The organism is Streptococcus infantis (genome assembly GCF_964243025.1).
Lineage (GTDB): Bacteria > Bacillota > Bacilli > Lactobacillales > Streptococcaceae > Streptococcus > Streptococcus infantis_N.
Genome location: NZ_CAXTDJ010000004.1, coordinates 1 through 57671 on the forward strand (window position 1 = coordinate 1; position 57671 = coordinate 57671).

46 protein-coding genes, 2 tRNA genes, 1 other RNA gene and 1 pseudogene (1 of these 50 running past the window's edge) are annotated in these 57671 nt (G+C 40.3%); 10 read left to right on the forward strand and 40 right to left on the reverse strand.

What is annotated here, in order from left to right:
- Positions 1-569: LPXTG cell wall anchor domain-containing protein (locus tag ACESNQ_RS05305; protein WP_373075577.1), on the forward strand; the 569-nt coding region annotated here is incomplete at its 5' end.
- Positions 570-759: 190 nt separating this feature from the next.
- Here ACESNQ_RS05305 and ACESNQ_RS05310 read toward each other — a convergent pair.
- The 10 genes from ACESNQ_RS05310 to ACESNQ_RS05355 form a co-directional block, all read right to left on the reverse strand.
- Positions 760-1200, reverse strand: a complete 441-nt coding sequence (locus ACESNQ_RS05310; protein ID WP_373075579.1) for an ASCH domain-containing protein — start codon at positions 1198-1200, stop codon at positions 760-762.
- On the reverse strand, positions 1142-2044 hold the full coding sequence (locus ACESNQ_RS05315; protein ID WP_373075581.1) for a putative PEP-binding protein: 903 nt from the start codon (positions 2042-2044) through the stop codon (positions 1142-1144). Before ACESNQ_RS05315 ends, ACESNQ_RS05310 begins: the two co-directional genes overlap by 59 nt.
- Positions 2022-2522, reverse strand: coding sequence for an NUDIX hydrolase (locus ACESNQ_RS05320; RefSeq protein WP_223332830.1), 501 nt, complete (start codon positions 2520-2522; stop codon positions 2022-2024). The genes ACESNQ_RS05315 and ACESNQ_RS05320 overlap by 23 nt, the downstream gene beginning before the upstream one ends.
- A gap of 10 nt (positions 2523-2532) precedes the next feature.
- Positions 2533-3231, reverse strand: a complete 699-nt coding sequence (locus ACESNQ_RS05325; RefSeq protein ID WP_373075583.1) for a 3-oxoacyl-ACP reductase — start codon at positions 3229-3231, stop codon at positions 2533-2535.
- Positions 3224-3460 (reverse strand): DUF2829 domain-containing protein, encoded by a 237-nt coding sequence (locus tag ACESNQ_RS05330; protein ID WP_247921394.1) that lies wholly within the window; start codon positions 3458-3460, stop codon positions 3224-3226. Before ACESNQ_RS05330 ends, ACESNQ_RS05325 begins: the two co-directional genes overlap by 8 nt.
- A gap of 98 nt (positions 3461-3558) precedes the next feature.
- Complete coding sequence (locus ACESNQ_RS05335; protein WP_373075585.1) at positions 3559-4485, reverse strand: aldo/keto reductase; 927 nt, start codon at positions 4483-4485, stop codon at positions 3559-3561.
- A 101-nt stretch (positions 4486-4586) separates the two neighbouring features.
- Positions 4587-6584 (reverse strand): methionine--tRNA ligase, encoded by a 1998-nt coding sequence (gene metG, locus ACESNQ_RS05340; protein WP_373075587.1) that lies wholly within the window; start codon positions 6582-6584, stop codon positions 4587-4589.
- A 136-nt stretch (positions 6585-6720) separates the two neighbouring features.
- Positions 6721-7980 carry an ABC transporter permease gene (locus tag ACESNQ_RS05345; protein ID WP_373075589.1) on the reverse strand — a complete coding sequence of 420 codons (1260 nt, stop codon included), beginning with the start codon at positions 7978-7980 and terminating at the stop codon, positions 6721-6723.
- Between the two features lies 1 nt (position 7981).
- Complete coding sequence (locus ACESNQ_RS05350; protein WP_373075591.1) at positions 7982-8683, reverse strand: ABC transporter ATP-binding protein; 702 nt, start codon at positions 8681-8683, stop codon at positions 7982-7984.
- Positions 8667-9854, reverse strand: a complete 1188-nt coding sequence (locus tag ACESNQ_RS05355; RefSeq protein WP_373075593.1) for an efflux RND transporter periplasmic adaptor subunit — start codon at positions 9852-9854, stop codon at positions 8667-8669. The genes ACESNQ_RS05350 and ACESNQ_RS05355 overlap by 17 nt, the downstream gene beginning before the upstream one ends.
- Before the next feature lie 239 nt (positions 9855-10093).
- Between ACESNQ_RS05355 and gor the strand changes: the two genes are divergently transcribed.
- Positions 10094-11440 (forward strand): glutathione-disulfide reductase, encoded by a 1347-nt coding sequence (gene gor / locus ACESNQ_RS05360; protein WP_373075595.1) that lies wholly within the window; start codon positions 10094-10096, stop codon positions 11438-11440.
- Positions 11441-11582: 142 nt separating this feature from the next.
- On the forward strand, positions 11583-12122 hold the full coding sequence (locus ACESNQ_RS05365; RefSeq protein WP_368910806.1) for a biotin transporter BioY: 540 nt from the start codon (positions 11583-11585) through the stop codon (positions 12120-12122).
- Positions 12123-12173: 51 nt separating this feature from the next.
- Here ACESNQ_RS05365 and ACESNQ_RS05370 read toward each other — a convergent pair whose 3' ends face one another.
- Positions 12174-12389 carry a YdbC family protein gene (locus ACESNQ_RS05370; protein WP_006145796.1) on the reverse strand — a complete coding sequence of 72 codons (216 nt, stop codon included), beginning with the start codon at positions 12387-12389 and terminating at the stop codon, positions 12174-12176.
- A gap of 92 nt (positions 12390-12481) precedes the next feature.
- Here ACESNQ_RS05370 and ACESNQ_RS05375 point away from each other — a divergent pair, with 92 nt between their 5' ends.
- Positions 12482-12802 carry a hypothetical protein gene (locus tag ACESNQ_RS05375; protein ID WP_247913442.1) on the forward strand — a complete coding sequence of 107 codons (321 nt, stop codon included), beginning with the start codon at positions 12482-12484 and terminating at the stop codon, positions 12800-12802.
- Between the two features lie 29 nt (positions 12803-12831).
- On the opposite strand, the gene ACESNQ_RS05380 is transcribed toward ACESNQ_RS05375, so the two are convergent.
- From ACESNQ_RS05380 to rpsP, 7 genes are all read right to left on the reverse strand, one after another.
- Positions 12832-13170 carry an ATP cone domain-containing protein gene (locus tag ACESNQ_RS05380; protein WP_004253071.1) on the reverse strand — a complete coding sequence of 113 codons (339 nt, stop codon included), beginning with the start codon at positions 13168-13170 and terminating at the stop codon, positions 12832-12834.
- A 17-nt stretch (positions 13171-13187) separates the two neighbouring features.
- Complete coding sequence (gene trmD, locus ACESNQ_RS05385) at positions 13188-13907, reverse strand: tRNA (guanosine(37)-N1)-methyltransferase TrmD (RefSeq protein ID WP_368910803.1); 720 nt, start codon at positions 13905-13907, stop codon at positions 13188-13190.
- Complete coding sequence (gene rimM / locus ACESNQ_RS05390) at positions 13897-14415, reverse strand: ribosome maturation factor RimM (protein WP_373075599.1); 519 nt, start codon at positions 14413-14415, stop codon at positions 13897-13899. The genes trmD and rimM overlap by 11 nt, the downstream gene beginning before the upstream one ends.
- A 74-nt stretch (positions 14416-14489) precedes the next feature.
- A complete protein-coding gene (locus ACESNQ_RS05395) occupies positions 14490-15347 on the reverse strand; it encodes an alpha/beta fold hydrolase (protein WP_373075601.1) in 858 nt (285 codons plus the stop codon).
- A 149-nt stretch (positions 15348-15496) separates the two neighbouring features.
- Positions 15497-16399: a DMT family transporter gene (locus ACESNQ_RS05400; RefSeq protein WP_373075603.1), complete on the reverse strand. Its 903-nt coding sequence runs from the start codon at positions 16397-16399 to the stop codon at positions 15497-15499.
- A gap of 126 nt (positions 16400-16525) precedes the next feature.
- Complete coding sequence (gene kphA / locus ACESNQ_RS05405) at positions 16526-16765, reverse strand: RNA-binding protein KphA (protein WP_373075605.1); 240 nt, start codon at positions 16763-16765, stop codon at positions 16526-16528.
- A 19-nt stretch (positions 16766-16784) separates the two neighbouring features.
- Positions 16785-17057: a 30S ribosomal protein S16 gene (rpsP, locus tag ACESNQ_RS05410; RefSeq protein ID WP_004253064.1), complete on the reverse strand. Its 273-nt coding sequence runs from the start codon at positions 17055-17057 to the stop codon at positions 16785-16787.
- Positions 17058-17539: 482 nt separating this feature from the next.
- On the opposite strand from rpsP, the gene ACESNQ_RS05415 reads away from it, so the two are divergent.
- From ACESNQ_RS05415 to ACESNQ_RS05430, 4 genes are all read left to right on the forward strand, one after another.
- The gene (locus tag ACESNQ_RS05415) at positions 17540-18136 is read left to right on the forward strand and encodes a hypothetical protein (protein WP_373075607.1); all 597 of its coding nucleotides are present in this window, start codon (positions 17540-17542) and stop codon (positions 18134-18136) included.
- Positions 18137-18138: 2 nt separating this feature from the next.
- On the forward strand, positions 18139-18363 hold the full coding sequence (locus ACESNQ_RS05420; protein WP_373075609.1) for a helix-turn-helix transcriptional regulator: 225 nt from the start codon (positions 18139-18141) through the stop codon (positions 18361-18363).
- A gap of 243 nt (positions 18364-18606) precedes the next feature.
- Positions 18607-18768: a hypothetical protein gene (locus ACESNQ_RS05425; RefSeq protein WP_373075611.1), complete on the forward strand. Its 162-nt coding sequence runs from the start codon at positions 18607-18609 to the stop codon at positions 18766-18768.
- Between the two features lie 144 nt (positions 18769-18912).
- On the forward strand, positions 18913-19719 hold the full coding sequence (locus ACESNQ_RS05430) for a peptidylprolyl isomerase (protein ID WP_373075613.1): 807 nt from the start codon (positions 18913-18915) through the stop codon (positions 19717-19719).
- 327 nt (positions 19720-20046) lie between these two features.
- Here the strand turns inward: ACESNQ_RS05430 and ACESNQ_RS05435 are convergent, their stop codons facing one another.
- From ACESNQ_RS05435 to ACESNQ_RS05480, 10 genes are all read right to left on the reverse strand, one after another.
- The gene (locus tag ACESNQ_RS05435) at positions 20047-21588 is read right to left on the reverse strand and encodes an ABC-F family ATP-binding cassette domain-containing protein (RefSeq protein ID WP_373075615.1); all 1542 of its coding nucleotides are present in this window, start codon (positions 21586-21588) and stop codon (positions 20047-20049) included.
- Position 21589: 1 nt separating this feature from the next.
- Complete coding sequence (locus tag ACESNQ_RS05440) at positions 21590-22063, reverse strand: VanZ family protein (RefSeq protein ID WP_373075617.1); 474 nt, start codon at positions 22061-22063, stop codon at positions 21590-21592.
- Position 22064: 1 nt separating this feature from the next.
- Entirely contained in the window at positions 22065-23150 is a 1086-nt protein-coding gene (gene rlmN, locus ACESNQ_RS05445) for a dual-specificity RNA methyltransferase RlmN (protein WP_004253810.1), read from the reverse strand.
- Positions 23151-23166: 16 nt separating this feature from the next.
- On the reverse strand, positions 23167-23700 hold the full coding sequence (locus ACESNQ_RS05450) for a YutD family protein (RefSeq protein WP_004253808.1): 534 nt from the start codon (positions 23698-23700) through the stop codon (positions 23167-23169).
- A 163-nt stretch (positions 23701-23863) separates the two neighbouring features.
- Positions 23864-24769, reverse strand: coding sequence for an aquaglyceroporin Gla (gene gla / locus ACESNQ_RS05455; RefSeq protein ID WP_373075619.1), 906 nt, complete (start codon positions 24767-24769; stop codon positions 23864-23866).
- A 158-nt stretch (positions 24770-24927) separates the two neighbouring features.
- Positions 24928-26094, reverse strand: a complete 1167-nt coding sequence (locus ACESNQ_RS05460; protein WP_373075621.1) for an ATP-grasp domain-containing protein — start codon at positions 26092-26094, stop codon at positions 24928-24930.
- A 12-nt stretch (positions 26095-26106) separates the two neighbouring features.
- Complete coding sequence (locus ACESNQ_RS05465; RefSeq protein ID WP_075567841.1) at positions 26107-26847, reverse strand: esterase family protein; 741 nt, start codon at positions 26845-26847, stop codon at positions 26107-26109.
- 21 nt (positions 26848-26868) lie between these two features.
- Positions 26869-27693 carry an alpha/beta hydrolase gene (locus ACESNQ_RS05470; protein ID WP_373075624.1) on the reverse strand — a complete coding sequence of 275 codons (825 nt, stop codon included), beginning with the start codon at positions 27691-27693 and terminating at the stop codon, positions 26869-26871.
- Between the two features lie 135 nt (positions 27694-27828).
- Positions 27829-29043, reverse strand: coding sequence for a tRNA uracil 4-sulfurtransferase ThiI (gene thiI, locus ACESNQ_RS05475; RefSeq protein WP_373075626.1), 1215 nt, complete (start codon positions 29041-29043; stop codon positions 27829-27831).
- 8 nt (positions 29044-29051) lie between these two features.
- Positions 29052-30194 (reverse strand): cysteine desulfurase family protein, encoded by a 1143-nt coding sequence (locus ACESNQ_RS05480; protein WP_373075628.1) that lies wholly within the window; start codon positions 30192-30194, stop codon positions 29052-29054.
- A gap of 136 nt (positions 30195-30330) precedes the next feature.
- Between ACESNQ_RS05480 and ACESNQ_RS05485 the strand changes: the two genes are divergently transcribed.
- Entirely contained in the window at positions 30331-30732 is a 402-nt protein-coding gene (locus ACESNQ_RS05485) for a DUF6556 family protein (RefSeq protein WP_373075630.1), read from the forward strand.
- A 145-nt stretch (positions 30733-30877) separates the two neighbouring features.
- On the opposite strand, the gene ACESNQ_RS05490 is transcribed toward ACESNQ_RS05485, so the two are convergent.
- From ACESNQ_RS05490 to ACESNQ_RS05520, 7 genes and pseudogenes are all read right to left on the reverse strand, one after another.
- Positions 30878-39424: an SIALI-17 repeat-containing surface protein gene (locus ACESNQ_RS05490; protein WP_373075632.1), complete on the reverse strand. Its 8547-nt coding sequence runs from the start codon at positions 39422-39424 to the stop codon at positions 30878-30880.
- Between the two features lie 153 nt (positions 39425-39577).
- Entirely contained in the window at positions 39578-46234 is a 6657-nt protein-coding gene (locus ACESNQ_RS05495; protein WP_373075635.1) for a SpGH101 family endo-alpha-N-acetylgalactosaminidase, read from the reverse strand.
- A 325-nt stretch (positions 46235-46559) separates the two neighbouring features.
- Entirely contained in the window at positions 46560-48845 is a 2286-nt protein-coding gene (locus ACESNQ_RS05500; RefSeq protein ID WP_373075637.1) for a DNA translocase FtsK, read from the reverse strand.
- Positions 48846-49027: 182 nt separating this feature from the next.
- A complete protein-coding gene (locus ACESNQ_RS05505; RefSeq protein ID WP_373075639.1) occupies positions 49028-49816 on the reverse strand; it encodes a HEAT repeat domain-containing protein in 789 nt (262 codons plus the stop codon).
- 162 nt (positions 49817-49978) lie between these two features.
- Positions 49979-51933: pseudogene (locus ACESNQ_RS05510) on the reverse strand (PTS fructose transporter subunit IIABC).
- Complete coding sequence (gene pfkB / locus ACESNQ_RS05515) at positions 51930-52841, reverse strand: 1-phosphofructokinase (RefSeq protein WP_373075641.1); 912 nt, start codon at positions 52839-52841, stop codon at positions 51930-51932. Before pfkB ends, ACESNQ_RS05510 begins: the two are co-directional and overlap by 4 nt.
- The gene (locus ACESNQ_RS05520) at positions 52838-53578 is read right to left on the reverse strand and encodes a DeoR/GlpR family DNA-binding transcription regulator (protein ID WP_373075643.1); all 741 of its coding nucleotides are present in this window, start codon (positions 53576-53578) and stop codon (positions 52838-52840) included. Before ACESNQ_RS05520 ends, pfkB begins: the two co-directional genes overlap by 4 nt.
- A gap of 158 nt (positions 53579-53736) precedes the next feature.
- Here ACESNQ_RS05520 and ACESNQ_RS05525 point away from each other — a divergent pair.
- A tRNA-Ser gene (locus ACESNQ_RS05525) sits at positions 53737-53824 on the forward strand.
- Positions 53825-53903: 79 nt separating this feature from the next.
- Here ACESNQ_RS05525 and ACESNQ_RS05530 read toward each other — a convergent pair.
- From ACESNQ_RS05530 to ACESNQ_RS05550, 5 genes are all read right to left on the reverse strand, one after another.
- The gene (locus ACESNQ_RS05530) at positions 53904-55238 is read right to left on the reverse strand and encodes an Nramp family divalent metal transporter (protein ID WP_373075645.1); all 1335 of its coding nucleotides are present in this window, start codon (positions 55236-55238) and stop codon (positions 53904-53906) included.
- Between the two features lie 310 nt (positions 55239-55548).
- Complete coding sequence (locus ACESNQ_RS05535) at positions 55549-56499, reverse strand: hypothetical protein (RefSeq protein ID WP_373075647.1); 951 nt, start codon at positions 56497-56499, stop codon at positions 55549-55551.
- Between the two features lie 79 nt (positions 56500-56578).
- Positions 56579-56666, reverse strand: a tRNA-Ser gene (locus tag ACESNQ_RS05540).
- 35 nt (positions 56667-56701) lie between these two features.
- Positions 56702-57049: a transfer-messenger RNA gene (gene ssrA / locus ACESNQ_RS05545) on the reverse strand.
- A gap of 60 nt (positions 57050-57109) precedes the next feature.
- On the reverse strand, positions 57110-57671 hold the 3' portion of the coding sequence (locus tag ACESNQ_RS05550) for an SGNH/GDSL hydrolase family protein (protein ID WP_373075649.1). 74 nt of this gene lie beyond the right edge of the window; the window shows 562 of its 636 coding nt (coding positions 75-636); the start codon falls outside the window, past its right edge; it ends in the stop codon at positions 57110-57112.

Sequence of the window (57671 nt, forward strand, 5' to 3'; positions counted from 1 at the left end):
CTGACGCTCCAACAACAACTGAAGCTCCAACAACTACTGAAGCTCCAACTACTACTGAAGCTCCAACTACTACTGAAGCTCCAACTACTACTGAGGCTCCAACTACTACTGAGGCTCCAACTACTACTGAGGCTCCAACTACTACTGAGGCTCCAACAACTACTGAAGCTCCAACTACTACTGAAGCTCCAACTACTACTGAAGCTCCAACTACTACTGAAGCTCCAAAAACGACTGAAGCCCCAACAACTACTGAGGCTCCAACTACTACTGAAGCTCCTTCAGAAGTTACAACAACAACTGAAGCCCCAACAACAACTGAAGCCCCAACAACAACTGAAGCTCCAACAACAACTGAAGCTCCTTCAGAAGTTACAACAACAACTGAGGCTCCAACTACTACTGAAGCTCCTTCAGGAGTTACAACAACAACTGGAGCTACAACAACAACTGAAGACAAACCAGGACTTCCAAATACTGGTGAACGTAATAGCCTAGTTGTTTCTGTTGTTGGTGTTGCAATGCTTATCGTAGCTGTAGGAACAGTTTTACATTATCGTAAAAAATAATCAACCAATGTAGAAGTGATATGAATAGGGATTCAAAAGACAAACATCTTTGAAATACTTTATCCACAACTTCACTTGATAGATTCAAAAAAGCGGACATGATTGTCCGCTTTTTGTTTGCTCATTTTATCATTTAAAGTTAGAAAAAAGCTTTGGATAATGATTTCCAAAACTCTCTTATGTCTGCTTTTTACAAGGGGTAGACCTTGTGAAATTCTTCTAAAACAACCTTGCTGTCAGGTGTAAAAGTCAGACCTGCTTCTCCTAAGCAGTCTTTGAAAAAGTCTTCATGAACCTGACGCCAATAGGCTAAAGATTTGTCTCCCTCACCTTCCTTGTAGGCATGGTCGGCTGAAACCTGATAGAAAGGCTGAACGGAAACCTTTGTAATTTCAACGATGCAGACAGCTTGATCTTGACTGTCCAAAATGACATCGAAAGTCCTTTCTTGTGGCAGGGGTTCGTCCTCTAGTGCGTATAGGTCGTAAGCTGAGGCTGTTGCCGTTTTTTCGCCTCTTAGAACTAAGTCAGCCAAGAGATCTGCTTCCACTCCAAAAGCCCAGGCGTCTATCTCATCTCCGATAGAGGGGTTGATTTTCTTGTAGGCATTCCACATTTCTTGCGGTGTCATGAGTTCTCCTTTGTAATTTTTTACTTTCTTCTTTTATATGTTTAAGATGGTCTGGATGATCAATTTCTAAATCAAAAATCTCTGGAATAGAGCTGTAATGGAGAACACATTCGATACCCATCTGATTCATTTTTTGTATGAAAGAAGTATTCAGATAGCCTGCTACAGCAAAATCAATTTTTTTCTTCCTTGCTTTATCCTGCATCTGTCTCAGCATTTCTAACATAATGGGGCTTTCCATATCATGCCATTGACTGTTTCTTACAGTCGCAAAAATAAATGAAGTCAAATCATTCATTCCAACTACAATCTTTGAAATACCAGTTTCCAGTATCCTGTCCAAGTCAAAATAAGCTGACGGTAATTCAACCATTGTTCCAACTTTTCCAGTAAAACCATGCTGGCGCAATACTATAATAGCTTGTTTTAACTGTTCAGCATCATTCACAAAAGGAAAAATAACAGACAGATTGGGATTGGTTTGATAAACTTCTGTAACGACATGTGCCTCAGCCTGAAATTCATCCAAACACGCCAGTAAACGCCTAGTTCCTCTATATCCAAATAAGGGGTGGCTTTCGTCAAAATACTCTTTAGTCCCGTCTAGACTATTTGCTTCTGCATTTGTTAACTCTGAAAAGCGATACCAGACTTCTTCATCAGGGTACAAATGACAAATAGTGTCTAGATAATCTCTTACAAATTGCTGACAACTTGGTAACAGGATGTTTTGACTGATTTCCCTCACCAAATATTCGCCACGAATCAAGCCGACGTGGTGCAATAAATGGGGATAAACTTTTTCAACAATTTTTTCGCCACTAAGAGCTAGTTGATTTTGCATGTTTTACCTTCCAATTCATGTAAGAGGTCTTGTCCAATTCTGGAAATCCTCGTAACTCTGCCTTCACTTTTAATACTAAAGGCGAGGCATTTTTTTCGGTAATTTCTTCCAAATTCAGCCAAATGACATTTGCTGAATCATTACTTCCATCAAGAACTTCATGAGGAAGGGATTTTTGAGAGCTCTCGAAATCGAGCACGATATCATAAAAGGCCATGATATGATGTACAGCGAAGTCTTCCCCCTCTTCTTGAACCAGCACGTCATAAATCCTAGGATTGCAATAACGGCTAAGAGTATAGCCCGTCTCTTCTAGAACTTCTCTCTTAAGGGTTTCTGTCAACCCCTCACCGAGTTCCTGACTACCACCCGGTAGATCAAAACGATGTTGATAGGGGCCTCTTGTTTTTTCAATACAGAGCAGTTTCCCCTCTTGAAGACAGACTCCGTATACCCCAAAGTGATTTTTGATTTCCATCCAACTCCTCCTACTTCAAAGACCAACCACCATCAATAGTCAAGATTTGTCCCTGCATGGCGCTTGCTTTTCCACCTGCTAAAAAGAGGCTAACTTCTGCCACTTCTTCTGGCTCAATCCAGCGTTTGATAGGTGTTTCACTAGCAACCCAGTCCGCCAAACCACCTGGTTCAAAGTCAGCTGCCGTCATGCCCGTCTTGACTGCACCAGGAGCAATCCCAAAGACCTGAATTCCAGCTTCAGCATAGTCTAGTGCCAACTGCTTGGTAAAACCAGCCAAGGCATGTTTGGACGAGGTATAGGCGTGCCCACCACCGCCTGCTAGACTTGAGGCAATGGAACACATATTGATGATGATTCCTTTTTTATTCTCCAGCATTTGCGTTAAATAATGTCGCGTCAACTCCACTGGAGTTACGTAATTGATTTCAAAAATCTCTTGGATTTCCTGAGCAGATTGTTCTAGTAAAGGTTTGTAGTCATCCAAAACCCCAGCTGTATTGCAGAGAACATCCACCTGAGGACACCAATCAAAAATTGGTTCCAAGTCAAGCGTTAAATCACGTTGTAAAAAGTGAAAGTCGTCCTGTAAATCAGGATTTTCACCCTGATCCACTCCAAAAACCTGATAACCTTTTTCTAAAAAGAGTCGAGCTTGAGCCAGACCAATCCCTGAGCTAACACCTGTAATCAATACACGTTTAGTCATGGACTTCCACCCAATCCGTCGCTAAGACATCACAAGGAGTTGGACTCCACATAGAAAAACCTTCTCCTTCACCAGATACGTTGATGAGGAAATAGGGTGTCACTTCAAGGGCGACGCCATTTTGTTCAATGGTATCAAAGAGCTGGACAAAGTTTTCAGCTCCACCCCAGCCAGTACGTACATATTTCTTTTTCGCCTTTAGTCCAGGCAGGATTTCTTCGAATGTCATGTTTTTTTCCTTTGTTATCTATAAATCTTAATTTCATTATAACAAAAAACCGTTTTTCAACGGCTTTTTGACTGTGATTTCTTAAAATGCATTTTTTCCTATGGCAAATCATTCCCTGCTGCGAGGTAAATCTCATACCATTCTTTTCGAGTTAGGTTGACATGACTTGCTTGGCTTGCCTCTATTAAATGCTTTGGATTGGTTGTTCCTACTACTGCCTGCATCTTAGCTGGGTAGCGTAAGACCCAAGCGATAGCAATAGCTGAAGGGCTCACACCGTATTTTAAGGCTAATCGATTTAGGACTTGGTTTAGTTGTTTGAACTTCTCATTGCCGACAAAATTCCCTTTGAAATATCCGAACTGCAAGACTGACCAGGCCTGAATAACCATGTCGTTTAATTTGCAGTATTCAAAGATGCTACCATCACGCAAAGCTGCCTTGTCACCTTCCATATTGACATGGAAACCTGATTCAAATCCTGGCGTGAAAGCTGCGCTTAGTTGTAATTGATTGATAGACAAAGGTTGTTTGACCTCTTTCTTCAGCAATTCCATCATCATAGGATTTTGATTGGACACACCAAAGTTTCGAACTTTACCTGATTTGTGTAGAATATCAAAGGCTTGAGCCACTTGATCAGCTTCCATCAAGGCATCTGGGCGATGGAGAAGCAAGCTATCTAGATAATCAACCTGCAATCTTTTTAGAATCCCGTCTACTGATTCTAAAATATAATCTTTTGAAAAATCAAAATAGGTAAATTCTGCTATGCGAATGCCACACTTGGACTGGATCCACATCTTTTCTCGCAGGTCAGGACGATTGTTTAACACTTGACCCAGTAATTCTTCGCAACGACCTCCACCATAGATATCTGCCAAGTCAAAGGCATTGATTCCTACAGATAGGGCTGTTTCAACCAACTCCTCAACCTCTTTAACCGACTTGTCACTGATTCGCATCATGCCTAGAACGATTTCGGACAATTCTCTTTTCTCTTGACCAAATGGAATGTATTTCATGGCAATTTCCTCCGTTTTTCTTCATTATAAAGTAGAATGCCTCTTTTATCAACTGATACCTTACAAAAGAAAAGAACCAGCTCAAACTGGTCCTTTTTTAATTATCCAATTACACTTCCGTTTGGTACAGCTGGATCAACTGTTAGAAGGGTTAATTTGCCATCATGTTCAGCTGAGAGAATCATCCCTTGGCTGACATATTTTTTCATCATTTTACGTGGTTTGAGGTTGGCAACGATTTGTACTTTCTTGCCGACCAATTCTTGTTCGTTTGGATAGTATTTTGCAATACCAGAAAGGATTTGACGGTCTTCACCATCTCCAGCATCCAAGCGGAATTGAAGCAACTTGTCAGAACCTTCTACTTTAGAAACTTCTTTTACTTCAGCAACACGAATTTCAACTTTGTCAAAGTCTTCAAACTTGATTTCTTCCTTGTGGAGTTTGAGTTCGACTTCATCTGGATTCCATTCTTTTTCGACAGCTGGCTTGTTGCCTTCCATTTGTTCCTTGATATAGGCGATTTCTTCTTCCATATCGAGACGTGGGAAGATTGGTGTTCCTTTGGCAACTACAGTCACACCTGCAGGGAAATCAGCCAAGCTCAAGTTTTCAAGGCTAGAAACTTCTGCTAGACCAAGTTGTGTCAAGACTGCACGACTGGTTTCCATCATAAATGGCTCAATCAAGTGAGCTACGACACGAAGGCTAGCTGCCAAGTGGCTCATCACACTTGCCAATTGGTCACGGTGCGCTTCGTCCTTAGCCAGTACCCATGGAGCTGTCTCATCGATGTATTTATTAGTACGTGAGATGAGAGTCCAGACTGCTTCAAGTGCACGTGGATAGTCAACTGCTTCCATATGTGTATTGTAGTCAGCGATTGATTGTTCTGACACTTGAGCAAGTTCATTGTCAAAGTCTGTTACACCTTCTACATAGGCAGGGATTTGACCATCAAAGTACTTGTTAATCATTGAAACCGTACGGTTGAGGAGGTTCCCAAGGTCGTTTGCTAATTCATAGTTGATACGCCCTACATAGTCCTCTGGAGTGAAGGTCCCGTCTGAACCAACTGGAAGGCTACGCATGAGGTAGTAACGAAGTGGATCGAGACCATAGCGCTCTACCAACATTTCAGGATAAACGACATTCCCTTTAGACTTGGACATCTTACCGTCTTTCATGACAAACCAACCATGGGCAATCAAGCGGTCAGGTAATTTAACATCCAACATCATAAGAAGGATTGGCCAGTAAATCGAGTGGAAACGAAGGATGTCTTTCCCAACCATTTGGAAGACTGTTCCATTCCAGAACTTATCAAAGTTAGCATGTTCATCTTGACCATAACCAAGAGCAGTCGCATAGTTAAGAAGAGCATCAATCCAAACATAGACAACGTGTTTTGGATTTGATGGGACTGGTACTCCCCATGTAAAGGTTGTACGAGACACTGCCAAATCTTCTAAACCTGGCTCGATGAAGTTACGTAGCATTTCATTGAGACGGCCATCAGGAGTGATGAAGTCAGGATGTGATTCGAAAAATTCGACCAAGCGGTCTTGGTATTTGCTGAGGCGAAGGAAATAAGACTCTTCTGAAACCCATTCAACCTCGTGACCTGATGGAGCGATACCACCCGTCACATTTCCAGCTTCGTCACGGAAAACTTCCGCAAGCTGGCTTTCTGTAAAGAATTCCTCATCTGATACTGAATACCAACCAGTGTATTCACCCAAGTAAATATCATCTTGAGCAAGCAAGCGTTCAAAGACTTGAGCTACTACTTTTTCATGGTAGTCATCAGTTGTACGGATAAATTTATCATATGAGATATCCAATAATTTCCAGAGTTCTTTAACTCCAACTGCCATTCCGTCAACATAGGCTTGAGGTGTGATTCCAGCTTCTTCAGCTTTCTGTTGGATCTTTTGACCATGCTCATCAAGACCTGTCAGATAAAAGACATCGTAGCCCATCAGGCGTTTGTAACGAGCTAGGACATCACAAGCGATGGTAGTGTAGGCAGAACCGATATGAAGTTTACCAGATGGATAGTAAATCGGTGTTGTAATATAAAAATTCTTTTCAGACATAATATTTCCTTTCCAGGCTAATGAAACCTGTTTTTATAACACTTCATTATACCATATTTTTAGTGATTTTCGAAATGGAAATCCATACAAAAAACAAGATAGACAAGTGTCCATCTTGTTTTTCCTGTTGAATGTCTTATTCATAGCGAAGTGCTTCAATTGGATCAAGCTTAGAGGCTTTGTTGGCTGGTAAAACACCGAATATCATACCGATACCTGCTGAGACCGCTAAACTAAAGAGAGCTATTGGGATGGATACGCCAACTTCGATTCCTGCAATCATATTTTGAAGTAGAGCCCCTGCAAGCATCGTCACTCCTGCAGCGAACAGAAGACCGATGAGGCCACCTAACATGGTCAAAATCATAGATTCAATCAAAAATTGAACCAGAATATTCCCACGTGTTGCTCCTAGCGCTTTACGTAGACCAATCTCACGAGTACGCTCTGTCACTGAAACAAGCATAATGTTCATAACACCAGTACCACCGACAAAAAGGGAAATCCCCGCAATAGCACTAATAATCGTTGTTATGAAGCCAAAGAGTTGTTGAATTTCTTGGAAGGCAGCAGACGCATCTGCAACTTGATATTCCCCTTGTTGAAGACCTGCAATCTCTGTCATTCTTCTAGCCAATTCTGGACCCAAAGTCTGAGTCAGGGCCGTATCGTTAACACGAAACACAATATCAGAAATTTCGTCGGTGTTAAAATTGGCCGCAAGAGAAATATTGGTCGTGATTGGTAGTCCTCCAATTCCAAAGGTTTTTGCAGCCTTAGCTTCCTTACTTGCATAAACACCAATAACACGATAACTGATTTCATTTACTTCAACAATTTGGTTGAGAGCTTCTTGCGCTGAACCAAAAAGGCTATTAGCAAGTTCTTCATCTAAAATGATAACACTAGCGAAATCCTTATAATCTTGTGTTCTTAAACTACGGCCTGCAACGATTTTGTTTTCAACCGCATCCATATAGGTGATGTTTCCACCTGTCAAGCTCGCACGTTCAACCTTTTTATCCTTATAAGTCAAGGTCACATTGGATGAGTTGGTTACATAGTAGCTGTCCACACCCTTGAGCTTAGCAGCTTCCTTAACCCAGGCCTCTTGAGGTTTTGGTGGTTCAACAAGAACACCTTCCTCTTTACCAGAAAGGGTTAGAGCAGATTGCTTCTGGGTAAAGGAACCGTCCTTACTCTTTGTAGGTGAGAAAAAGACATGGATGTCTTTCTGGGACTTGGTCATATTTTTATTGACCTGACGAGACATGGAATCTCCCAAAGCCATGATAACTACAACAGAGGAAACACCTATGATAATACCGATCATGGTTAAGAATGATCGCATCTTGTGGGCCATGATAGATGAAAAGGCAAATTTCAGATTCTGCATCTTAGTTTTCCTCCTTTTCTACTTGAGCACTGTCAGACGAAATGACACCATCGCGGATGACAATTTGACGCTTCGCATAGGCAGCAATTTCAGGCTCATGCGTTACCATAATGATGGTTTTTCCTTCTTTGTTCAATTCAACTAAGAGTTGCATGATCTGATTTCCTGTTTTGGTATCCAAGGCTCCAGTAGGTTCATCTGCCAAGATGATAGAAGGATTATTAACGAGTGCACGCGCTATGGCTACTCTCTGCTTCTGACCACCTGATAATTCTGATGGTAAGTGATGGCTTCTGTCCGTCAACTCAACTTTTTCCAGATACTCTTCTGCTAATTTGCGACGCTTTGAAGCACCAACTCCTGCATAAATCAGAGGAAGTTCCACATTTTGGAGGGCATTCATTTTAGACAAGAGAAAGAATTGTTGAAAGACGAAGCCGATTTCTTGATTTCGAACCTTGGCTAATTGTTTTTCACCCAAACCAGCTACTTCTTTTCCGTCTAGAAAATACTGACCACTTGTAGGTGTATCTAACATACCAATGGTATTCATGAGGGTTGACTTACCAGAACCAGATGGTCCCATGATAGCCACGAATTCTCCCTCATGAACTTCTAGGTTAATGTCTTTAAGGACTTGAAGTTCTTGATCACCATTTCGATAGCTTCGGCAGATATTTTTGAGGCTAATTAGTTGCTTCATCAGTCTTCACCTCTTTTCCTTCTTGCAAGGAAGCTGTCGGATTACTGATGACTTTTGCTCCATCTGTCAGACCAGATGTGATCTCTTGGTTTTCTGCATCTGCATTACCCAATCCAACTTCAACTTTTTTGGCCTTCTGATTTTCATCAAGAATCCAAACATAGTTTTTATCTTCTTCCATGACAATACTTGTAATAGGAACAAGCAATGCTTTACTCATGCTTTTCACTTCGACACTGACAGTAAAACCTTGTTTCAGATCACCAATTTCACTAGTTACATCGACCGTATATGGATATTTAGAACCTGTGTTTGAACCAGCTAAGCTACTGCTTGCTTCACTACTGTTCTTTGGATAATTTGAAATATAGCTAATCTTACCATTCCAAGTTTTATCTGGGTAAACCTTAGAAGTAAAGGTAACTTCTTGGCCTACAGATAGATTGGCAAGGTTGTACTCAGAAAGTTCTCCCTTGACCTGCAAGTTGTCGTTACTAACGATATGTACCAATACTTGGCTATTTCCTGTTGGAGATTTTGAAACATTGCGATTGACTTCGACAACTGTTCCCTCTACAGTACTCAATACAGTAGCAGAATTCAACTGGGCTTGAGCTTTTTCGAGTTGCGCTTCTGCATCTGCACGCACATCACGAGCATCGCTGATTTGAGAATCAATAGCAGCTGTGGCAGAACCGGATGACTGAGCTGGTGCTTGTCCAGTTGCTCCTTCTAAACCTGCTTGTGGAAGGCTAGGTGTTGCTGCGGCGGTATTTCGAGACTCATTCAGTTCATTGATATGACGGTCAGCTTTCGCAACTGCACGACTGGCAGCATCATAGGCAGCCTGGGCTTCTGTACTACTATACTTGACTAGTGCCTGGCCTTCACTTACCTTATCTCCTACAGAAACCAAAACCTCATCCAAGTCACCCTTACTTGCATCATAATAAACATATTGTTCATTCTGAGCCGTCACAGTACCGGATAAGAGAACTGATGAAGCTACTGAACCCTCTTTTGCAAGAGTAATCTTTGCAGTTTCATCTTTTGTTGCAGCTTGATTTGGTTGTCTTAATAGAAGAACGGCAGCCGCTCCCACTACAAGAACTGATGCAACACCGATAGCTGTAAATAAAGGCCATTTCTTGGCTTTTGACTTTCTTTTCATATCAATACTCCTTTTTAATTGCATATATTAAGATTATAGCACATATCTTAAAAATGAACAATTGCTTTCTGACCATCCAAAAATATTTGCTAAATCTTTTATTGTTGTGTTAGTTATATAATACAACTTCTTTTTTATTTTTGCAAGCATTTTCTTAAGAAATTTAAGCGTAGCAGATTTTTGCATTGATTTCCAAAAAAAGATAGAATATGACTAGAAAACAACTAAAGGAGCTTTCTATGAGAGAATTTGATATTATCGCCATCGGTGGAGGTAGCGGAGGTATTGCTACCATGAATCGTGCTGGCGAACATGGTGCTAAAGCCGCAGTTATTGAGGAAAAGAAATTAGGAGGAACTTGTGTCAATATTGGCTGCGTTCCTAAGAAAATCATGTGGTATGGAGCACAAATTGCCGAGAGTATCCACAAATATGGACCTGACTATGGTTTTACAAGCACTAATAACGAATTTAATTTTGCAACACTTCGTAAGAATCGTGAAGCTTATATTGACCGTGCTCGCTCGTCTTACGATGGAAGCTTCAAGCGCAACGGGGTTGATTTGATTGAAGGACGTGCTGAGTTCGTTGATGCTCATACTGTCAGTGTTAATGGCGAATTGATCCGTGCTAAGCATATTGTGATTGCGACTGGAGCTCATCCTCATATGCCAGCTATTCCTGGCGCTGAACTAGGTGGTAGTTCTGATGATGTCTTTGCCTGGGAAGAGTTACCTGAATCGGTAGCTATTCTAGGTGCTGGTTACATTGCTGTCGAATTGGCTGGCGTACTCCATACCCTTGGTGTACAGACTGATTTATTTGTCCGTCGTGAACGTCCACTTCGTGGATTTGATAGCTATATTGTTGAGAGCTTGGTTCAAGAAATGGAAAATACTGGACTAAACCTCCACACCCATAAGGTTCCGACAAAACTTGAAAAAACCGAAGAAGGCATTCAAATTCATTTTGAAGATGGTAGCACGCATACTGCTAGTCAAGTTATCTGGGCTACAGGTCGTCGTCCAAATGTTGAAGGACTAAATCTGGAAAAAGCAGGCGTTACCCTTAACGAACGTGGTTTCATCCAAGTTGATGAATACCAAAACACCGTCGTTGAAGGTATCTACGCACTTGGAGATGTTACAGGTGAAAAGGAACTAACGCCTGTCGCTATCAAGGCTGGTCGTACCCTATCAGAGAGACTTTTCAACGGTAAAACCAATGCCAAAATGGACTACACTACTATTCCAACTGTAGTTTTTTCACACCCAGCAATCGGAACAGTCGGTCTGACTGAGGAAGAAGCTATCAAAGAGTACGGCCAAGAAAACGTTAAAGTCTATACTTCAAAATTTGCATCCATGTATTCTGCCGTTACTAGTCACCGTCAAGAAGCTCGCTTCAAGCTCGTTACAGCTGGTGCAGACGAAAAGGTAGTTGGACTTCATGGTATCGGCTATGGCGTCGATGAAATGATTCAAGGTTTCGCAGTTGCTATCAAGATGGGAGCTACAAAAGCTAACTTTGATGCTACTGTCGCTATCCACCCAACCGGCTCAGAAGAATTTGTGACCATGCGTTAAAACAAAAGAGAGACCCCTTGGTCTCTTTTTTTTATCTCAATCGGCCGTTACAAAAAGAGTTAACTATTTTAAAATTAACGGTTGACTTTATCTGACAAGATTATATAATAGTTACTATAAATAAAAAAAGAGGTTAACTATTTTGAAAAAAGCACATATCTATGCCATTCCTGCTATAGGAGCTGCTCTTATTGCAGTATTAGCCCAGATTAGTATTCCCATTGGTCCCGTTCCTTTCACTCTGCAGAATTTTGCTATTGGACTGATAGCAACTGTTTTTAGACCTAGAGAAGCTGTCCTCTCTGTTGGACTTTATCTATTGCTAGGTGCTATCGGTATTCCTGTTTTTGCTAGCGGAGGGGCTGGTTTTCATGTTTTGGTAGGACCAAGTGCTGGTTATCTTTGGTTCGACCTTGTCTATGCGGGACTTACTTCCTATCTCATTCATACAAATAGTGGCGTCTTACGTATTTTCTTTGCAAATCTCTTGGGAGATTCTCTTGTCTTTGTAGGTGGTATTCTCAGCCTCCACTTCTTAGCTGGTATGCCTTTTGATAAAGCAGTCGCAGTTGGTGTTATTCCCTTTATCATTCCTGATCTTGCAAAAATCGTTGCCATCAGTTTTATCGGCCGACCACTACTCCAACGTCTTCGTACACAAGCTTATTTTTCAAACAAATAAAAGAGGCCGGGATTTTCCCTAGCCTCTTTTTAATTCATCTGAGATGAATGTTTATTGATTCTTGAAAGCATCCACCATGACTTGAAACTCTTCGTTTGATAGGGTAATTCCCTTCCCCATCTTGGTGTGGTCGGGACTCCAGCTTCGAATGTCAAACTTTGCTGGTGCACCATTAAAGCTGACACGATTGATTTCTTTGGTCCATCCTTTTTCATTTTCAGATAGAGTAAGCAAGTGTTCTTCAATTTCAAATGTAAATTCTGCCATGTTTTTCTCCTTTTTGTTCTCAATTGATTATTCGAAAAATCTTGTAGATTTCATAAAATTTTTATATAATGATGTAAAGAAGGGAGGCCGGAATGAAAGATTTATTAAAACAGGCTTTGCAAAAGGTCCATGATTTTGTCAATGGACACGAAGATTCCATTCCTGAAAAAAGCGATTCCCTAATTGCTAGACTTGAAGAAGCCCTAGCCAAAAAAAAGGCTGTACATATCATCTTTGCGGAAACGAGTTTTACAGGCGATATTATCAAGTATGATACTGACCGCCAACAAATTATTGTTAAAAATTTCTCCAAAAACGTCAGCCGTATTATTCGAGTGTCGGATATTCGAAGGGTAACTTTCGTTCCCTCGACTATCCAAACGGCCCAAAAAAGAAGATTTAAGAAAGAGTGAGATGCTTTTATCATCTCACTCTTTTTCTATTAACGAATTTGTTCAAAATGAAGGTGAACAGCGATGTGGTCGCCGTAACCACTTCTCTCCAAATCACGTTGCAAACGGTAAGAGATATAGTGTTCTGCAATAGTGATATATCCTGCACCTAGTAAGCGGTGCTCAACCATTGATTGAATCATACTGATAGTCGCACGCTCTACTTTTGCTTCTTCCAAGTCCAAAACAACTTTTTTAGTAACTTGAGCTAGGTTTTGGCGCAAATCGTCCGTCAATACATAGACTGTTTGAGCCGCCTTAAGAATAGCTTGGTAGATTTTATCTGGATCAAAATCAGCGACTTGTCCATCACGTTTAATTACTTGCATAGGTTTCTCCTTTTAATTTAATTGTTATTTTCTTTTATTTCTGCTAACATTTTCTCTTCTTCTGCTGTCAATTCATACTCTTCCAGCAAAACAGGTCTACGTTGGTAAGTTTTCTTAAGGCTCTCATAGAGTCGCCATTGACGGATGTTTTCATGGTGTCCACTCATGAGCACATCCGGAACTAACATACCACGAAAATCGTAAGGCCGTGTGTATTGAGGATATTCCAAGAGACCTGATGAAAAGCTATCATCCTGGTGACTTGCTTCCTTTCCGATAACTTCTGGAATCAAGCGAACCGTCGCATCAATCATGGTCATTGCAGCTAGTTCTCCTCCGGTCAAGACATAATCTCCAAGAGATATCTCATCTGTTACCAAGGTCTTAATCCTCTCATCATAACCTTCGTAGTGACCACAGATAAAGATGAGTTCCTCTTCTTGAGCTAAATCTTCCGCATAAGCCTGGTCAAACTGCTTACCAGCTGGATCCAAGAGAATCACGCGCGGATTCTTTTTTTCAATAGCATCAAAGGCATCAAAAATCGGTTGTGCTCGAAGTAGCATACCTTGGCCACCACCATAAGGTTCGTCATCTACATGACGAGATTTTTCTGCGTAATCTCTAAAATTATGGTATTGGATATCTAAAAGTCCCTTTTCACGAGCTTTCCCAACAATCGAATGTTCTAGCGGTGAAAACATTTCAGGAAAGAGGGTTAAAATATCAATCTTCATCGTCTAACCCTTCTAAGAGTTCTACATCGACACGGTTATTAGGAATATCTACATTAAGGACAACAGGCGGAATATAAGGTAAGAGAAGGTCTCGTTTACCTTTTCGTTTGACTACCCAGACATCATTGGCGCCTGGCTGAAGGATTTCCTTGATAGTTCCAATCAAGTTATCTCCCTCATAGACTTCTAAACCAATTATCTCGTGGTAATAAAACTCACCCTCATCCAGGTCATTGAGATTTTCCTCTGCAACCTTCAGACTGTAACCCTTGTATTTTTCAATATCATTGATATGGTACATGTCTTTGAATTTGATGATATCGAAGTTTTTTTGTTTACGGTGGCTTGCAATGACCACTGTGCGCACAAACTGATCGTTTTCATCAAATAAGGCAAGCTCTGCCCCTTTTTTAAAGCGTTCTTCAGCAAAATCTGTCACTGACAAGACCCGCATTTCACCTTGCAAGCCCTGTGTATTAACAATCTTTCCAACGTTAAAGTAGTTCATTTAATCTCCTGTGTATCTTACTCCCTTTATTTTATCATGTTACAGGGATTTTCACAAGCTGAATAGGTCCTATCTTACAAGGCTACTACTTCTTCAAAAAAATCACCAACTATCTGATTAAACACTTTAGGATGGTCATTCATCGGTTGGTGTTTGCTATCTGAAATCGTTACTTGACGCGCATTGGGATTTAGAGCAATGATACCATCATAGATTATTTTTAGGTGTTTAGGAAAATCATTTTCGCCTCTTACTAATAGCATGGGAGGATTTCCTTTATATCCTTCTATCTCATGAACTGCTAAGAAACCTGTGATTCCAAGGTTCAAGAAAACATCTCGCCCAGTTTCTATAATGGCCGTCTTAACCAATTCTCTTGTGATAGGGTTATCAGTACACATTTTTGAGTTCTTATCAGCAATCACCTTCCATGGAATCGTTTTATACATAAGAGAACTATATTTGATTCGACCTCTTTCTTTATCTGATAGGTAACGATGCTGTCCCCAACTATCTACCATGACCATGGCTAGGACTCTTTCTGGATGGCGATAGGTGTACTCTTGAAGTGGATTTCCTCCCCAAGAATGACCAACCAATATCACCTTATCTAGCTGGAAATAGGACAAAATAGCATCTACATCTTGAACAGCGCCTTCCAAGTCGGGAAGGCCAACTTTCATAGGTGATTCACCCTGCCCTCTAACATTGACAAAGTAAAGGTCAAATCCATCAAAAGCATCATACTGGTGGGCCCACATCTGACTACGGCCACAAGCTCCATGATAGAAAATAATGTGGCCTTTATTTGCGTTCCCAGGACGATGATAAACAACCAAATCACAATCTAATACTGGTATAATGTGGCGTACCAAAGTCTCGGGTTCTCTGTTATAAAAAGCAATAGCTTCAGCAATATCATTTGGCTTCATTTCTATACTCTCTCCTCTTTATCCTGATATCATTCTTTTTATCTATTTTATCATGCTATATTAAAATCATCGTATTCCAAGCAAAATTTCATTAAAAATTTTGAATTTTCTGCATCATTTAGGTAAAGAAAAAGACTGCTAAGCAATCTTTACTTTTTTCTCATCAGATTCATGCCTAAAATTCCAGCAATAATCATGGATGCACCAAGCAAGTGATAACTATAAATTGGTTCCTGCAGAATTACCGCTCCTGCTACAATGGTTAAAATAGTTCCAAGATTTCCAAAAACACTAACTGTTGATGCTCCTAGTCTAACAATAGAATAAATAGATAAAGCCGCTGTTACGATTGAGGCTAGAATTCCTAAATAGAGGATAGAAAAGATATAGCCAACATGACCAAGGGGTTCAAAATAGCCCATTAGATTGCTACTTGCGATGTAAGAAAAGAGACTTAAGCAATTAAAAACAATAAAGCCGACTAGAATCACAACTACAGTCAGGTCCATAACCTTGTACTGGCCTCCCTTGTACTTGCTGAGGATATTATTAATGGCATTTGAGAAAACAGATCCAAGCATCAATACATAGCCAAAGATAGCTGTACCTGCTCCAAAATTAGCTCCCTTACTAAGAAAAATATAAACAACCCCTGCAACAGAAAGAAAAAGAAAGAACTTTTGAACCATCGTGGTTTTTTCCTTTAAAAAGATTGAGGCCAAAATGAGGGTAATGATGGGCACCAGGGCTTGCAAAATCCCAGCTTCAGATGATGAAATATACTGAAGAGCAAAGGATTGGAACATGAAAAAGAAGATGGGATAAAAGAGACTCATTGGTAAGATTGATAAAATATCCTCTTTTGTAAGCTTTACCTGTATCACCTTGGATTGTTGAAGAATGAATAAGACTAGAGTTGCGACTGTATAGCGATGGGCTAAGTTGGTCAAAGGACTAGCAAATCCTAAGGCAACCTTGGTAAATAGAAAAGAAAACCCAATAATAGTTGAAAAAGATAAGGCTGCTAAATAGGCTTTTGTTTTTTCGTTCATAAATTATAATTCCCTTTGCATCTTGATATCATCAAGTAAAAATGTATCAGGCTAAGACCTGATACTTAATGATGATCGCTATTACTATTCTCCTTGCAAAAAAAGCGAGACCATGGCCCGCTTTTCTTATTTTTCGTCAATAACGATTCTTACTTTTTTGTCTTCAGTTGGGACAGAGTAGACAATCGTTCTTATCGCAGAAATAGTGCGACCCTTACGACCGATTACACGACCCACATCGCTCTGGTCAAGATCTAAACGATATTCCAAAAATTCTGGTGTATCTTCAATCTTGATAGTTAAGGCATCTGGTTGTGAAATCAAAGGTTTCACAATTGCAATAATAAGATTTTCAATTGTATCCATCTGTCAACCTACTTTAAACTTATTTTGAGAATTTAGAATCGTGGAATTTCTTCAATACGCCTTCTTTTGAAAGGATGTTGCGAACTGTATCTGAAGGTTGAGCTCCATCAGCCAACCATGCAAGAATACGGTCTTCTTTCAAAGTTACTTGGTTTTCTTCAACAAGTGGGTTGTATGTTCCAACTGTTTCGATGAAACGTCCGTCACGTGGTGAACGTGAATCTGCTACGTTAATACGGTAGAAAGGTTTTTTCTTAGAACCCATACGAGTCAAACGGATTTTAACTGCCATTTTTAATATCTCTTTTCTTTTTATTATTTATTTCGGTGAAATAGCTAAGCTATTTAGCACATGTTCTATTATATCAGATTTCTGAGAGGTGTCAAGAAAAAAACTTGACAGACTTTAAAAATTTTAAATTTTTTGGACTAATAGGGATAAATTAGAAAGAAAAAATTAACTTCTACACCTACAAAGCTTATTCTGACAGACTTTATAACAGTCTAAGAAAAAAGAAAAGATTCATACAGTATCTAGATTTTCCAAAGATTCTTTATCATCAAATATTGTTAACGAAGCTATACAAACCAAATCCGATGCATTGCTTCAAAGAATTCTTTAGTTGTTTGACTATCAAGGGCTTTTATTAAAAAATTTTTTCAAATAATTACCACATTGACACATAAAATTCTTGCTTTCTAAATTTAAGTGTGATATATTTATAACATAACATTTAAATGTTATATATTTATAACACAAAAAAGGAGTCTATCATGAAAAAAAGTCAAAAAATGCTTGGCCTCATTGCAATGATTGCCGTAGCTCTCTTTATTGATTTTATTGTTTTATTTGGTTCTAATCTTAGTTGGGAACCCAAGTTAGTTATTACTGGTATTTCAGTGTCAGGTCAAATTATAGCTATTTGGAGCTGGCTACATATGAAACCACGGCCTCATAAGATTCAGAAAGGTATGGGGAAGACTATTTTTGACTTGTCTGCTAAGCTTTACACGGTACTTTTATTTGCAGCAAGCATTTTTTATACAGTAGGGATTTGGGTTGCGACCCCAAGCGTAAGTTCTGGTATTAAAGAATGGATTTTGGGAATTGGCCTCGTTATTGAAGTGATTGTATTTGGTTTTTTCTGTTTGAAAAATGTCAAGGAAACTCCGGATGAACGCTTTTATGCTAATTTAGCCAAGGCAGCTAGCTTGATGTTTGTTTTTATACTAGGCGCACTGATAATCCTAGCAGTTATCATTGGGTATATGGGGTCTCTCACTCTTTACATGGGCCAGATCTTTATTAGCATAGCTGCCTTGATTTTCATCTTTGCGGTTGTCTATTTTATCTTGGAACGGAGAGGATAAGTATGGCCAAAGAAAGCAATATTATTACTAATCTCAAATCTGTTCGTGAGTCCACAGACATGACCCAGCAAGAGTTAGCCGACCTCATCGGCATGCGACGCGAGACAATTCTGCACTTGGAAAATAACCGTTACAATCCTTCACTGGAAATGGCTCTTAAAATTGCTCAAGTTTTTAATCTGAAAGTAGAAGACCTCTTTAAACTCAGACAGAAAGAGGAAGCATAATTCTTTTCGAGACCTAGCATTAAGTTCATTGATTCATTAGGAATTAAGCCGAAAGAAAAAATCCTTTGAAAATGTACTCTTAAAATATAGTAATTCTTATGGCATTGATATCCCAAAACATTTAGACACGCTTGTTGAAAAAGGATATGCTAATATCGAAACCGCCTTTGACTCGCTTTACCATCTAAATGCTACTATGAAAAAGAGTATCCTTAAAAAGAAGGTATTACTGGTCTCTCCAAGATGAAGGCCACCGAATTGAATCAATCACTTCATGAGCATTTTTCAGAAGAAGAATTAGCTAACCGCTTTTCAATTCGTGGCTATAAACTAACTTCAAAAGGTGAACAAGCCCTCAAAGACCATCAAGCAATCATTGACCGCCATCCTAAAAAGAATCTTTAATCAACCAAAGCTGGTTGATTTTTTTGACTGTAGAAATTTCGTACCATCATTTTTCCAGTGACTTATATGTACACCAACCACTTACATTTGAAATCCCCTTTCTTTTACGGTACAATGGTAGAAATGAATTTTGAAAGGAATAACATGAAAAAATTAGCTACACTACTACTCATTTCAACTTTTGCTCTTGGTGGATGTACAAGCATCCAACGTGCTCTTCGTGGTGATGATTACGTAGATTCTAAAATTGCTGCTGAAGAAAGTTCTAAAGCCGCTACTCAAGCAGAAAAAGATTTGAAAGACGCCTTAACAAATGAAAATGCTAACTTCCCTCAACTTTCTAAGGAAGTAGCTGAAGATGAGGCTGAAGCTATCCTTCACACAAGTCAAGGTGATATTCGTATCAAACTCTTTCCAAAGTTAGCTCCTCTAGCAGTTGAAAATTTCCTAACTCACGCTAAAGAAGGTTACTACAATGGCGTTACCTTCCATCGTGTAATAGATGGCTTTATGATTCAAGGTGGAGATCCAAAAGGAAATGGTACGGGAGGCCAATCTATCTGGCATGGTAAGGATAATACCAAGGATACTGGAACAGGTTTTAAAAATGAAATTTCTCCATATCTCTATAATATCCGTGGTTCTCTATCTATGGCCAATACTGGTCAACCAAATTCAAATGGTAGCCAATTCTTCATTAACCAAAGTACAACAGACTATTCATCTAAACTTCCTACAAGTAGCTATCCTAAGAAAATTATCGAAGCCTACAAAGAAGGTGGAAATCCTACTCTAGATGGGAAACACCCCGTCTTTGGTCAAGTAATTGATGGGATGGACGTAGTAGATAAAATCGCCAAAGCTGAAAAAGACGAAAAAGACAAACCAACTACTGCTATCACTATCGATAGTATCGAAATTGTTAAAGACTACGATTTCAGTAAACAATAACATCATTAATTATAAGGAGATGTAAAAATGATTCTATTTTGGGGTCAAAAGGTTACCAAAAAGTGTTGGGACATACACAGACTACTATCGAATGTGGCCATTGTAACAATGTTGATACTTGGGAAATTACGGAATATGGACGCAAGTTCACTCTTTATTGGATTCCTCTCTTTCCTTACGGAAAAACTTATTTCGTTTCTTGCCCGATTTGTCACTACGGTAAAGAAATCCAAAAATCTGAGATTGAAACCTATTTGAATTACTAGTCAAAAAGCCAAGTCACACAGACTTGGCTTTTTCCTATTCTAGTTTTGCGGGCTTCTCTTTTTATGTTAGCTCATTGAAATCCCAGATTTGATCCATCCAGCCTTCATAGAAGTCTGGTTCGTGGCAAACCATTAGAATGCTTCCTTTGTATTCTTTAAGCGCCCGTTTGAGTTCGTCCTTGGCATCCACATCCAAATGGTTGGTAGGTTCGTCTAGAACAAGGACATTGTTCTCACGGTTCATCAAGAGACAGAAACGCACTTTGGCTTGCTCTCCACCTGAAAGAACTTGAATTTGACTTTCGATGTGTTTAGTCGTCAAACCACAACGGGCAAGAGCAGCACGGACTTCAGCCTGATTGAGGGCTGGAAAGGCATTCCAGACAGCTTCTAGTGGTGTCTGGCGATTGCCTCCTTCTACTTCCTGTTCAAAGTAGCCGAGTTCTAGGTAGTCCCCACGTTCAACCTCCCCAGCAATTGGTGGAATAATTCCCAAAAGAGATTTCAAGAGGGTTGTTTTCCCGATACCATTGGCACCAATGATAGCAACCTTTTGATTGCGTTCAAAGGTAAGATTTAAGGGCTTGGTAAGGGGACGGTCGTAACCAATCTGCAAGTCCTTGGCTTGGAAGATAAAGCGACCAGGTGTACGAGCTGTTTTGAAATCAAAGGACGGCTTTGGTTTCTCACTTTGGAGCTCGATAATATCCATCTTGTCCAATTTCTTCTGGCGAGACATGGCCATGTTTCGAGTTGCGACACGAGCTTTATTACGGGCCACAAAGTCTTTGAGGTCCGCAATTTCTTTCTGTTGACGCTCATAGGCTGCTTCCAGTTGCGATTTCTTCATGGCATAGACTTCTTGGAACTGGTAGTAATCTCCAGAATAACGAGTCAACTGTTGATTTTCAACGTGATATACGATATTGATAACATCATTGAGGAATGGAATATCGTGCGAAATAAGGACAAAGGCATTCTCATAGTTCTGCAGATAACGTTTGAGCCAGTCAATATGCTCAGCATCCAGATAGTTGGTTGGCTCGTCCAAAAGCAAGATATCTGGCTTTTCAAGAAGGAGTTTGGCTAAAAGGACCTTGGTTCTTTGTCCACCTGACAAGGCGGTTACGTCCGTATCCATACCATAATCCATGACACCAAGAGCACGCGCGACTTCGTCAATCTTAGCATCCAAGGTGTAAAAGTCACGGCTTTCCAAACGATCCTGAAGTTCGCCAACTTCTTCCATCAGAGCCTCAATATCAGCGCCCTCTTCTGCCATTTCCATGTAGAGATCATTGATACGAGCTTCGGCTTTGAATAATTCGTCAAAGGCAGTACGAAGAACATCACGCACGGTTTGACCTTCTTTGAGCACCGCATGCTGATCTAGGTAGCCAGCTGTCACATATTTAGACCATTCCACCTTACCTTCATCAGGTAACATTTTACCAGTTACGATGCTCATGAAAGTTGATTTCCCTTCACCATTAGCACCGACCAGACCGATATGTTCACCTTTGAGGAGGCGGAAGGATACGTCTTCAAAAATCGCACGGTCACCAAAACCGTGACTTAAATTTTTTACTTCTAAGATACTCATTTTAATTCCTTATCTTGTTTTTATGTAGTAGTTTATAAAGGACCCAAGCCAGGTAACCACCCAAAGTGTTGGTCCATAAATCATCAATCTCAAATACCCGATTAAAATCAAAGAAAAAATCTAAAACTAATTGTGTGCATTCGATTCCCAAGCTCAATAAAAAGCTAAACAAAATCACACGCTTCGTTTTTTTTAGACTAGGGATGAGATAGAGAAGCTGAAAAATTAAAGGGAAGAGCAAGAGGATATTTAAAGCATTTTGTAAAAAAATCCAAAATAGTTGTATAGGACTGGTTACTTCTCCCAGATTCCAAAGGGAGTTAAAAGGCGTCAAAAGAAAAACCAGGCGTCCAAAAGTTTGAATACCTGGAGTTTCCACTCCTGTAGGAAGTTGAGGCTGGGGAGTAAAACAAAAACAGACGATACAAAGACTATATAGCACGATTCCCAGGCTTAGTAATGTTTTTCTATTCATCTTATGGATTTACTTCAGCTACTGCTTTTTGGCGATCACGTTTCATGGTATTTGAACGCAATTGTCCGCATGCGGCATCGATATCTGTACCGTGTTCTTGACGAACAACACAGTTGACGCCTTTTTTCTTGAGCGTATCATAGAAGGCCATTACACGCTCTTTCGGACTACGACTGTATTGGTCGTGCTCACTGACCGGGTTGTAAGGAATCAAGTTGACATATGACAATTTCTTAATGTTCTTGAGCAATTCTGCCAACTCAAGCGCTTGTTCAACTCCATCATTGACTTCATTAAGCATGATATACTCAAAAGTCACACGGCGGTTGGTTGTTTCGATGTAATACTCAATCGCTGCAAAGAGTTTTTCAATTGGAAAGGCACGGTTAATCTTCATAATGCTTGAACGCAGTTCATTGTTTGGAGCATGAAGAGAAACAGCAAGGTTAACCTGTACTCCTTCATTGGCAAACTCACGAATCTTGTGAGCCAAACCAGAAGTTGATACGGTGATATGACGAGCACCAATTGCCATTCCCTTATCGTCATTGATGGTACGAATAAAGTTCAAAACGTTATTATAGTTATCAAATGGTTCTCCAATACCCATAACAACGATATGGCTAACACGCTCATCTTGACCACGTTCGTCAAAATATTTTTGAACCAACATAATCTGGGCAACAATTTCTCCGTTATTGAGGTCACGTTGCTTCTTAATCAAACCTGATGCACAGAAGGTACAACCGATATTGCATCCTACCTGAGTTGTTACACAGACTGATAAACCGTAGTGTTGACGCATAAGCACAGTTTCAATCAGCATACCGTCTGGTAACTCAAAGAGATACTTCACAGTACCATCGGCTGACTCTTGAACAATACGTTGTTTCAAGGGATTGACTACAAACTGCTCGTTGAGCTTGGCAATCAAATCCTTAGACAAGTTAGTCATTTCTTCAAATGTCTGAACACGTTTACGGTAAAGCCATTCCCAGATTTGATCCGCTCGGAATTTCTTTTCTCCTTGCTCTAAGACCCATTCTTGCATTCCTTGACGAGTTAAACTATAAATCGACGGTTTCATCTTTTCTCCTTATTTTCTAGTCTTTCTTACGGATGACGAAATGACGTTGTCCCTTTTCTTCATTCTGAGGTTTCTGTTCTTTACGGCGACGTCTATTTCTCTTGTCTGTATGATTTTTTTTCTTATTTTGAGAAGACTTTTTCCCTTTACGGTTGTCTTTCTCTTCTTCTTTCTTGCGCATTTTTTGGTCAAATGGTGCTCGTTTCGGAGTCTCATTTTCTAAGACAAAATAGGCACATCCATAGCTACAATACTCGAGTAGGTAATCTTGTAAACGACTGATTTTCTCGAGAGATTCTTCAGCTCGCTCATTCTTGTAGAATCCTCGCAAGCGCAACTGCTCATTGCTCCAGTCTCCTACAATATAATCATACTTGTTTAAAACTTCCGAAAAGCGTTGAGTAAAAGCTGTTGCATCAAAGGCTTCCTTACTATTTTCAACCAAGTTGAAGGTGAAACCTTCAGCCTCGACTTTATCTCCAGATAGATGAAATTCTGGACCAGGGAATTTATTGTAATTGTATAATTCAGGTGCAATTTCTTTACGCATAATATTCCTTTTTAACGTTTACTTAATACTCTATTTTACCATATTTTTGCCATATTTACATCTTTTGATTTAAAATGAAAAAAGTCTGACGATTTCACCCTTTAATTCTAAAAGACACAACTGTACTAAAAAGAAAAAACTGGGAAAACCCAGTTCTTAAGTATTATAGGTAAAGTAATTTGAAAAGTGCTACAGCGGCAATAGCAGCAGCAATCGGTGCAACTACTGGTACCCAAGCATACCACCATTTTGAATCACCCTTGTGTTCACCAAGGATTGATTTAGGAAGTACTGCGTGAAGAAGACGTGGTCCAAAGTCACGAGCTGGGTTCAAACCTGGTCCTGAAGGTCCACCAAGTGAAGTAACCAAAGCCATTACCAAGAAACCAAGTGCCAAGTGTGCAATACCAAGACCTGGTGACAAGAATGGAGCGACTTGTGTTTTCGCTTGTTCAAGATATGTAGCGACTTGTTCTTGAGGAATTGTTTGACCTTGAGCAGTCGCTTGTGCCACTTGGTCATTAATCAATGCTTGAGCTTTTGTAACTAACTCAGCACCAAAGAAGTTCTTTGTTAAACCAAGTGCTGCAAAGAAAAGAACAAATGATCCAATAAACTCATTGATAAATCCGTTCACAGTTGCTGCATAACGTGATTCTTTTGTTCCGTGGTCGATACTTGAAATTGTTGAGAAAGTTCCCAAGATGTTATTTGGATTTTCTGTCTTCAAGTAGTAAGGACGGTGAGTCGCAACAACCAAGGCTTGTCCGAAGATTGCTCCCAAAACTTGTGCGATGATGTATTGGGCTACTTGTGACCAAGGGAAGAGACCGCTAACTGCAAGTCCAAGAGTGAAGGCTGGGTTGATATGGTTACCAGAAACGTTACCAAACATCAAAGCTGGGATCATAACCCCCATACCGTAACCAACAGCGATAACGAGCCAGCCACTTTGGTGGCCTTTCGTACCTTTAAGTTCAACGTTGGCAACTGCACCATTACCCAAGATAATCAAGATAGCTGTTCCCAAAAATTCAGTGGCATATTTGACTGCCCATGTGAAATCCATTGATAGATTCTCCTTAATATTTTTTAGACAATCCCTATTCTATCAATTTTTAAACCTTTTAGCAACAGATTTTCTAAAAGAATCCAAGGGGAAAACGCTTTTATTTCAAGTCTACAAAAAAGACCTAACAAACATCCTTTGTTAAGTCCTAATTTCGATTATTCTTGACGCTGACCAAAATCCTTAATCATCTGCTCCATTTCCTCACGACTTGGTGTCGTAAGCATATAGAGATAGTCTCCTTGCAATTCAGCAAAGGCTGCCGGCATGATTTTCTTTACTTTGAACTGTTGACCATATTTAGCGAGCAAGTCTTCTTCTGAATAAACATAGTTAGCATTGGCGCGACGAGATGTTGCTAAGCAATACTGGGTTTCAAACGGAGACTCTGGGAATGCTTCACCTGCAACGATAGCTGCATAGCCCTTGTACAAATCTAAAGAATGAGCATAGTTATAGACATCAATAGTGAAGCCACCCGCTGGACGGTTATTGTACTCAATGGCAATATAATCATCACCCTCACGGAAGAACTCGATATGGAAGAAACGTTCTTTCATACCAAATTCCTTGACAATAGCCTCACCATACTTGCGAAGTTTCGGATCCATATCTTTAAGAACATAGTATGAATTGTCCATCTTGTAAATCATGAGATCAAGGGGTGTATGGGCATAGTCAAAGGTAGTTGAAAAGACAATATTCCCATCTCTATCTACCAAACCATCGAAGGTACAGATTTCACTAGAGGTAACAAATTTTTCAAAGAAATAAACTGTTGAATGGTCCCATTCAGCCTTAAAGTGGTTTACATCATCTTCTGTTTCTAGTTTGAAAGTTGCGGCTGCCCCAACTCCATTATCAGGTTTGGCAATCATGGGAAGACCGATTTCTTTCACAGCTTTGTCAACATCTGCTTCTGTTTCAATGACAGCACCTGGAACGACTGGTACCCCAGCTTTTTGGAAGAGTTTTTTCATCTCAGACTTGAACTTGGTCTTCTTGAGATCTTCTGGTTTGGCACCAAAAACATTGAACTGTTCACGAAGGGCAGCATCCAACTCTAGCCAGTATTCATTGTGTGATTCAATGCGATCAATTGGACCATGCTTATAGAAAAGAAAGGCAACTGATCGTTTAACCTCATCGATATTTTCAAGATTATCAACTCGGAAGTACTCCGTCAAGCTATTGCGTAATGGTTCATCTAGTTGTTCGTAGGGTTCTTGCCCAATCCCTAGAACTGTGATTCCTTTATTGGCTAGCTCAATACTAAATTGCTGAAAATTTTGTGGGTAATAGGGTGAAATTACAAGATAATTCATAAGCAACTCCTTTTATAGACTCATATGACCGAGGAAATAAGGCATTTGTTTGCGCCACCATTCCCAGTCATGGGCAACATCGTGCCCCCATTCTGCAAACCAGGCAGGAATTTGTTTTTGGTCAAAGGCTTCTTTTAACTTGTAGTAAGAAGGAAGGCCATCCTGTTCCCAAGCACCTAGTCCTGTACAGATGACAATCTCAGCCTGACGGTAACGATCGATAAACCAACCATCATTTTGATTCCAGATATAGTCTACTGGTGAATTTTGATAGATAGCATCATCGTTGTAGTAATCTCCAACAAAGAAACGAGCATCATAGACACCACTGAGGGCGATAACCTTGGTAAAGACATCTGGATGCTGGAGGAAGAAATTCAAAGCGTGATAGGCTCCCATAGAGCACCCTGTTGTCATCATACCGTCAAACCAGCCTGTCTTGTGCTTGATAAAAGGAATAGCTTCTTCAATCACATATCGTTCATAGGCACGGTGCATCTCAGCTTGATCATGACTATTTTTCCAAGTCGCAAGCCAGCTCTCACTATCTACACTTGAAAGGGTAAAGAACTGCACGCGACCTTCTTCAATAAAGGATGCACAAGCATCAATCATGCCAAAATCATAGTATTCATTGTGGCTACCACCTGAAGAAGCAAAGACAACAACTGGGATGCCTCCATGTCCGTATCGATTGACATACATTTCACGGTTAAGATGACCACTCCAGTGGCTAAGATGTTCAATATGCATATCCTGTCTCCTTTATACTAATTACCAATTTTCTGCAAAAAAGCGTAGGCAAGCTGGAAGATTTTCTGACCATGGCACTTCATGGTGAATGGCTCCAGCCTGAACCTTGAGTGAGAGATTTTCCAACTCAACTCCTCCTGCTATCAAATCATGATAATAGCGAAGGGAAGAGTCGATATAGGCCTGCTTAATATTACCAGCCATAAGGGTCTTGTCTGTATCGTCTGCTTCTTCCGTACCAACATAGATAAAGACACGTTGGTCAGGTAATAGTTTTTTTCGTTCCATATAGCGATCAAAGGCCTCTTGGTGAAGCCAGTTGGCTGATGAGAACACTCCCAAACACCCAATTTGATCCTGATACTCCAAGCCAATAAACTGGGTAATATTGCCACCTAGAGAAGACCCAACCATAGCAGTATGCTTGCGGTCAGACTTTGTACGATAGTTTTCATCGATAAAAGGTTTGACCACTTCCATGACAAACTCAGCGTACTCGACACCCTTTCCACCAAACTGTTGGCCAGGAATATTAGACTCTTGGAATTTCCATGCCGCATACTCATTCATCCGTCCTAGACCATCATTATCAATGGCCACTACAATCATACGGCTGATATCTGGATTCCGTTTAATGGTAGGAATGATCTTCCATGAATGACCGACATAAGATTCTTTACTGTAAAAGACATTTTGACCATCATGGAAATAGACAACCGGATAAGTTCGATCCGTGTCTTTCTCGTAGTTTTTCGGGAGGAGAACACGTACACAGCGCTCCTTGCCTGTGTATGGAACCTTGAGTTTATGTTCTCGCATTTTCAGGTAAAAGTAGGATTGATTCATTGTCAGAAAACTCTCTATATTCAAAATTTTATCTAATTATATCATAAAAATAGAAAAAAAGTCAGTTCCCGTCCAAATTTAGGACAATAAACTAACTTTTTTTACTTATTTTATTTTTTCCTCTGGTTTTTCTGATTAAAGGAGGTCATCAATTAACTCATCAACCGCATCTTTCTCAGCTTGAGGGGTAATTTCAGTAATCATAATTCCTGCTACTGCTCGCTCAACCAATCCTTCAACATCCATACGTGTTTCATACTGTTCAGCATTCTTAATTTTAGGATTTGTTTTCGGACGATCAGGCGCAAAAATCGTACAACAGTCCTCAAAAGGTTGGATAGAAATTTCAAAGGTGTCAATTTCCTGAGCAATATCAATGATTTCCAACTTATCCATAGTCACAACTGGACGGATAATTGGTGTATTGGTCACGGCATTGATAGCCTGCATACTTTCTAAGGTTTGGCTTGCCACCTGACCAAGACTTTCACCATTGATGATGACCAAACCATTTCGCACTTCACGGATACGATCGGTAATGCGCATCATAAATCGACGAGTCAGCGTCATCAGATAGGCTTCTGGAGCTTTAGCCTTAATCTCTTCTTGGATTTCAGTGAAAGGCACTTCGATAAACTGGATATTTCCACCGAACTTAGTCAATTTACGGGTCAAATCCTGCGCTTTCTTGAGGGCGCCTGGACTGGTGTACGGTGGGCTCGCAAAGTGAACAGCCTCGATATCTACTCCACGTTTTAGAGCTAGATATCCAGCAACAGGTGAGTCAATCCCACCTGACAACATGAGCATTCCTTTACCAGAAGTTCCAACTGGCAACCCACCTGCTCCTCGAATGGTCTCATAAGAAAGATAGGCTGCTTCCTCACGAATTTCCACTTGAAGGTTAATGTCAGGATTTTTCATTTGTGCTTGCACATTTGGAATAGCATCAAATACTGCTCCACCAAGAGTTTGGTTGAGTTCTCGACTGTCTAACTCAAAGTTATGGTCGCTTCGCTTACTTGAGATCTTAAAGGTCATGCCTTCCTTATAGATGTCCCGCATAATCTCTTGGACAGCAGATTTAAGAACTTCTACAGATTTTTCAACCTTATATACTGGAGAAAAGTTTTGAATCCCGAAAACCTGTTTGAGAGACTCAGCTACTGCTGCATAGTCGGCTCCATTAAGATAAGCATGGGCACGGTCGCGATCAGCAGTTACCTTGACTTGAGGATAGATAGATACAACATCTGAGATATTATTACGTAGTTTATTGATGAAACGCATCCGGTTTTTACCTTTGGTTGAAAGTTCCCCGTAGCGAATCATAATTTCTGAATATTGCATGAATGCTCCTATCTTACTTTTCTAGTTTGATTGTAAATTAATTTTAGCTTGGTCAAAAATTGCTCAACTTGACTCATGTCATTTTCTAGGTCTAGGCTGACGCGTACTGCTGACTGAGCCTTATCTTTTTCAACCCCCATGGCAATCAAGGTACCAGCAGGTTTTCCTGCCTTGGACGAGCAAGCAGAGGTTGTGGAAATGAAAATATCATAGTCTTCAAATGCATGAACGATGACTTCACCACGGACACCCTTAATCCCAAAGGTCAGAATATGAGGAGCAAAGTCTTCCTCACCTGAGAAAACAAAAATATCTGGATATTCGAGTAGAGCTTGACGGATGACTGCCTTCATCTGACTTGTTTTGCTTGTAAACAAATCCAGTTTTTCCATGGCTAGACGCAGAGCCTTGGCTGTCGCTGCAATTCCTGCTACATTCTCAGTAGTTGAACGATAGTCACGCTCTTGGCCACCACCAGTTAATAGGGGGGTGATTTTCTTGCCAGACTTGATATAGACAAATCCAACACCACGAACTCCGTGGAATTTATGACTAGAGAAGGTCGCAAAATCCACTCGGTCAGTCAAATACTTTTCTGTTGGAATCTTAGCTAAAGCTTGAACCGCATCAACATGGAAGGAAATCGTTGGTTTATCAGCTAATAGTTCTGAGATAGCTTGAATAGGTTGGATTGAGCCAATTTCATTGTTAACAGCCATGATGGAAATAAGTGTGGTATCAGGTCGTATTAGACTTTCTAATATCTCCAAATCCACAAAACCTTGCTCATCTACTGGTGCAAAATCCACCTCAAATCCTTGAGTCTGAAGCCAAAGAGCAGACTCCTTAACCGCTGGATGCTCAATTTCTGACACGATGATGTGTTTACCAAACTGAGCTTTTTCAAAAGCGACACCTTTGATAACCCAGTTATCCCCTTCAGTACCACCAGAGGTAAAGAAGACTTCTTCGTTTTTCTTACCAATTAAATCTGCAATCTGCTGACGAGAAGCTTCTAAAATTCTGGTAGACTGATCACCCAAACGATGAAGGCTAGATGGATTACCAATAATTTTTGAAGACACCTGCATGTAAGTTTCAAGTACTTCAGGATAAGGCTTGGTCGTAGCCGAATTATCAAAGTAAATCATTGTTTCTCACACTTTCTAAAATCACTCCTTCTATTGTAACACGAAACAGTTCAGGCGACAAGAAATGCCGTTCAGGTTCATTTAAGTTTTTTTTAAAGATTTTGGGTATAATGAATCATGGTAAAGGAGAGAAATTATGTCTAACTATCGCAGAAAATCAAAACCTAAAACTGAACATATCAAAAAAGGCTTTACCGTCTTTCAAAAAACAATTGCAACTTTAGCCAGTGTCCTTGGTTTGATTACAGCTAGCATCACTATCATGAATGCTTTAGATAAAAACAAGGATCATAAAGATACGACTACACAAACAACCATTATCAAGGAAGTTCAAAAGGAAGCTCCCGCTGAATCCAACGCACCTGTACAAAGTCAGTCTAATAATCAAGAAACATCTCAAAAAGAAGAAGTTCAAACACCTAGCAAAAAGGAAGATACAAAATCAGATGACAATTCTCAGAAAAATGAGCAATCTGATTCTTCATCAAATACTCCAACTACTGAAGCAGGAGTTAGCGCTAATAACGGAGCATCCTAAACATTGCTCAACGCCAACGGTTACTTCGTTGGTGTTTTTATTTGCTAGTTTTTCATTTCATTTTTATCACAAAAAAACCAGGAACTAATGTCCCTGGTTTTTCTTTTTTAAAACAAGATATTCTGCATCGAATGAAGATTCGTACTTAGTCTTCTTTCCCTTTTTTGATAAAGGTTGCAGAGAGAACCAATCCAAGACTAGCTAGGAACGCTAAGCCTACTGAATCTTGCTCACCAGTTGCTGGAAGTTGACCTTTAGCTTCAGTCGCTGGTGCATTTGGTCCTTCTGGTTCTTGTTTTTGGTTTGTTGAACTTGAAGGTTGCTTGTGATCCGCGATTGGTGTAACTGGGTTTGCAACTGGCTCTTTATATTCTGGAACCTCATTCTTAGCTGCTTCAACCCAATTAACGCCACCCTTGAACTCTGGAACCTCATTCTTGTCCGCTTCAACCCAATTAGCTCCACCCTTGAATTCTGGAAGCTCATTCTTGTCCGCTTCAACCCAATTAACGCCACCTTTGAACTCTGGGATTTCATGAACAGCTGCTTCTGCAGCATTAACTCCACCTGTAAATTCAGGAATTTCAACTACTGGTGGTTGCTGATCTCCCTTACTTGAAAGGACTTCAGGTTCTGGAGTTGGTTTCGGATCTGGAGTTGGCTCTGGATCTGGAGTTGGTTCTGGATCTGGAGTTGGCTCTGGATCTGGAGTTGGCTCTGGATCTGGAGTTGGTTCTGGATCCGGAGTTGGTTTCGGATCCGGAGTTGGCTCTGGATCTGGAGTTGGTTTTGGATCTGGAGTTGGTTTTGGATCTGGAGTTGGCTCTGGATCTGGAGTTGGTTCTGGATCCGGAGTTGGTTCTGGATCCGGAGTTGGTTTCGGATCTGGAGTTGGTTTCGGATCTGGAGTTGGCTCTGGATCTGGAGTTGGCTCTGGATCTGGAGTTGGTTCTGGATCTGGAGTTGGTTTCGGATCTGGAGTTGGTTTCGGATCTGGAGTTGGTTTCGGATCTGGAGTTGGCTCAGGTTCTTCTGAAAGTTCTTGGTAGTAAGTCGTCATTTCATAGAACTCTGGCTTGCCACCTTCCCAAATGAGTTTGACATCAAGTAACGGAGCCTTATCTCTGACTGCAAATGTTTGGAAGCTTGAAGTAATTGCTCCCAAATCTGTCCAAGCACCGTCTCTGTCTGTTTTCAGAGTGCGAGCAAGTAGACGCGCTGCTACTCCGTGAGGCAGACTAGAAACAAGTCGGATGTGGTTGGCGTCTGTTGGTTCTGACAAGTGGTATACTAATTCACCTTGGTCTTTTTCAGCCTTGTAGCTTGTTAAGACTTTACCATCTACAAGATTTGTGTAAAGGTTGCCTCGACTTTCTCCACTATTTCCTTGAACAGTTGGGTCGTTGATAGGTTTCACAAATTCGCCGTCATTGATAACTAACTCAGTAAATCCAACAAAACGAGCATCGTAATTAGCAGTGAAGAGAACACGGAGATAGTTAGCTTTAACTGGACTTGCAAGTTCACCTTCGATGTAGCGATTTCCAGGCATCTTAGAATCATGTGTCCATCCATCTGTCAATGAATCATCGCGCATTTCATTAGCGACACCATCACCTACTGTCACAACATCTGTCCATGTCTTACCATCTTGACTAACCTGAATCTTACCATCACGAAGATAGTTCTTCGTACCATCTTGGATATAGGCTCTAATCTTCTTGATTTCACGTTCACTACCAAGTTTCAAGGTTATGTGACCATCTTTACGTGCATAGTCAGAGAACTCTACAAAGTTATTGTAAACACCATCAAACAACTGATCCAAATTCTTGATCTTGCGAACATCATTTGCACCATAATAGGCATCAATTCCCATAGATGTAGAATCAAGTTTAGTTGGCTCCACTTCTTTTGTCTTAACGAGTAAAGATGTCGCTGTCACTGCTTGTTCTTGGTCAGTCTTATTAACCAAACGAGCATAACGTACCAAGGACTTATCAGTTACTTGGCTAGCTGGATACCATTCTTGTGCATTTGGAGAGAATTCCAAATCAAGGGCTGGATTTCCAATACCAATAGCCTGAATACTTTCAGCTTGGTGTAGACGGTCTAGCTTCATACCCAAGTAGCTATGAGCTGGAAGCTTAGTGCCACTTGGAATTTGCATATCATAACGACCGAGACTGTCATATACTGGTGTTGATTTCAAACTTTCAACATTGGTATCTGTCATCTCGCTATTGCCAGCACGTGTTTCAACTGAGAAGTCAGCGATACGCCACCATAGATTGATATTCTTGGTGTTACGTACACGGATGTAGCGAGCTGAAATTGGAGTTTCAATTTCTTTGGTTTGTTCACCAGATAAACGATCCAATTCTTGCCATGAAGTACCATCTGTAGAATACTCAAGAACACCTTCTGCCAATTTATCTCCTGATCCTTGAACAAGGCGGACCTTAGTTACAGGTTTGACTCCACCCAAGTCTAGTTGAACCCAACCACCGACTGGAGTTGTATCTGTTCGATCAGCATTTGCCAGCATGGCTTCTGTATTGTCACGACCATCTGTAATCTGAGCAACTGTCGTATTGTACTTGTACATAAGATTTGGACTGATGGTCACTGTAGCTGCCTGTTTAGGACGACTTACTTCTACAGGACGGTTCACAGCGATTTCTCGTACAGCAAACCAAGTGTTCTCACGATCAGAAGTTGCAATCATTCGAACAGCTTTAGCATTGATATTGAGATTTTCAAATTTAAGCAGAGGCTCATTACCAGTGTAGCTTGGTTCTGAAAGTGTTACCCACTCATCATTTTCATTGAGGTACTCAACCTTAGCATTGTTAAAGGTATCGCGTGGATTTGCTTGAGTTCCCATTGCAAATGTCAAGTTTTGAATTGGAACAGCTTTATTAAATTTCAAACCAATATAGTCACCAGTTTGGATGCTGTTTGGTGATTTGATAAGGGCATGTGTTCCTAAATCTCCATCAGTGACTTCAGCAAGTCCACCTTCTACACCTGTACGGTTTGTGATAAAGGTACTGATTACTTGGTCTGGGTGTAGGGCTTTTTGAACTTCAGTTGCCAATACTTCACGGAGTCCAAGCAAGAATGGACGGATATGTTGTACACCCAACTCAGCTCTTTCATCATGGTCTACATAATGGAAAGTATAAGTTTGTGATTGTTCATAAAGTTTCAAGCCCTTGTAATAGCTATCCCAAAGTCTAGCAGAATCATTGTTTTCAATAGCTTCTGATCCATCTAGGAAAGCACTCAAAGCATCCATTTGGTCAATAGTGTTATCCAACCAATAGTGGATTTGAGCACGCATCTTTTCGTCACCAGATGCTTTATAAAGTTGTGCTGCAGCTTTTATTTTAGCAAATTCTGCACGCAATTCTTGACGCTCTGCACTGACATCTTGACCAGCTTTCAACTTAGACATGAAGGCCGCCAATTTTGGTGCAAGTTCAACAGACTCTTCCAATTTCACAACACGACCATCCATGTTTTGGTTGATCATATGTTTACCAAGTTCACGGAAGGCAACAGATGTTTCACTGTCAGTAAATTTACCTGTTTCAACAAAGTTGAAGGCGATATCATTTACTTTCTTAGCTTCTTCTTCAGACTTCCATTGTTTCCATGCATACTGAGCTGCAGAGAAGAGGGCAATCTTAGAAGGCTCAGATTGTTGCATTGGATTCAACATGATACCTGAAAGGAGACTTGGGTCCACATTTGGATGAAGGAATTTCTCACCGCCACCCAAAATCAAGTGTTGTTTAGAGTTATCTGTAACAGGCCAGTTAACCCAGAGAGAAACTGGGCGGTAGGTCTTACCTCCTGCAGTCAGATTATTCTTAAGGTTTGAAAGGAAGCTTTCAGATACTTCACCCCAAATCTTACCACCAGTAAGAGTCATAGAAGTTGAAGTTGGAAGATTTTCGTTTAGAGATTTCAACTCATCTTCACGACCATTACCCCAATACTGACCTGGGACAAAAATCATTTCCTTACGAAGGCCAACATAAGTTGCTTGTTTTTCAGTCAACCAATCTGTCATGTCCTTCATCAAGCGGTTGTAGCTATTGTAGCCACCAACTGGACTTGGAGCATCATCGGCCAAAATACCGAACTCACGAACACCGACATCCATCAATTGAGTGAATTTAGCCTTAATGGTTTCAAGGTCTTTTTGGTAATCAGCATCGTTTCCAAAACGGATACGGTTGTTCATGAATGGGTGGATGGTCCAAACATAGCGAGTCTTGTTTTGGTTTCCGACACGCGCCAATTCACGGATTTCAGCTAATTTTTCTTCTGGATAGAGTTCACGCCATTTCTTGTTGTGGTATGGATCGTCTTTTGGTGCAAAGAAGTATTGAGTCAACTTCAAGTCACCACCATAGCGCATCAATTCAGCACGATCAGCATTGCTCCATGGATTTCCATAGTAACCTTCGATAAAACCACGATTCTTAATTTCTGCGTAGTCTTCAACAGTTACATTACGTAAAACTGGAGCTTCGCTTTCATTAAGCATGTGTTTAAGAGTCGTCAATCCATAGAAGACAGCATCTGTATCTTTACCGACGATAGAGATTGTATTGTTCTTAATTGACAAAGCATAAGCATCAATCTTATCAAAGAGTCCTTGAGAAATACCAGATATTTCTTTTTCTGCCTGTGAATGTTGACCATGAACACCAAGATAGATATTTGTAGCACCTGCTACTGCTGCTTGACTGCTTGTGTATGAGATTTGATGATCTTGTAGGACACTCTTCAAGCGGTTGCGAGTATAAATATCTAGATGGTCTCCCATAACAAGATTGACTTGTTTTTGAAGTTTAGTGACACCTTCACCATAAGTGACTTTTTGTGGTGTTGGGAATACCTTGTATTCTTTCTTGAGATAGTCTTGACTTTGTGCTGCAGCAGCAATCGAATCATCACTGGCTGGTTTTGTAGCTACAAAGCTATCAGCAAGTTCAGTTGTACCATCACCCACCTCTTCAACTTTTGGTGGTTCTGGGGTCACTGGTTTCTCAGGCGTTACCGGTTTTTCTGAAGCAACTGGCTCTTCTGATTCACTATCAGAAAGTGGCTTGAGTAGTTGAATTTCTGCTGCACTACCAAATCCACCTACACCTGATAGAACTTTAAATTCTACCTTATTAGTTTCAACTGCTGCAAAATTAACAGTTTTTTCTTTAGTATTATTTTCCCAAGTTCCTGAAGCAACCTTAACCATTTGACCATCTTTTTGAGCATAGATTTCATAAGAGGTCACGACTCCGTTACCACCACCTGGACGTGGAAGGTAAGTCAAACCATTGACTTTTTCAGGAGCATTCAAATTCATTGCAACTGTATATGGAGCTTGATGTCCAGTCCATTTAGAATGCCAGAAGGTGTTTGGATCATTGTCGAAAGCTTTTTCTACTGGTCCTTCAGTCTCTGTTCCTGGTGTTTCCTGACTAGTTGCAGAAACTGTGAAGTGATCTGTTGGGATTAAACGTGGGTTTACAAATGCTTCATTCGACAACTCTGCACTATGCAAGATTCCTTGGAAGCCACCGATTGTTTCAAGTGGAAGTACCAAGCTATTGTGAGCCAAGCGAGGATGAGCTGGATTTGCAATACGCTCAACCTTTTCGCCATCTACATAAACTTCTGTTTTTTGTGGTTTTGTAACAACAGAGATTTGGTAACGTTTATTCTTCTCTAGCTTCTTGTCAAATTGAATATGGAATTGTTCAAATTTATAAGCTAAGTAGCCATCCTTGTCTGCAAGATAAAGTTGGTTGTCCCCACTTGTAGAGAATACTTGCTCTCCATCACCTGTAACAGTTACATCCAATTTCAAAACATGACTAGGACCAACATCACCTACTAAACCTTCGATACTAGAATCTTTTTCAAAGTTCAAACCTGCTTCAGTCTTTTGTACTTTCTTAGCAAGATATTCCTTGATAGTTTCTGGTTTAATTGTGAATAGGTCGCTATCTTCTATTGTCTTTTCTGGATTTGAACGTGGTGCATAAACACTTGTTGGTTGGATACGTTCTGCATAGGTCTTAGCTGCGCGATCTGAACCCCAAGTGCGTTCTGCAGTTGATTGCATACTCTTGAAGAAGCGTTTAAAAATATCGTAAGAAGTAAGTCCAGTTTCATGGAGGTCAATATTATCATTCCAGACTGCATGACCACCACCAAGGATATTTGGATTAGAGGCTTCTAGGCGTGGTCCTCCACCTGTTGAGAAGTCATTTGGTGTCCAGCGGTTGTATTGAGTTTCATAGTTTGCATAATCCCCATAACCACCTTGACTATTGCTTCCGCTTGGGACACTGTAGGTTGGAATATCTGTGATATTGATAATCTTAGCACCCTGAGCAATTGCTGCCTGTGGACGTTGCCAGTGGATACTCCAGATATCCACTTCTACACCATTCCAATCGACTGGTGTAGTTCCTTGTTTGGCAGAGAGTGAACCCCAAATACGTGGTGTTAAGCCCTTACCTTTGATGTACTGAATCATATCATTGACATAACGACGATAACTTTCAGGACTTCCATAGTACTCATCTGTACCGATATGAACTGTTGAAACGCCACGAAGTGGTGCGTCTTCACCATCGAGTAATTTATCATAGACTGATTTAACAAAAGCGATCGTCTCTTCGTACTTGTTATCCAAGTCCAACATAGCTACACGTTCTACATTGTGTTTTCTCGCACTAAGTTGGCCCTTGTACATCAAGTCTGGACGGACCTTAACAAATGAAAGGGCGTGACCTGGTGTATCAATTTCAGGAACAAGGTTGATATGCAAAGCTTTAGCTAACTTGATAATTTCTTGCATTTCTTCCTTTGTATAATGCTCGTCAGATGTTAATTTTTCACCATTTTCACCGACAACATCAGTTTCTACACGGAAGCCTGTCTTAGCATTTTTAAGAACATAATCCAATTCTTCTTGTTGGCTGAGATGTTTACCTTCCACATGTTTATCGAGGAAGATATAGTTGTCATTCAAGTGCAATTGAAGATCGTTCATCTTGTAGTAGGCCATGTTGAGCATGATATCTACAAGCGTATCATAAGGAATAAACTTACGACCTGTATCTAGCATAAAGCCACGGTGACTAAAGCTTGGGTAATCACGGATTTCTCCGTTTTGCAAATCATTTTCACCCATTTGAAGGAGGGTACGAGTTGCATAAAAGGCACCAGTATTGGTTGCAGCTTCTACAGTGATAACTCCATCTTTAATGGTGATACCATAGCCTTCTTTACCATAACCCTTGTCTTCAACCTTTTTAAACTCAATACGGTTCTGTGCTTCCTGACCACCGGTTGCGACTTCCAAACCACGATTTTCAAGGTCAGTTTGGTAGAACTTAGCTTCCTTGTCAAATCCAGAATTCCCAACGGAAATGACAGTTTCAGAAGTAATAGAAGTTTTACCTTCAGTGCCGTACCATTGTTGAACTGCTGGGGCAACTGCAGGTTTGGTCCCAACGCCTTCATCAGCGTGCAAGCCTTTAATGACAACTTCAAATTCTTTTGTGAAGGTATGGTTATCATTGGTTTGTTGGACCATCACTTTGACATGTTGTTCTGTCAGCGGTGTGTAGATTTTATTATTTAGGTCGATAACACCTTGCTTATTGCTTCCAATCAAGCTAACTTGACCAGGTAATTTAGGCAATACAAGTGATTTTCCGTCTTCAGCAACCGCTATTTCTGTAACTTGACGAATATCTGTTGGTTTGCTGGTGTCTGGAATATTTGAGTAGGCACGAATTTCTTGAATACCCACATTTTTCCATTGCATAGTACCGGCTTGATAATCTGTAATTTCAAGTTTAAGATACTTAGCTTGAACGGCCTCTTTTAAATCAACTTTTTCATCTAGAACCGGAGTTCCTGTCCGTTGATGAGCCAACTTCCATTCTCCAGGACCTGATCCATTGACTTCGTCTTGACCTGCATAATAGAGATTCCAAGATTTGATATTTGGATCATTTTGTTCACCACGAACACGACGGTCCCAATCGATTTCCACATGCTTGATTAAGGTTGTCTTTTCAAGCTTAAATTCGATTGTTGGTTTCACAACATCACGGTCAGTTGCCCAACGAGTATCTGGATTTCCATCAATCGCCTTTTCAGCTGTAAATGGTGTGTTCGCTTCATGGTTTGATGCTGTCGCAGTAGCCTTTTCCAAATGATTGACATCTGGAGTTTCAACCAAATCCTTAGTAACTGGCTTTTCTACTGGTTTAGCTACTGGTGCTGCTTCTTCTTTTGGAGTCTCAGCTGGTTTTGGTGTTGCTTCTTCCTTAGGAACTGGAGTTTCAGCTGGTTTTGGAGCTACTTCTCCAGTATTTTCAGGCTGAGCTTCCGCATCAGTCGGATTCGTTTCAGTAGGATCAGTTGGTTTAGCTGATTCAGCTTTTTCAATAGCCGCTGCTATATCCGCTGGTAACTTATCCATGGGCTGAACCTGTGTCACCGTGCCTTCTGTCTCTGCAGGCCCTTCTGTTTCTGCTGCTTGAACCATACCAGCACCAAAAATGCTTGCACCAATCATGACAGAAGCCGCGCCTATTGCAAACTTACGTATACTGTAATGACACCGTCTCTCAAAAAAATGTTTTCCCATTTTCTTTATTTCCTTTCCCACGCTTAAATTGGGTAAGCGTTATCATTTCCCTTTTAAAAAGGGAGGACCAAGAGGTCCTCTCTAGGTGTTTGGTTTTCTCCATTACAATAAGTTAGGAGTTTGAGTTTTCATAGTATAAAACTCTATTATATTTTAATCTTCTTTTCTTTTTTGAAGAAATAGAGCAGACATTGCTAATGTAAGACCAGCTAGGAAGAGGTGTTCAGTTGTGCCTTCACCAGTTTCAGGAAGTTTAGACTGATCTGCTTCTTTTTGTGCTGCTTGCATAGCAGGTGTTGGTGTAAGAGCTGGTTTCTGATCAAGTTTTTCTGCAACTGGACTTGTCTGATTGTCTCCTGCACCTAATGTTTCTTTATACTCAGGAACATCATTCTTAGCAGCTTCAACCCAATTAACTCCTCCCTTGAACTCTGGGAGCTCATTCTTATCTGCTTCAACTGCGTTAACGCCACCCTTGAATTCTGGGAGTTCATTCTTGTCCGCTTCAACCCAATTAACGCCACCCTTGAACTCTGGGATTTCATGAACAGCCGCTTCTGCTGCATTAACGCCACCTGTAAATTCAGGAATTTCAACTACTGGTGGTTGCTGTTCTCCCTTACTTGTTAGTACTTCAGGTTCTGGAGTTGGTTTCGGATCTGGAGTTGGCTCTGGATCTGGGGTTGGTTTTGGATCTGGAGTTGGCTCTGGATCTGGGGTTGGTTTCGGATCTGGAGTTGGTTTCGGATCTGGAGTTGGTTCTGGATCTGGAGTCGGTTTTGGATCTGGAGTTGGCTCTGGATCTGGAGTTGGCTCTGGATCTGGAGTTGGCTCTGGATTTGGAGTTGGCTCTGGATCTGGAGTTGGTTTTGGATCTGGAGTTGGTGTTGAATCCTTCAACTGATCCAAATATTCTGCAAAGAATGTCACCATTCGATCTGTTAAGAGGTGGTTATCTGTTGCATACTTCATGCTTGCAACTACACTTGCCACTTCTTCTTGATTGCTCTTATCCGTTAATTTTTGGGCCTTAGCTAATGCAGTTTCATATGCACTTGTATCAAGACCTGCTTCAGCAGCTTGAGGACGAGCAAAGATCAATTCTGCAGCTGATTGATATTGGTTTTCAGTATCACCATAGGTTCTTGTTCCAGTTAGAACAATCTTCTTAGCCTTGATAGTCTTACCAAAGTCAATATCTTTTGGCTTATTATTGTCAGCCCAATTCGTTGCATTGAAGGTATGGTCCTTACCTGTTTCATCAGTAACCACAAGAGTCACATCTCTCAAGGTACCATTTGAACCTGAACCACGTGGAACATAACGGAAGCCTGTAATTTCTGTTGGTTCTTTCAAGACCATTGTAGCTGGTTTACCAACATCGCCTCCGCTCCATGATGTATGCCATAGGCTAGACAAGTTACCATCAAAGGCATTTTCAAGACCTTCACCAGCCTGAGCAGGAGCTGAAAGACTTGCAAAGTCATCGGCTACAAGAGCTGTTTTCTTCATTACCAAAGCATCTTTAAGAGCATTGACCTTATCGATTTCTGCTTTAGCTTCTTCTAGACTAATGTCATCATCTGCTTGACTGAGGTTGAAGACTGCTTCTTTCAACGCATCCATACTTTCTTTGGTGTAGTTAGTCATGGCTACAGTTGGAAGATAATTCTTAACAGCATTTTCTGTCATCATCTTACCAGTCAAGACAATCTCTTCGATTTGAAGTCTATCCATGATGAAGTCATTGTAACCACGGAAGTTAGCATTACCACCAGAATCTCCACGAGTGTTACTTGCGTTACCTGTAGAGTAGATACCTACCCAAGTATCGCCAGTTTCAGCACCTGTCACAAGGAAGGTTGCACGTTTCGCTTTTTGAGAATCAGTCCATGAGTTTGGTAATTCATGCATTTCGAGGTCGCTTGCTTGGCTACCACGACGACCAGATTGGAATTCTCCCTTACCTACTACAAAGGCGTAAGTACTATCAGAACCAGCTTCGTAGTCAAATGTGATACGGTAGGTCTTACCTGCTTCAAAGCGGAAGTTTTGTGGGATTGTTTGGTAAACTAAGTTACGACGGCTAACAAGACCGTTTGTCTTGAGTGACCAATTCCCTTCGATAACGTCGTCAACTTTCTTGCCATTCCAATCACGTTGTGTGTATGGACCATGTTTTTCAGACAAGTGAGTACGGTTATCTTCAACACCTTCGATTCCACCGATGACAAATGGGAAGATACCTTGTCCGACATTTTCAAAGTCTTGTTTGAAGACGCCTTTTGCAGTATCATGACCATCACCGTACATGTTTGAATCATTTTCGAAAGTACGGATTTCATCGAAGTAAGTTGCTTCATCTCCTGCTTCACGACTCAAGGTCAAGGTTACATTTGATACATCTGAACCTGTTGTGAAGAAGGCATACATGTTTTGGAAGTAACTTCTATCATCAACTGTTGCATTGTCAGTACGAGTGTTATGAGCGTATGCTTTAACGTAGTTAAGAGCAAGTGACTTATTCGTGTAGTTAGTCACTTCTTTCTCACCAGTGTTAACAGTAATGCTTGCTTTAGCATCACTACGGTTATCAACACCGACATAGACAGCATATTTAGTATTTGGCTTCAAGCCAGTCAATTTTTGAGTGAGACTAACTTTTTCTTTATTACCTTGGATGCGGAGCATTTGGTTTGCACCTTGAGATTTGACAACTGTTGCTTTAGAAGCGTCACCTTCAATCTTCCAATGATCCAAAGATTCACTGTTAAATCCTTGGTCATAGATGTGCATTCCTTCACTCCATGACATTTCAGGATTAGTTTGTTTAGAACGATAAAGAACATAAGGTTGATTTGCTAGAAGGTCAAGTGTAATCTTACCATCTTTGACAGCCACTTCTTGTTCTTCAGTCTTACCTTGGTCTGTTAGTTTGTAAAGGTAAACTTTACCGTTTGCCCAGTCACTAGGAAGTGTCCAAGTTGTTGCACCTTTTTCAGTATTGAAGTAGTACATTTTTTCCTTGTCCCCAGTAAGCTTGTTACCATTGGCATCCCAGTTCCAAGGAGTCAAGTAGGCTGAACCATCTTGAATGACACGATCATTGAGTGTAACAATTCGTTCACGGTATTGTGGGCTATTAACATCATTAGATTTACGAGTAACAACTACCTTGTTGTTTTCCTCATCAACCAATTCAACCTTCATCTCAGGTGTCCATTTGTAAGTACCACCATTGTCAGTCATGGTTACTGGTTTACCATTTTCCCATTTGCTAACAGTGAAGTGTTGGAAGTATTTAGTCATAACATCGTGGGCAAACAAGTTGGTTACATAACCATTATAGTCGCTACGACCTTGCCAACCTTCGAAGTCTTTCATGCTGTATCCGCCTAGAAGTGGGTAGTTTGCCGCACCTCCGTAGCTTCTGTAATCACCAACCCAAGCATCTTTCTGGTGGTTACGGATAAAGCGAGTAATGGCACTGTTGATACCTTTATTGGTATAGCCACCATAAGTCAAGTCAGCTGCCCAGTGATGGAAGGTAGAGTCATACTCACCACCATGGCCCCACTCAATTGCAAAACGCCAACCTTGTTGGTTGATTTCTTTTGCAAGAACGTGAGTTGCCCAAGCACCATTGTCTCCTGATTGACCGTTACCCCAAACGTCGACATAGATGAAGTCTAAGCCTTCACCCAATTCTTTCTTCAATTCTTCCCAACGCGCTAAACGTCCATGAGCCAAGTCATAGGCTGCATCGATATTGATACCTTGGTCAAGCCAGTTCCAACCATAGCTATAGCTACCGTCAGCATTTTTACGTAGGATATTTTCATTGAAGTATTTTGATTCAGGATAGGTTTCTGAAGCATTAACGTGGATACCGAGGTGGGCACCATATTTTTTAGCTTTTTCAATAAGAGCTTTAAAGTCTTCCGTACCACCGATACGTTTACCAATATCCGCGTAGTTTAAGTGACCTGAGTCATGTCCTTCACTACCGTAACCTTTAAGGAGGACACCCTGTCCAAGACCATCTGTGTGGAGATTAATCTTCTTGATACCATCCAAGGTCATCAGGAATGGGTTTTGTGCTTGTGAACCAAAGTTCATGGCGATACGGTAAGCAGTGATATTTTTTACTTTTTCCCAACCTTGAGGGTTGTTCATGATGCTACGGTATGCAATCGCACCATCTTGCCAGTCTACTTTATTATCAGCATTGGCATCTTCTGTGATGACAACTTTAGCACTTGGAAGTTCCTTAGTATAGGCCGGGAAGACAATACCATTGTGTGCTTTTTCCCATTGCCATTCAGAACTATGGATTTCAACGTAGTTAGCATTACCAATAGTGTTCTTGTAGGCTGTCAAACGTGTCCAGTCATAAGAACCACCACCGTAACTGTTTTGTGAGTTGCTCCATACACCAGCAGCAAGTTTATCTGTTGAAACAAATCCATACATGTAACCTTTGGCCAATTCTTTCATTGGATTGGTTACTTCGATATGGTCGTCACCACTTACGTGAGTATTGTTTGACATGGTTGCCCCATCAAACTTAGCTCCAGGTTGGTCACTTGAAACAGATACCAAGGCATTGCCTAGGAAGCTGATAGAAGAAAGTAATTTACGTTCATCATCAATTTTCTGTCCAGGTGTTACTTGGTTATGGTTGACAATCTTAGTCACATCAAAGTGAAGTTGATTGTCCACCACTTGCAAACGAACAGTCATATCTGCATTGATGAGATTTTCCTCATCACGAAGTTTCATTTCGTACTCGGCAGTCGTTGCATTTACTTTTTTATAGGTAACTTCCGGAGTTACGGCATGCTTATTGATAACAACTTGATTAATTGGTTGAAGTTGACCTGGAAGCTTGTTGCCATTAAGGACATATTCTTTAATACGAGGGAAGGCTTGGTCAATGACTGCTTTCAAAACAGTAGACTCAATTGTATCGTATTTCACGTTACGATCATCGACTTCATCGCCTTTTTCTTTTTCAGCGACTTCTTGGTCTGCTTTAACCCCTTCTTGGTCATCTGTTTTAATGTTTACAATTGTTCTTTCGCTACTATTGTATGTTCCAGCTTTAAGAACAATCTTCTTCTCATCTTTTAATTTGTCATTAACTGCAGAAGGCAAGGTAAGAGTGTCGAAAAGTTTGACATCATTGTTAGTAGCATTGAGCTGTCCATCTGATTTAAGGCTGATTGTCAAGTGGTTCTCTGATCCATTTACCGGTGCTGCAACACGTCCACCTTGGTACCAAAGTCCACTACCATTTGTCTTGTATTCCCAGAACCATCCACCTTGATCATAACCTACAAAAACATTGTTATCAGTATCTTTAAATTTCATGAAGACACCAAAACGAGATTTGCCAGTTTCAGATTCTTCTTTGAAGGTTAAATCAACTGTAGCATTCCCATTAGCATCAACTGTCAAACCTTCTTTTTCGAACAAGGCTGGATTTTTGCCGTTATCATTTTGAGCTGTTGAAGCGAGTTGGTTGTATCGAACACCTTTTTCTTCACGAATTGCTACTGTTCCTTGTTGTTCCTTCTTATCAACAGTTTTCCATTCTGGTTTGACTTCTTTTCTTTCAGTCGGTTTGTTTTCAGCTGGTTTGTTTTCAACTGGTTTTTCTTCCTGAGGTTTGTCCTCTTTTGGTTTTTCTTCTTTATCTTCAACTTGTTTATCAAGTGCATCTAGACCCGCTGGTTTAGTTGTTTCAATACCTTTGATATAATTTTGAATCCACTCTAATTGAGCAGGTGAGAAAAGAATACCACCACTACGTTTACCAGATACACCGTTTTGATGAATCCCAATTAATTTTCCATTTTCATCAAAGATTCCGCCACCACTGGCACCAGGTTCACTTCCTTGGTAACTAATTCCACGAACGCCCTCTCCATGGTCATTAATATCTTCGACTGTGGTATTAAGGATTGGATCAAGCTCTCCTTTTGGATAGCCAAATACATGTACCTTATCTCCTGTCTTGATAGTTGATGGTTTATCCGCAACTTCAACTGGAGCATTTGCAAGTGGACTGCGAAGTTTGACAATGGCTAAGTCATTTTTATAACCTTTTAGGAAGCCTTCACGGTCCCAGTGTTTTACATCATTTTTACTAAACTTAACGTCTGGTGCACCTTCATAAGAAACTGTATACACATCTTTATCACTTTCGATGTTGTCTGCTACCTTACGATTATTGCCATCCGGAACATCCTTGATAAAGTTATGAGATACTGATAAGACAAGATTTTCTCCGATAACAACCCCACTACCAATACCAGCTTCGCTCTTAATTTCAACAGTCGCACCGTAGTTCAATTCACCGTTTTTTGTTTTAGCAACATCTTCTGGAACTAAACTTTTATCTTCTTTTGCTAAATCATCTTTTGAAGCAGAATGTCCACTATCTTCAGCCTTATCGAGTTTTTCACGCAAATCTTTTGGAAGTTCATTTTCAGTTGCTGAACTTGCCGCAACTTCTTTTTCTTTCTCTAGTAATTCTTCCTCAGTTTTTGGACCTTCGGTAACTTCAGGAGAACCTTGATTTTCTCCAGGTTTTGGTGCTTCAAAATCATGTCCATTATCATCTTTTGCATTTGCCAGAGCAGCTGCTAAATCGGCTGGCATATTTGCAGTAGAACCAGTTTGGGCTGTATCTGCCAAAACAGTACTTGTTCCAAAGAATGTAGCACCAATGACAACAGAAGCAACACCTAATGAAAATTTCCGAATACTATATTTACAACGTTTTTCAAATAACCTTTTATCCATTATTTTTTCCTTCCTGCTTAAAAAGTAAGCGTTTGCATTTCGTCTTAAAAAAATAACCCCCTTCATTATTTTCGCTTATTTTTTAAACATATAAATATTTCTTATACCATTTTAATATATCAAAAATCGGTTTAAAAATCAATACATTATTAGTTAAAATTAGTAAAAGTAAAATCTAAATTCCGAACCAGACTGAAAGTCTTTTTACTACAAGAACACCTATAATCATAGGCATAAAAAAAGAAATCACCTTCGAAAAATTAGAGTAGATTATCCCCATTTTCGAAAGGTAATTTCTTGAATTTTTATTCTATTTTCAAACAATTTATTGTTGTAACACTTTTCGAGGTTTTGTCCCTTCAGCAGGACCAATAACTCCAGCCATCTCTAATTCTTCCATCAATCGAGTTGCTCGGTTAAAACCAACCGATAGACGGCGCTGAATCATGGATGCACTTGCTTTTTGTGTCTCGATGACAAGAGCCTTGGCTTCTTCAAAGAGTGGATCCCCGCCCTCATCGCCAGAACCAGAATCACCATCAGTCTCAGAAACTTCTCCAGGATCAAAACTGTCATCATAATCAGCATCTGCTTGAGCCTTAATGAAGTTTACGATGCGTTCCACATCATCATCTGAGATAAAGGAACCTTGGAGACGAACAGGATGGTTCTCATCAATTGGTTTAAAGAGCATGTCCCCTCGACCGAGTAATTTCTCAGCACCATTCTCATCCAAGATCGTACGTGAATCTGTTCCTGAAGAAACTGCGAATGCTACACGTGAAGGCACATTTGCCTTAATCAAACCGGAGATAACATCCACTGAAGGACGCTGGGTTGCAAGAATCATGTGAATACCAGCCGCACGCGCCTTCTGTCCAAGTCGGATAATGGCATCTTCTACTTCCTTGCTAGCAACCATCATGAGGTCAGCCAACTCATCCACAATCACGACGATTAAAGGTAGAGGTACTTGTTTGTACTCTGATTGGGCGTTAAATTCCTCAATCTTAGCATTAAAACCAGCAATATTTCGAACTCCGACTTTGGCGAAAAGTTCATAGCGATTTTCCATCTCATCAACGACTTTTTGAAGGGCCTTGCTGGCCTTACGAGGGTTGGTCACAACTGGAATCAAGAGATGAGGGATATCGTTGTATACTGACAACTCAACCATCTTAGGGTCCACCATCATAAATTTGACTTGGTCTGGGCGAGCCTTCATCAGAATACTTGCGATAATTCCATTAACTGCAACGGATTTACCAGAACCTGTAGAACCTGCCACTAGCAAGTGAGGCATTTTTGCCAAATCAAAACTACGAGCCGTACCATTGACTGCTTTCCCAAGAGGAATTTCTAAAAGATTTTCAGGTTTTGTTTGAGATTGTTCCCAAAGCTCACGGAAGGATACAGTTGCAATTTCCGAGTTAGGAACTTCGATACCTACCAAGGATTTCCCAGGAATCGGTGCTTCGATACGGACATCTTTAGCAGCCAAAGCCAGAGCTAAATCGTCTGCCAGGTTTGAAATACGGTTGACACGGACACCAACTGCAGGTTTAACCTCATACTTGGTTACTGATGGACCGATTTCAGCACGTTCAACAGTTACCTTGATACCAAAACTTGCAAAGGTTTCTTCCAAAATTTTGATATTTTCTCGTACGATTTTCTTTTCCTTGGACTGGTCTTTGGGCTTATCTGGCGCAAAGAGTTGCAAGCTTGGAAGCTTATACTCCAAGGCCTTTTTAGCAGAAAAATCTACTTCAACCTCTTCGTCATCATCATCTTCTTCAGAGAAAACTTCTTCCTCTGGATAGTCCCCTTCTTCAGGGTAATCAAAATCAGCTTGCGGGAGAATAATCTCAGGTTCTACCCATTCCTCCTCTGGAAGTGGAGGAAATTCTTGCAGTGGTTGGTCTGATAAGATTTCTCCAGTTTCCATATCTACAGGCTGCATGTCAAGCAAAGCCTGCTCTTCTCTTTCTTTTTCAAGTCTTGCTTGCTCTTCTGCTTCTCTTCGTGCTTTTTCTTCTTCACGCTTGATAAAGCGCTCTTGTTTTTTCTGTTCACGGCGCTCCATCCAGATAGCAAATCGAGCTGAAAGAAAATCAGCAATATCATAGATAGACCATGGACTCATTAAAAGAGCTCCGATTAGGATTAAGATTGCCCCTATGAAATAGGTACCGATGTTTGAGAACAAAAAGGCTACCGGAATGTAGAGCCCTACCCCTAACAAGCCTCCCCCTGCAAAACCGGTTACTTGAAAACTGGTTAAATCTTTAAAGATTTGTCCAATCGTTCCTTGAAAAACAGCATTTGCCATGCTAAGCTTCCAGACAAGATAAGCTTGAAAGATGAGGAGTAAGCCTGCAAAAATAAAGAAGAAACCTGCTAGCAAGCCTTCTTGTTTATGAATCCATTTAAAGAAGAATAGATAAATCAAGAGAGAGAAAATAGCTAAGTATGCTAAACTCCCTACGAGTAAGCGAATCAGGTTATAAACAGTGATTCCGACAGCTCCCCATTTAAGAGCAGCAAAAATTAAACAGATAGCCAAAGCTAAGGAAATCAACATTCGTTGAATCGCTTGTTTTCTTTCCAATTCTGCTTTAGACGGTCTGCGTCTTGTTTTAGTTGTATTCTTGTTTGCCATGCTTCTATTATATCATATTTCATGAACTTTTCGAGAGGTTAAAAAAATGACTGCATCTACTAGACACAATCATCTTTCGTTGATATTTCTGAATTTTCTATTCTATATGATTTTTCAACAACCTTGTCTCACTACTTCTTCAAAAATCTAATTGCTGGTTTTCTTGCCTTCTCAATCCTTTCGATTTCCAACTTCTCTACAGCAGATGTAGGAATCCATTTTTTCCCAAACAATACCTGGGCTGCTTCTATCATCAGAGCGCAAGCCTGCAAGTCCTTTTCTTCTGTAATTGCTTCACCAAACAAATCCTTCATTTTCTCCATCAAGACTTCTTTTTCAACTTGATAAAAAGATAATTGCATCAAACTACTGGCAGACCAGGCACGACAAAGTGCATCTTGGTCAGTCAAGAGATGTTGTCCTAAGATTTCTATCTCACTTATTGAACCAATCCAACCTAGAGCAATGATTAGCTTTCTACGATTAGAAGCTTCTGAACTAGGTAAAAGAGAGATTAGAACAGGAAGTACTTGCTTGCAAGAAGATGCATAAAAATCTCTATGTCTTACTTTGGAAAGGATTTTCGCTAGAAGATATACAATCAAAACGCGTTGACTCTCCGCTTCCTCTTGATCGAGAATTTCCAAAAGATAAGCGATCCCCTCCTGCCCATGCTGGTCAAAACTCGCTTCAAAATTCAGGTCAGTTCCTTCCTCCCAATCTTTGCAAATGAGGTCAAAATGAAAGGCAAGTTCTGGGCTCTTGCCTAAATCAGCTATAAAATGAATTCGTTTAGAATCAGGAAAATTCTCCTCCACCAAGCTGGCATAGACCTTCTGTAACTCTTCTTTTGTAAGACTTTGGCGACCGAATTGTCCCTTTTCTAGCTTGTTAACTCCTTCTTTTCTTGAATCATTCATGATACTTATCTCCTCTAAGGTATTTGTATAACTATAGCGTTCTATCATTTAAATTCTCTAAGATTTACCTCTATTATATCACTTTAAAGACCTGTCTCCCTAACTTCATTATCAAAAAATGACTGCCCACTTTCGTGCACAGTCATTTGAATGTGTTTGTGATTATTTTTCTAATGGTTTGCGTAGGTAACCGTAAACGACACCACTGACAATTGCTCCTACCAAGACAAAGACAAGGTAAAGAAGAGCATTTGAAGTAAGGGCGATAACGAAGATTCCTCCGTGAGGAGCCATGAGTTTGATATTTGCAAGACCAACGAGTCCACCTGCTACCGCTGAACCAAGGATGAAGCTTGGGATAGCACGAGCTGGGTCTGCTGCACCAAATGGAATCGCACCTTCAGTGATGAATGACAAGCCCATAACGATGTTCGTCAAACCAGAGTTACGTTCTTCTTTGGTAAATTTATTCTAAAGAGAAGTGTTGCCACAAAGATTGCAAGTGGTGGAACCATTCCTCCAGCCATAACTGCTGCCATGGCTACTGAACCACCTGTTGCCACTGTTGCTGCAAGAGTACCAGTACCAAAGACGTAGGCTGCTTTATTGACAGGGCCACCCATATCGACAGCCATCATTCCACCAAGGACGATACCAAGAAGGACAGCTGAACCACCTTCAAGACCACCAAGGAAGTTGTTCATACCAGTGTTGATTGCGGCCATTGGGATATTAACAGCTAGCATGACAAAGCCTGTCAAGATTGTTCCAAAAAGTGGCAAGAGAAGGATTGATTTAGCACCTTCAAGTGAGCGAGGAACCTTCACGTATTTCTTAACCAAGAGCACCAAGGCACCTGCGATAAATCCACCTACGAGGGCTCCAAGGAAACCTGATGATACTCCTGCAAGAGCTGAAGTTGCTTCGCCACCTTGAGCGTAAGGGATTTTACCAAAGGCATAACCTTCTTTTGCGATAGCACCAGCTACGAAACCGGCTACCAAACCTGGTTTTTCAGCGATTGAGTAGGCAACATATCCTGCAAATACTGGCAACATCAAACCAAAGGCTGAACCACCGATTTTCATGAACATCGAAGCGAGTTCATGGTAAGAACCAAGATTTCCAAGGCTTTCATTAGGCACACCCAAAGCACCATCAATCAAGAAGGCGAGGGCAATCATGATACCACCACCAATAACGAATGGCAACATTTGCGATACACCACTCATCAAGTGTTTGTAGAAGGCACCACCTAGACTTTGTTTTTCATTAGATGCTGTTGAAGCTTGCGCTCCATTAGTAGCACGATATACTTCAGCATTACCAGAAAGAGCCAAGTTGATCAACTCTTCTGTCTTACGAATACCATCTGCAACTGGACGGTTCACCAATGGTTTGCCATCAAAACGGTCCATCTCAACTGCCTTATCTGCAGCGATGATAACAGCTTTGGCATTGCGGATATCTTCTGCTGTTAATTTGTTGCCAACACCACTTGCACCGTTGGTTTCAACCTTGATACCAACACCCATTTCCGCAGCCACTTTTTGAAGAGCTTCTTGGGCCATGTATGTGTGGGCGATCCCTGTTGTACAAGCTGTAACTGCTACGATAAAGTCGCCAGATTCATTTGTAGGAGCTTGAACTGGTTCTTGAGCTTTTTCTGAAGCTTGGTCAAAGAGTTCAATGACTTGATCAGCTGATGTTACTTGACGAAGTTTGTCAGCAAAGCCGTCTTTCATCAAATACTGTGACAATTCTGCCAAGGCAGCCAAGTGAGTATCATTGGCACCTTCTGGAGCAGCAATCATAAAGAAGAGGTCAGTTGGTTGCCCGTCTAAACTTTCGTAGTCAACACCCTTGTTTGACTTAGCAAAGAGAACTGTTGCTTCCTTAACAGCAGCATTTTTGCTGTGTGGCATAGCGATACCGTCGCCCAAGCCTGTAGAAGTCAAAGCTTCACGCGCTAAGATTCCTTCTTTAAAGGTTTCAAAATCTGTCACGTATCCGTGTTCAACCAAGCTATGAATCATTTCTTCGATAGCTGCTCTTTTTTCAGTTGCTTGCAAATCAAGCAACATGACATCTTTTCTCAATAAATCTTGAATTTTCATCTTTTTTCTACCTCAACTTTTTCATAAGTTTCTTTAATAAATGCTGCAGTTGCTAAATCATCTGAAAATGTAGTTGCTGTTCCACAAGCCACTCCCCATTTGAAGGCTTCTACTGCGTCTTTTGATTTGACAAACTCACCCGTAAATCCAGCAACCATAGAGTCACCAGCCCCCACTGAGTTTTTCACTGTTCCCTTGATTGGTTTAGCAAAGTATGCTCCATCTGATGTTACCAGAAGGGCACCATCACCAGCCATAGAGATAATAACGTTTTGAGCACCTTTAGCTAGCAATTCTCGAGCGTATTTCTCTATTTCATCAAGGCTTTCAAGCTTGACTCCAAAGATAGCTCCCAGTTCATGATTATTTGGTTTGACCAAAAGTGGTTGATAATCCAAACTATCAATTAAGGTCTGACCTTCAAAGTCACAGACCACTTGTGCGCCTGTCTGACGAGTCAAGGCAATCAAATCCTTATATATGACATTGCCTAAGTTTTTTGCACTTGATCCAGCAAATACTACTGTATCTTCTGCTGTCAGACTTGAAAGAATGGCTTTTAACTCTTCAAGTTGTTCGGGCTCAACATTAGGACCTGTCCCATTGATTTCTGTTTCTTGGTCTGCTTTGATTTTGACATTGATACGCGTATCTTCTGCCACTTGGACAAATTGCGTTTCAATTTGTTCTTCAGCTAAAGTATCTGTGATAAATTTTCCAGTAAAGCCTCCGATGAAACCTGTCGCTGTATTTGGAATATCCAAACGCTTCAAGACACGGCTAACATTGATACCTTTACCACCAGCAAACTTATCATCACTATCCATACGATTGACACTACCAATTTCCACTTTGTCCAAACGGACAATGTAGTCTATAGATGGATTGAGTGTGACTGTATAAATCATACTTCTATTACCTCCGTTTTCTCTTTGATAGCTGGCAAGAGATCATGCCCCTTGCATGTAATGACAATAGCACGTTTTATAGGAGCTACCTTAGCAAAACAAGACTGACCAATCTTGGATGAATCTGCCAAGACATATGTCTGTTTAGCATTTTCTAAGATAGCACGCTTGACGGCGCCCTCCTCCATATCCGGAGTTGTATAATAACCTTCATCCACACCATTCATCCCGATAAAGGCACGATCAAAGTGCAGTTGGTTAATCTGATTGAGAGCTACTCCTCCGATACTGGCATCAGTTGTCATCTTGACTCCACCACCGATAATGACTGTTGGGATTTGCTTATCCACTAATTGAACCGCATGGTGAATGGAATTGGTTACCACTGTAATGTCTTTTCGCTCTAATTCTTTAATGAGAAAGGCTGTCGTACTTCCTGCATCCACAAAGATAACATCTTTTTCTTTGATGAGAGAAGATGCTCTTTGAGCAATCAACTTTTTCTCTTGAAGGTTTTTGACAGATTTTTCTTGAATAGTTTCTTCTTCTTGCAAGGAGTGAGGCAACTCTGCTCCTCCATGCACTCGACGAAGTTTATTTTCAGACTCCAATTCATCTAAATCACGTCTAACTGTTGATTCTGAAGTATCTAACAAGCCTACCAATTTCTCTAGAGAGACGATTTTATGCTGTTTCAATTCTTCTAAAATCAACTGTTTTCGTTCACTTTTTAGCATTAATTTACCTCCTGTTAACGATTACATTATTCATTCTATCATAAAAAATATCAAAGTCAAGCATTTTTTGTCAATTTCTTTCACTTTCTATCATTTTCTTTTTCTAAAAATTTATTTGCAAGAATGAATCCTTTATGATAGACTATTTTAGTAAGTGTGGAAGATTACTCAAGAGGCTTAAGAGGCCGTGTTGGAAACGCGGTAGGCGTGTTAAAGCGTGCGTGGGTTCGAATCCCATGTCTTCCGTTTATTTTCAAAAAAGATACCCAAGAAATCTTGGGTATCTTTTTTCTTATATGTTTGTTTTATAACTTGGGTGAATTTCTTAGAAAATATCAAATAACAATTTCACATTGAGAATTGTTAAGATAATGGAAACAATATAACCAAGGATGGTATTCCATTTAGCATTGGTAAATTCGCCCATCAGTGATTTCTTAGAAGTTAGATAAATCAAAGGGAAGATTGAAAACGGAAGAGCGATTGAAAGAAAGACCTGCGAATAGACTAATAACTGATCCAATGTTTTTTCCTGATGACCAAACACAACCGCTACAATCATGACAGGCAACAAGGCAAAGAGACGAGTTGCCAAACGAATGAACCACTGAGGCAATCTCATATGCAAGAAACCTTCCATAACGATTTGTCCAGTCAAGGTACCCGTAATTGTCGAATTTTGACCACTGGCTAATAAAGCCAAGGCAAACAAGGTTGATAAGGTTGAGCTAGCTATAGCTCCTGCAATAGTAGAATCCTGCAAGGCATTATACATTTGAGAGAAGGCAGAAATCTCGGATGCATGGCCGAAAAAGAGAGCCGCCCCGAGGATTAATAGAAGGGAGTTAACGACAAAGGCCAAAGATAACTGGAGATTTGAATCCCAGGTCATAAAGCGCACCGCTTTTCGAACATCATCCTTGTCCTTGTGATTGATTTTCCGAGTTTGAGACAAGGAAGAATGTAAATAGAGGTTATGGGGCATAACCGTCGCACCTACAATCCCCAGAGCTAAAGTTAATTGACTTTCATGTCCTGGCAAAGGACTCTCAAATAAGGTCGAATTGGGTAAATAACCCTCAGCTATTCCCTGGAAACTTGGGTGTGACAAGGCTACTAGATAAGTAAAGATTGCTAAAATCGTTAAAATCAGTGTTGTCACAATAGCTTCAATCTTCTTAAAGCCAAATTTCATCAAAAGCAATAAGAGAAAGACATCTAGAACCGTCAAAAGGATGGCTATCATAATCGGAATCTTAAAGAGAAGATTGAGAGCAATGGCTGAACCTAGAACTTCTGCCAGGTCTGTCGCCATCAAGGCTAACTCCAAAATCACCCATAAGCTATAACGAAGCCATTTTGGTGAGTGATGAGCTGTTGCTTGAGCCAGGTCCATCTGGGTTACAATCCCTAGCTTTCCTGCCATCTGCTGAAGTTGCATGGCAATGAGAGATGAAATCAAGATAACAAACAAGAGACTATACTTATAGGAAGCACCACCGACTACACTGGTAATCCAGTTTCCTGGATCCATATAACCAACTGCGACAAGAGCACCCGGACCCAAGAAGGCCTTTAAATTTTGCCAGAAATGATTGTTATTTGGAGTATCGATAGATTGATTAATCTCAGAGAGTGACACTTTTTTATGAGAAGACATAGATACTTACCTCTTTCTATACCTACTTTTTCATTATTTTCTATTAGAGAAAAATAAGATTGACTTTAAACTATTAAAACAATGAAAACTATATGAAAAACATTTAGTTTTTTCATTATTTTTCTTAAGGCACCTTAATTACAACACAAAATATGATAAAAACTTAAGAAAATTCAGGACTTGGACAGGCTATTTTAGAAAAAGATCAGATCACGCCTCAAAACAAGTTTCCTTAGTTTTGTTAAATCTCTGCCATAATCAAAAACAAGTAGCTCACATGAACTACTTGTTATCATTAAAATCTTAAGTTTTAGACGTTACTTTTTTCTTTTGATTTATCTTTGTCTTTGGATTTATCGGCGTCTTTAGATTTGTCGGCATCTTTAGATTTGTCTGCATCTTTAGACTTATCTGTAGATTTTGCTGAGTTCCCACGAACGATTTTATCGTAACCTTCAGTATTGTCAATCAACTCAGTTGCAAGAGTACGATAGTCTTCTTGAGAAATAAGCCAATTTCCATCCTTATCTTTTGTCAATTTGATTTCTGTGTCAAAATCTCCAGTAGTGAAAGGTGTTTGAGCAAGGTTAGGATCTACATCATTATAAGTACTGAAATCTTTTCTGAAAAGATGTTCAAAAATCCAATAAGAAATAAGTGTTTGGTAACGTTTAACATCAGCATCTGCACCAGCTTTGTTATACTTACCTAAGTTATCAATTCCACCAATCAAAGTAGTAAGTACATCTCTTGTAGATGATGCCAAACCTTTAGAGTGCAGCTTCTTAGAGTTAAATGTAACAGTTGCTGATTCACCTGATTCATCAACCTTCACGTCTTTAATTGTATATGAACCGATTTCTTGGAACATTTTACGTCGTTGTTTTAAGAAACCTGAAATTGTTTCTTCAGGTGTCTCTACAGGAAAATCTTGGTGCCATTGTACTGAGTATGTAGATGCTGGTGTAAGACCATCATCTTTAATTTTTTCACTTGTTTGTACTGCAATTACGGCGTCAGTCCATTTTTCATAGGTTTCACCATAAACCTTTTTGAAACGTGCAGAGTCTGATGTAAGAACTGAATCTAGAAGAACTTCCGCATCTTTTGTAACTTTGTCTTCTACTGATTCCTTTTTAGGTTCTTCTGTTGTTTGCTCAGTAGTTGCAGAAGCAGATTCTGATTTTTTAGACGTTAAAGAACATGCACCCAAGGCCAATGTTGAAAGTGCCAAGATACTGAGTAGTTTAATCTTCTTCATAATATACCTCAATGTATAATATTTACTCTTGGAATCTTACTCCAAGGGTATGGTTTAGAAAAACATAGCGTTATTCTAACGGAGAATGGGGGATTCGAACCCCCGCGCCGGTTACCCGACCTAACGATTTAGCAAACCGTCCTCTTCAGCCTCTTGAGTAATTCTCCTGCGATACATGTATCTTACTTGATGAAACTTTACAGAATGGAGCCGGTGGGAGTCGAACCCACGTCCAAACACCTGCTAACATATTTGTCTACAACCATAGGTTATGTATTGTTTTAACAGCTCCTCGACACATAACTCAAGCCTAGGAACTGCGAGTCTATTAATCTCTTATCAAACTGCTAGACAAAGTTTGATCGTATCTCGCTAAAATTAAGACCTGTCATCAGACACGAGCAATCCGAATCGGGTCACGCCTGCTGGTTTTTAGGCAGCTAGAGCGTAAGAAGTGTTATTTTTTGCAGTTATATTTAACTGAGCGTTTACGTCGCCACACGAGTCGCAAAATATGCCTCATAATGCCTGTCGAATCCGTAACGACCCCAAAGACTATAAAGATATTATACCTTATCTAGGTTAAAAAAGCAAAAATGCAAGTAGATGTTTAGAAAAGTCTAGTTTTCAAGGTTTCTGATAGAGCCTGATAGCCAGAAACGCTAAGGTGAAGTCCATCTGTTGTATAGTCTGATTTGAGTTGCCCTTCCTGATCGAGTAGCTCTTCAAAAACAGACACATATTCTACCTGCATGTATGCAAAAGCTAACTCTTGATAGGCTTGGTTCCAGGCCTTGATTTTCTCATTTGTACGAATATAAACTGTCTGTTTGTATTCTTCCCCTTGATGAACTGGCAGAATAGAAACTAGCTTAATCTGTGACAGCGGATAGTCACGAGAAATACTTTGAATCACACTTTCGAGATTGGTTAGTGCTTGACTCATTGGAACATCTTTTCCAATGTCATTGGTCCCAATCAAAAGCACGATTTGATCCACTGTATCACCATAGAGGTGGGCATCAAGGTTATCTAGTAAAAGTCCAGTTTGATAGCCTCGAATACCTCTATTTACAATGGTCTTTGTTGTCCCTAGCAATTCCTGTAAGGGATAATACTCCACAATAGAATCTCCAATAAAGATGATATCTGGTTCAATGACCGAAATCTGA

Coding starts and splice junctions, on each gene's coding strand:
- ACESNQ_RS05310 (WP_373075579.1), bottom strand. CDS start 1,200: ATGACACCGCAAGAAATGTGGAATGCCTACAAGAAAATCAACCCCTCT.
- ACESNQ_RS05315 (WP_373075581.1), bottom strand. CDS start 2,044: ATGCAAAATCAACTAGCTCTTAGTGGCGAAAAAATTGTTGAAAAAGTT.
- ACESNQ_RS05320 (WP_223332830.1), bottom strand. CDS start 2,522: ATGGAAATCAAAAATCACTTTGGGGTATACGGAGTCTGTCTTCAAGAG.
- ACESNQ_RS05325 (WP_373075583.1), bottom strand. CDS start 3,231: ATGACTAAACGTGTATTGATTACAGGTGTTAGCTCAGGGATTGGTCTG.
- ACESNQ_RS05330 (WP_247921394.1), bottom strand. CDS start 3,460: ATGACATTCGAAGAAATCCTGCCTGGACTAAAGGCGAAAAAGAAATAT.
- ACESNQ_RS05335 (WP_373075585.1), bottom strand. CDS start 4,485: ATGAAATACATTCCATTTGGTCAAGAGAAAAGAGAATTGTCCGAAATC.
- metG (WP_373075587.1), bottom strand. CDS start 6,584: ATGTCTGAAAAGAATTTTTATATTACAACACCGATTTACTATCCATCT.
- ACESNQ_RS05345 (WP_373075589.1), bottom strand. CDS start 7,980: ATGCAGAATCTGAAATTTGCCTTTTCATCTATCATGGCCCACAAGATG.
- ACESNQ_RS05350 (WP_373075591.1), bottom strand. CDS start 8,683: ATGAAGCAACTAATTAGCCTCAAAAATATCTGCCGAAGCTATCGAAAT.
- ACESNQ_RS05355 (WP_373075593.1), bottom strand. CDS start 9,854: ATGAAAAGAAAGTCAAAAGCCAAGAAATGGCCTTTATTTACAGCTATC.
- gor (WP_373075595.1), top strand. CDS start 10,094: ATGAGAGAATTTGATATTATCGCCATCGGTGGAGGTAGCGGAGGTATT.
- ACESNQ_RS05370 (WP_006145796.1), bottom strand. CDS start 12,389: ATGGCAGAATTTACATTTGAAATTGAAGAACACTTGCTTACTCTATCT.
- ACESNQ_RS05375 (WP_247913442.1), top strand. CDS start 12,482: ATGAAAGATTTATTAAAACAGGCTTTGCAAAAGGTCCATGATTTTGTC.
- ACESNQ_RS05380 (WP_004253071.1), bottom strand. CDS start 13,170: ATGCAAGTAATTAAACGTGATGGACAAGTCGCTGATTTTGATCCAGAT.
- trmD (WP_368910803.1), bottom strand. CDS start 13,907: ATGAAGATTGATATTTTAACCCTCTTTCCTGAAATGTTTTCACCGCTA.
- rimM (WP_373075599.1), bottom strand. CDS start 14,415: ATGAACTACTTTAACGTTGGAAAGATTGTTAATACACAGGGCTTGCAA.
- ACESNQ_RS05395 (WP_373075601.1), bottom strand. CDS start 15,347: ATGAAGCCAAATGATATTGCTGAAGCTATTGCTTTTTATAACAGAGAA.
- ACESNQ_RS05400 (WP_373075603.1), bottom strand. CDS start 16,399: ATGAACGAAAAAACAAAAGCCTATTTAGCAGCCTTATCTTTTTCAACT.
- kphA (WP_373075605.1), bottom strand. CDS start 16,765: ATGGATACAATTGAAAATCTTATTATTGCAATTGTGAAACCTTTGATT.
- rpsP (WP_004253064.1), bottom strand. CDS start 17,057: ATGGCAGTTAAAATCCGTTTGACTCGTATGGGTTCTAAGAAAAAACCT.
- ACESNQ_RS05415 (WP_373075607.1), top strand. CDS start 17,540: ATGAAAAAAAGTCAAAAAATGCTTGGCCTCATTGCAATGATTGCCGTA.
- ACESNQ_RS05420 (WP_373075609.1), top strand. CDS start 18,139: ATGGCCAAAGAAAGCAATATTATTACTAATCTCAAATCTGTTCGTGAG.
- ACESNQ_RS05425 (WP_373075611.1), top strand. CDS start 18,607: ATGAAGGCCACCGAATTGAATCAATCACTTCATGAGCATTTTTCAGAA.
- ACESNQ_RS05430 (WP_373075613.1), top strand. CDS start 18,913: ATGAAAAAATTAGCTACACTACTACTCATTTCAACTTTTGCTCTTGGT.
- ACESNQ_RS05435 (WP_373075615.1), bottom strand. CDS start 21,588: ATGAGTATCTTAGAAGTAAAAAATTTAAGTCACGGTTTTGGTGACCGT.
- ACESNQ_RS05440 (WP_373075617.1), bottom strand. CDS start 22,063: ATGAATAGAAAAACATTACTAAGCCTGGGAATCGTGCTATATAGTCTT.
- rlmN (WP_004253810.1), bottom strand. CDS start 23,150: ATGAAACCGTCGATTTATAGTTTAACTCGTCAAGGAATGCAAGAATGG.
- ACESNQ_RS05450 (WP_004253808.1), bottom strand. CDS start 23,700: ATGCGTAAAGAAATTGCACCTGAATTATACAATTACAATAAATTCCCT.
- gla (WP_373075619.1), bottom strand. CDS start 24,769: ATGGATTTCACATGGGCAGTCAAATATGCCACTGAATTTTTGGGAACA.
- ACESNQ_RS05460 (WP_373075621.1), bottom strand. CDS start 26,094: ATGAATTATCTTGTAATTTCACCCTATTACCCACAAAATTTTCAGCAA.
- ACESNQ_RS05465 (WP_075567841.1), bottom strand. CDS start 26,847: ATGCATATTGAACATCTTAGCCACTGGAGTGGTCATCTTAACCGTGAA.
- ACESNQ_RS05470 (WP_373075624.1), bottom strand. CDS start 27,693: ATGAATCAATCCTACTTTTACCTGAAAATGCGAGAACATAAACTCAAG.
- thiI (WP_373075626.1), bottom strand. CDS start 29,043: ATGCAATATTCAGAAATTATGATTCGCTACGGGGAACTTTCAACCAAA.
- ACESNQ_RS05480 (WP_373075628.1), bottom strand. CDS start 30,194: ATGATTTACTTTGATAATTCGGCTACGACCAAGCCTTATCCTGAAGTA.
- ACESNQ_RS05485 (WP_373075630.1), top strand. CDS start 30,331: ATGTCTAACTATCGCAGAAAATCAAAACCTAAAACTGAACATATCAAA.
- ACESNQ_RS05490 (WP_373075632.1), bottom strand. CDS start 39,424: ATGGGAAAACATTTTTTTGAGAGACGGTGTCATTACAGTATACGTAAG.
- ACESNQ_RS05495 (WP_373075635.1), bottom strand. CDS start 46,234: ATGGATAAAAGGTTATTTGAAAAACGTTGTAAATATAGTATTCGGAAA.
- ACESNQ_RS05505 (WP_373075639.1), bottom strand. CDS start 49,816: ATGAATGATTCAAGAAAAGAAGGAGTTAACAAGCTAGAAAAGGGACAA.
- pfkB (WP_373075641.1), bottom strand. CDS start 52,841: ATGATTTATACAGTCACACTCAATCCATCTATAGACTACATTGTCCGT.
- ACESNQ_RS05520 (WP_373075643.1), bottom strand. CDS start 53,578: ATGCTAAAAAGTGAACGAAAACAGTTGATTTTAGAAGAATTGAAACAG.
- ACESNQ_RS05530 (WP_373075645.1), bottom strand. CDS start 55,238: ATGTCTTCTCATAAAAAAGTGTCACTCTCTGAGATTAATCAATCTATC.
- ACESNQ_RS05535 (WP_373075647.1), bottom strand. CDS start 56,499: ATGAAGAAGATTAAACTACTCAGTATCTTGGCACTTTCAACATTGGCC.